This is a genomic window from Pseudomonas crudilactis (assembly GCF_013433315.1).
Classification (GTDB): Bacteria; Pseudomonadota; Gammaproteobacteria; order Pseudomonadales; family Pseudomonadaceae; genus Aquipseudomonas; species Aquipseudomonas crudilactis.
The window spans coordinates 1-56,671 of sequence record NZ_WXVV01000017.1 but is presented as its reverse complement, the minus strand read 5'-3'; the positions used below and the strand labels follow the sequence as shown (position 1 = coordinate 56,671).

The 56,671-nt window shown below is 59.9% G+C and carries 51 protein-coding genes and 1 pseudogene (1 of these 52 cut by a window edge); 26 read left to right on the top strand and 26 right to left on the bottom strand.

The window, feature by feature from the left end; translation table 11 throughout:
- A protein-coding gene (locus GTU76_RS19030; protein WP_016983739.1) for a hypothetical protein crosses the window boundary here: on the top strand, window positions 1-38 show its 3' end. Its footprint begins 142 nt before the window's first position; only the last 38 of its 180 coding nucleotides appear in the window; its start codon lies beyond the left edge, outside the window; the stop codon is at window positions 36-38.
- 182 nt (window positions 39-220) lie between these two features.
- The gene (locus GTU76_RS19025; RefSeq protein ID WP_095126234.1) at window positions 221-850 is read left to right on the top strand and encodes a glutathione S-transferase; all 630 of its coding nucleotides are present in this window, start codon (window positions 221-223) and stop codon (window positions 848-850) included.
- A gap of 199 nt (window positions 851-1,049) precedes the next feature.
- Here the strand turns inward: GTU76_RS19025 and creD are convergent, their stop codons facing one another.
- The 4 genes from creD to rloA2 form a co-directional block, all read right to left on the bottom strand.
- The gene (gene creD / locus GTU76_RS19020) at window positions 1,050-2,420 is read right to left on the bottom strand and encodes a cell envelope integrity protein CreD (RefSeq protein ID WP_180699328.1); all 1,371 of its coding nucleotides are present in this window, start codon (window positions 2,418-2,420) and stop codon (window positions 1,050-1,052) included.
- Window positions 2,421-2,605: 185 nt separating this feature from the next.
- Complete coding sequence (creC, locus tag GTU76_RS19015) at window positions 2,606-4,024, bottom strand: two-component system sensor histidine kinase CreC (protein WP_180699327.1); 1,419 nt, start codon at window positions 4,022-4,024, stop codon at window positions 2,606-2,608.
- Window positions 4,024-4,704, bottom strand: a complete 681-nt coding sequence (creB, locus tag GTU76_RS19010; protein ID WP_180699326.1) for a two-component system response regulator CreB — start codon at window positions 4,702-4,704, stop codon at window positions 4,024-4,026. The genes creC and creB overlap by 1 nt, the downstream gene beginning before the upstream one ends.
- A gap of 73 nt (window positions 4,705-4,777) precedes the next feature.
- Window positions 4,778-5,281: a retropepsin-like aspartic peptidase RloA2 gene (gene rloA2 / locus GTU76_RS19005; RefSeq protein WP_007909997.1), complete on the bottom strand. Its 504-nt coding sequence runs from the start codon at window positions 5,279-5,281 to the stop codon at window positions 4,778-4,780.
- A 306-nt stretch (window positions 5,282-5,587) separates the two neighbouring features.
- Here rloA2 and GTU76_RS19000 point away from each other — a divergent pair, with 306 nt between their 5' ends.
- Window positions 5,588-6,475, top strand: coding sequence for an acyltransferase (locus GTU76_RS19000; RefSeq protein ID WP_180699325.1), 888 nt, complete (start codon window positions 5,588-5,590; stop codon window positions 6,473-6,475).
- A gap of 1 nt (window position 6,476) precedes the next feature.
- Here the strand turns inward: GTU76_RS19000 and GTU76_RS18995 are convergent, their stop codons facing one another.
- Window positions 6,477-7,034 carry a DUF2780 domain-containing protein gene (locus GTU76_RS18995; RefSeq protein WP_007909995.1) on the bottom strand — a complete coding sequence of 186 codons (558 nt, stop codon included), beginning with the start codon at window positions 7,032-7,034 and terminating at the stop codon, window positions 6,477-6,479.
- A gap of 150 nt (window positions 7,035-7,184) precedes the next feature.
- On the opposite strand from GTU76_RS18995, the gene GTU76_RS18990 reads away from it, so the two are divergent.
- The 4 genes from GTU76_RS18990 to GTU76_RS18975 all read left to right on the top strand — a co-directional run bounded on the left by GTU76_RS18990 (window position 7,185) and on the right by GTU76_RS18975 (window position 9,418).
- Entirely contained in the window at window positions 7,185-7,820 is a 636-nt protein-coding gene (locus tag GTU76_RS18990; RefSeq protein ID WP_180699324.1) for an RNA polymerase sigma factor, read from the top strand.
- Window positions 7,817-8,491, top strand: coding sequence for an anti-sigma factor (locus tag GTU76_RS18985; protein WP_175555500.1), 675 nt, complete (start codon window positions 7,817-7,819; stop codon window positions 8,489-8,491). Before GTU76_RS18990 ends, GTU76_RS18985 begins: the two co-directional genes overlap by 4 nt.
- Before the next feature lie 441 nt (window positions 8,492-8,932).
- The gene (locus tag GTU76_RS18980) at window positions 8,933-9,118 is read left to right on the top strand and encodes a hypothetical protein (RefSeq protein WP_016983730.1); all 186 of its coding nucleotides are present in this window, start codon (window positions 8,933-8,935) and stop codon (window positions 9,116-9,118) included.
- A 69-nt stretch (window positions 9,119-9,187) separates the two neighbouring features.
- A complete protein-coding gene (locus GTU76_RS18975) occupies window positions 9,188-9,418 on the top strand; it encodes a cold-shock protein (RefSeq protein ID WP_016983729.1) in 231 nt (76 codons plus the stop codon).
- Between the two features lie 56 nt (window positions 9,419-9,474).
- Here the strand turns inward: GTU76_RS18975 and fdhA are convergent, their stop codons facing one another.
- The 8 genes from fdhA to GTU76_RS18935 form a co-directional block, all read right to left on the bottom strand.
- The gene (gene fdhA, locus GTU76_RS18970; protein ID WP_034155015.1) at window positions 9,475-10,674 is read right to left on the bottom strand and encodes a formaldehyde dehydrogenase, glutathione-independent; all 1,200 of its coding nucleotides are present in this window, start codon (window positions 10,672-10,674) and stop codon (window positions 9,475-9,477) included.
- Window positions 10,675-10,849: 175 nt separating this feature from the next.
- Window positions 10,850-11,707 carry a formyltetrahydrofolate deformylase gene (purU, locus tag GTU76_RS18965; RefSeq protein WP_008086918.1) on the bottom strand — a complete coding sequence of 286 codons (858 nt, stop codon included), beginning with the start codon at window positions 11,705-11,707 and terminating at the stop codon, window positions 10,850-10,852.
- A gap of 215 nt (window positions 11,708-11,922) precedes the next feature.
- Window positions 11,923-12,555: a sarcosine oxidase subunit gamma gene (locus tag GTU76_RS18960; protein ID WP_180699323.1), complete on the bottom strand. Its 633-nt coding sequence runs from the start codon at window positions 12,553-12,555 to the stop codon at window positions 11,923-11,925.
- A 181-nt stretch (window positions 12,556-12,736) separates the two neighbouring features.
- Window positions 12,737-15,754, bottom strand: coding sequence for a sarcosine oxidase subunit alpha (locus GTU76_RS18955; RefSeq protein ID WP_180699322.1), 3,018 nt, complete (start codon window positions 15,752-15,754; stop codon window positions 12,737-12,739).
- The gene (locus GTU76_RS18950; protein WP_016986286.1) at window positions 15,751-16,080 is read right to left on the bottom strand and encodes a sarcosine oxidase subunit delta; all 330 of its coding nucleotides are present in this window, start codon (window positions 16,078-16,080) and stop codon (window positions 15,751-15,753) included. The genes GTU76_RS18955 and GTU76_RS18950 overlap by 4 nt, the downstream gene beginning before the upstream one ends.
- Window positions 16,081-16,094: 14 nt before the next feature.
- The gene (locus GTU76_RS18945; protein ID WP_034155011.1) at window positions 16,095-17,345 is read right to left on the bottom strand and encodes a sarcosine oxidase subunit beta; all 1,251 of its coding nucleotides are present in this window, start codon (window positions 17,343-17,345) and stop codon (window positions 16,095-16,097) included.
- A gap of 20 nt (window positions 17,346-17,365) precedes the next feature.
- Entirely contained in the window at window positions 17,366-18,619 is a 1,254-nt protein-coding gene (locus GTU76_RS18940; RefSeq protein WP_007913117.1) for a serine hydroxymethyltransferase, read from the bottom strand.
- Between the two features lie 284 nt (window positions 18,620-18,903).
- Complete coding sequence (locus GTU76_RS18935) at window positions 18,904-19,614, bottom strand: TraX family protein (protein WP_180699321.1); 711 nt, start codon at window positions 19,612-19,614, stop codon at window positions 18,904-18,906.
- A gap of 126 nt (window positions 19,615-19,740) precedes the next feature.
- Here GTU76_RS18935 and GTU76_RS18930 point away from each other — a divergent pair, with 126 nt between their 5' ends.
- Window positions 19,741-20,781, top strand: coding sequence for a threonine aldolase family protein (locus GTU76_RS18930; RefSeq protein ID WP_007913115.1), 1,041 nt, complete (start codon window positions 19,741-19,743; stop codon window positions 20,779-20,781).
- An 84-nt stretch (window positions 20,782-20,865) separates the two neighbouring features.
- On the top strand, window positions 20,866-21,690 hold the full coding sequence (locus tag GTU76_RS18925; protein WP_180699320.1) for an SDR family oxidoreductase: 825 nt from the start codon (window positions 20,866-20,868) through the stop codon (window positions 21,688-21,690).
- Between the two features lie 209 nt (window positions 21,691-21,899).
- On the opposite strand, the gene gbcB is transcribed toward GTU76_RS18925, so the two are convergent.
- Window positions 21,900-23,000, bottom strand: a complete 1,101-nt coding sequence (gbcB, locus tag GTU76_RS18920; RefSeq protein ID WP_007911227.1) for a glycine-betaine demethylase subunit GbcB — start codon at window positions 22,998-23,000, stop codon at window positions 21,900-21,902.
- Between the two features lie 297 nt (window positions 23,001-23,297).
- Between gbcB and gbcA the strand changes: the two genes are divergently transcribed.
- Both gbcA and GTU76_RS18910 read left to right on the top strand, forming a co-directional pair.
- Window positions 23,298-24,593: a glycine-betaine demethylase subunit GbcA gene (gene gbcA / locus GTU76_RS18915; RefSeq protein ID WP_016986282.1), complete on the top strand. Its 1,296-nt coding sequence runs from the start codon at window positions 23,298-23,300 to the stop codon at window positions 24,591-24,593.
- 254 nt (window positions 24,594-24,847) lie between these two features.
- Window positions 24,848-25,054, top strand: a complete 207-nt coding sequence (locus tag GTU76_RS18910) for a hypothetical protein (protein ID WP_150729887.1) — start codon at window positions 24,848-24,850, stop codon at window positions 25,052-25,054.
- A 285-nt stretch (window positions 25,055-25,339) separates the two neighbouring features.
- Here GTU76_RS18910 and GTU76_RS18905 read toward each other — a convergent pair whose 3' ends face one another.
- From GTU76_RS18905 to GTU76_RS18875, 7 genes are all read right to left on the bottom strand, one after another.
- Window positions 25,340-25,906 (bottom strand): GNAT family N-acetyltransferase, encoded by a 567-nt coding sequence (locus tag GTU76_RS18905; protein WP_016983632.1) that lies wholly within the window; start codon window positions 25,904-25,906, stop codon window positions 25,340-25,342.
- Between the two features lie 219 nt (window positions 25,907-26,125).
- Window positions 26,126-26,896, bottom strand: a complete 771-nt coding sequence (gene etfB / locus GTU76_RS18900) for an electron transfer flavoprotein subunit beta (RefSeq protein WP_180699319.1) — start codon at window positions 26,894-26,896, stop codon at window positions 26,126-26,128.
- 9 nt (window positions 26,897-26,905) lie between these two features.
- Window positions 26,906-28,126 carry an electron transfer flavoprotein subunit alpha gene (etfA, locus tag GTU76_RS18895; RefSeq protein ID WP_180699318.1) on the bottom strand — a complete coding sequence of 407 codons (1,221 nt, stop codon included), beginning with the start codon at window positions 28,124-28,126 and terminating at the stop codon, window positions 26,906-26,908.
- On the bottom strand, window positions 28,126-30,075 hold the full coding sequence (gene dgcB / locus GTU76_RS18890) for a dimethylglycine demethylation protein DgcB (protein WP_180699317.1): 1,950 nt from the start codon (window positions 30,073-30,075) through the stop codon (window positions 28,126-28,128). Before dgcB ends, etfA begins: the two co-directional genes overlap by 1 nt.
- Window positions 30,076-30,239: 164 nt before the next feature.
- Window positions 30,240-32,300, bottom strand: a complete 2,061-nt coding sequence (gene dgcA / locus GTU76_RS18885; RefSeq protein WP_175555506.1) for a dimethylglycine demethylation protein DgcA — start codon at window positions 32,298-32,300, stop codon at window positions 30,240-30,242.
- A gap of 15 nt (window positions 32,301-32,315) precedes the next feature.
- Window positions 32,316-32,846: a DUF5943 domain-containing protein gene (locus GTU76_RS18880; protein ID WP_005792152.1), complete on the bottom strand. Its 531-nt coding sequence runs from the start codon at window positions 32,844-32,846 to the stop codon at window positions 32,316-32,318.
- Window positions 32,847-32,952: 106 nt separating this feature from the next.
- The gene (locus tag GTU76_RS18875) at window positions 32,953-33,930 is read right to left on the bottom strand and encodes a dipeptidase (RefSeq protein ID WP_180699316.1); all 978 of its coding nucleotides are present in this window, start codon (window positions 33,928-33,930) and stop codon (window positions 32,953-32,955) included.
- A gap of 234 nt (window positions 33,931-34,164) precedes the next feature.
- Between GTU76_RS18875 and GTU76_RS18870 the strand changes: the two genes are divergently transcribed.
- Window positions 34,165-34,566, top strand: a complete 402-nt coding sequence (locus GTU76_RS18870; protein WP_180699315.1) for a lysozyme inhibitor LprI family protein — start codon at window positions 34,165-34,167, stop codon at window positions 34,564-34,566.
- A 13-nt stretch (window positions 34,567-34,579) separates the two neighbouring features.
- Window positions 34,580-34,666, top strand: a pseudogene (locus GTU76_RS30430) (helix-turn-helix domain-containing protein); the annotation flags it as partial.
- A 63-nt stretch (window positions 34,667-34,729) separates the two neighbouring features.
- On the opposite strand, the gene GTU76_RS18865 reads toward GTU76_RS30430, so the two are convergent.
- Window positions 34,730-35,695 carry a tyrosinase family protein gene (locus GTU76_RS18865; RefSeq protein ID WP_180699314.1) on the bottom strand — a complete coding sequence of 322 codons (966 nt, stop codon included), beginning with the start codon at window positions 35,693-35,695 and terminating at the stop codon, window positions 34,730-34,732.
- Between the two features lie 229 nt (window positions 35,696-35,924).
- On the opposite strand from GTU76_RS18865, the gene GTU76_RS18860 reads away from it, so the two are divergent.
- On the top strand, window positions 35,925-36,341 hold the full coding sequence (locus GTU76_RS18860; RefSeq protein WP_180699313.1) for a DUF3010 family protein: 417 nt from the start codon (window positions 35,925-35,927) through the stop codon (window positions 36,339-36,341).
- 140 nt (window positions 36,342-36,481) lie between these two features.
- Here the strand turns inward: GTU76_RS18860 and GTU76_RS18855 are convergent, their stop codons facing one another.
- Window positions 36,482-37,426 carry a GlxA family transcriptional regulator gene (locus tag GTU76_RS18855; RefSeq protein WP_180699312.1) on the bottom strand — a complete coding sequence of 315 codons (945 nt, stop codon included), beginning with the start codon at window positions 37,424-37,426 and terminating at the stop codon, window positions 36,482-36,484.
- 192 nt (window positions 37,427-37,618) lie between these two features.
- Between GTU76_RS18855 and GTU76_RS18850 the strand changes: the two genes are divergently transcribed.
- The 6 genes from GTU76_RS18850 to GTU76_RS18825 all read left to right on the top strand — a co-directional run bounded on the left by GTU76_RS18850 (window position 37,619) and on the right by GTU76_RS18825 (window position 43,318).
- A complete protein-coding gene (locus tag GTU76_RS18850) occupies window positions 37,619-38,563 on the top strand; it encodes a choline ABC transporter substrate-binding protein (protein ID WP_180699311.1) in 945 nt (314 codons plus the stop codon).
- A 108-nt stretch (window positions 38,564-38,671) separates the two neighbouring features.
- A complete protein-coding gene (gene cdhC / locus GTU76_RS18845; protein ID WP_016983621.1) occupies window positions 38,672-39,559 on the top strand; it encodes a 3-dehydrocarnitine:acetyl-CoA trimethylamine transferase CdhC in 888 nt (295 codons plus the stop codon).
- Between the two features lie 140 nt (window positions 39,560-39,699).
- Complete coding sequence (locus GTU76_RS18840; RefSeq protein ID WP_180699310.1) at window positions 39,700-40,665, top strand: L-carnitine dehydrogenase; 966 nt, start codon at window positions 39,700-39,702, stop codon at window positions 40,663-40,665.
- A 338-nt stretch (window positions 40,666-41,003) separates the two neighbouring features.
- On the top strand, window positions 41,004-41,480 hold the full coding sequence (locus GTU76_RS18835; protein ID WP_180699309.1) for a thioesterase family protein: 477 nt from the start codon (window positions 41,004-41,006) through the stop codon (window positions 41,478-41,480).
- A 24-nt stretch (window positions 41,481-41,504) separates the two neighbouring features.
- Window positions 41,505-42,668: a gamma-butyrobetaine dioxygenase gene (locus tag GTU76_RS18830; protein WP_180699308.1), complete on the top strand. Its 1,164-nt coding sequence runs from the start codon at window positions 41,505-41,507 to the stop codon at window positions 42,666-42,668.
- A 386-nt stretch (window positions 42,669-43,054) separates the two neighbouring features.
- A complete protein-coding gene (locus GTU76_RS18825) occupies window positions 43,055-43,318 on the top strand; it encodes a hypothetical protein (RefSeq protein ID WP_016983943.1) in 264 nt (87 codons plus the stop codon).
- 88 nt (window positions 43,319-43,406) lie between these two features.
- Here GTU76_RS18825 and gbdR read toward each other — a convergent pair whose 3' ends face one another.
- Together gbdR and GTU76_RS18815 are read right to left on the bottom strand one after the other, a co-directional pair.
- Window positions 43,407-44,510 carry a choline metabolism transcriptional regulator GbdR gene (gene gbdR / locus GTU76_RS18820; protein WP_007949927.1) on the bottom strand — a complete coding sequence of 368 codons (1,104 nt, stop codon included), beginning with the start codon at window positions 44,508-44,510 and terminating at the stop codon, window positions 43,407-43,409.
- A 514-nt stretch (window positions 44,511-45,024) separates the two neighbouring features.
- Window positions 45,025-46,401: an L-serine ammonia-lyase gene (locus GTU76_RS18815; RefSeq protein ID WP_180699307.1), complete on the bottom strand. Its 1,377-nt coding sequence runs from the start codon at window positions 46,399-46,401 to the stop codon at window positions 45,025-45,027.
- Between the two features lie 437 nt (window positions 46,402-46,838).
- On the opposite strand from GTU76_RS18815, the gene GTU76_RS18810 reads away from it, so the two are divergent.
- The 3 genes from GTU76_RS18810 (at window position 46,839) to choV (ending at window position 49,870) form a co-directional block, all read left to right on the top strand.
- Window positions 46,839-47,783, top strand: coding sequence for a choline ABC transporter substrate-binding protein (locus GTU76_RS18810; protein WP_007918300.1), 945 nt, complete (start codon window positions 46,839-46,841; stop codon window positions 47,781-47,783).
- 66 nt (window positions 47,784-47,849) lie between these two features.
- On the top strand, window positions 47,850-48,695 hold the full coding sequence (gene choW / locus GTU76_RS18805; protein ID WP_016983941.1) for a choline ABC transporter permease subunit: 846 nt from the start codon (window positions 47,850-47,852) through the stop codon (window positions 48,693-48,695).
- Window positions 48,692-49,870, top strand: coding sequence for a choline ABC transporter ATP-binding protein (gene choV, locus GTU76_RS18800; protein ID WP_175555517.1), 1,179 nt, complete (start codon window positions 48,692-48,694; stop codon window positions 49,868-49,870). The genes choW and choV overlap by 4 nt, the downstream gene beginning before the upstream one ends.
- Before the next feature lie 226 nt (window positions 49,871-50,096).
- On the opposite strand, the gene betT is transcribed toward choV, so the two are convergent.
- Window positions 50,097-52,094: a choline BCCT transporter BetT gene (gene betT, locus GTU76_RS18795; RefSeq protein ID WP_180699306.1), complete on the bottom strand. Its 1,998-nt coding sequence runs from the start codon at window positions 52,092-52,094 to the stop codon at window positions 50,097-50,099.
- Between the two features lie 429 nt (window positions 52,095-52,523).
- Between betT and betI the strand changes: the two genes are divergently transcribed.
- From betI to betA, 3 genes are all read left to right on the top strand, one after another.
- Window positions 52,524-53,117: a transcriptional regulator BetI gene (gene betI / locus GTU76_RS18790; protein ID WP_007918292.1), complete on the top strand. Its 594-nt coding sequence runs from the start codon at window positions 52,524-52,526 to the stop codon at window positions 53,115-53,117.
- 88 nt (window positions 53,118-53,205) lie between these two features.
- A complete protein-coding gene (betB, locus tag GTU76_RS18785; RefSeq protein WP_093429885.1) occupies window positions 53,206-54,678 on the top strand; it encodes a betaine-aldehyde dehydrogenase in 1,473 nt (490 codons plus the stop codon).
- Between the two features lie 153 nt (window positions 54,679-54,831).
- Window positions 54,832-56,535, top strand: coding sequence for a choline dehydrogenase (betA, locus tag GTU76_RS18780; RefSeq protein ID WP_175555519.1), 1,704 nt, complete (start codon window positions 54,832-54,834; stop codon window positions 56,533-56,535).
- Window positions 56,536-56,671 lie beyond the last annotated feature (136 nt).

Below are 56,671 nucleotides of genomic sequence, written 5' to 3'. Positions count from 1 at the left end.
CCGTTCTGGCGATCAGGGGATTGCTGCAGCGTAGGTAATATTTGCATTGCCTGAGATGGCCCCTTCGCGAGCAAGCTCGCTCCCACATTTGAAATGCGTTCCCCTGTGGGAGCGAGCTTGCTCGCGAAGGCGACAGTGAATACACCATCAATTCCTCGCCAGCCTCGCCGCATCTGGCTAGGCTAACCACCTGCTCTTCGACGATCACCGAGGTTTGCCAATGTCCGCCCCCAGCATGACCCTGTACCACAACACGCTCTCTCCGTTCGTGCGCAAAGTGATGGTGTTGCTGCACGAAACCGGCCAGCAGGATCGCGTGGCCTTGCAAGATTGCGTGCTCAGCCCGGTCAGCCCGAGCGCCGAGCTCAATCTCGACAACCCGCTGGGCAAGATTCCCGCGCTACGTCTGGCCGACGGCAATGTCATCCATGACAGCCGGGTGATCCTCGAATACCTCGACCAACAACACGTCGGCAATCCGCTGATCCCGCGCGAAGGCGCGGCTCGCTGGCGTCGCCTGACCCTCGCCTCAATGGCTGACGGGATCATGGATGCGTCAGTGATGGTGCGTTATGAAATGGTCCTGCGCGCGCCGGAAAAACATTGGGACGAATGGCTCGAAGCCCAGCGCGACAAGATCCGCCGCGCCCTTGCGGTGTTGGAAAAGGATGCGATTGCCGAGCTGACCAGCCATTTCGATGTGGCGGCGATCAGCGTGGCCTGCGCCTTGGGTTATCTCGATTTGCGCTTTCCGGACCTGGGCTGGCGTGACGCCAATCCGCAACTGGCCAACTGGTTCTTTGAAGTGAGTCAGCGACCGTCCATGATCGCCACGATGCCCAAGCCTTAAATCGGCGGCGCCTGTTCCGGCCTCTTCGCGAGCAGGCTCGCTCCCACGTTGTTTTTGGGTATGGCAGAAATCTCTGTTCCAACACCAATCCTGTGGGAGCGAGCCTGCTCGCGAATGCACCACCTCGGTTCCGGCGGCAGCGCTGCAAAAATCAGTGTCACCAAAACCTCTACCTCCCGCTGATCTTCACGCAACCCGCTCATTGCATCGCCCCCACATCAAACTCCAACGGCTTGCCCGGCTTCTGCCCGATCCCGTACCAGTCCAGTTTGCGCGTCAACACCATGAACACACCGAGCAGACCGAACAGCAACAATGAGCCCATCAGCAACGCGTAATCCTCAGCGCTCAGTAATCCATAAAGCAGGCCATACAACGCCGCCAGTCCCGCCGAAAAACTCAAACCGTGGCGCACACTGCGCAGCACGTGGCAGACGTAAAACCCGATCAACAGCACACAGGCACTGGCTGACAACAGATACGCCAAGGCAAACCCGATGTGCTCCGACAACGACAGCAGCAACAGATAAAAGAACGCCAGCGCCACACCCACCAGCGCGTATTGCACCGGGTGCACGGCCAGGCTCTTGAGCACTTCGAACAGGAAGAAACCGGCGAACGTCAGGACGATGAACAGCAGCGCATATTTGATCGCCCGGTCACTCTTCAGGTACTGATCCACCGGATCGATGAAGCTCACGCCGAAGCTGCGACCGTTGAATGCCTCGCAATCATTGCCGCTCACGCAACGGCTCATGGCGTCTTGCAGGTTGGTGGAGAAAAACGTGGTCTGCCAATCGGCGCTGAAACCTTGATCATTGATCTCACGTTTGCCCGGCAGGAAATTGCCGATGAAACTTGGATGCGGCCAATTCGCCGTGAGGCTGACGCTGCTGCTCTTGCCCACCGGCAGTACCTGCAACGAACCGGTGCCTTGCAGGCGCAAATCGAAACCGAAGCTCAGTTCCGTGGTTTTACTGGTGTCGAGCAGCGGCAGCGTCACTCGCACGCCTTCGCCGAGCCAGCCCACTTGAGTTCCCGGCACGAAGTCCAGACGCTGGCCGTCGAGTTCCAGTTTCAGGGCATTTTCAATGCCGCGAATGTCGCTGATACCGACGGCGAGAAACGGTGCATCGAACTGGTAGTCGCTGAAGTCTTCCTTGATGCCCAACTGTGCAGGCAATGAGAAATGGCCATTGATGCGATTGTCGGCATGGAACAACCGCGCTTCATAAATGCCCCGCGCACGCAGTTCGGTTTGCACCTGACCATCGAGTTCGAAACGCTCCGGCAGGAAATACAGACGACCGCGCTCTTCACTCGGCTCGTCGTAGCGCTGATTGGTTTTGTCGTTGGTTTTCCAGTTGTGAATCACTTTGCGATACGGCACCACCATCACCGGGCCGCTCAGTTGCTGGCTGTAGCTGGAGCTGCGGGCGATGTCTTCAAGCACGCCGTCGCGCAGCTGTTGGCGCTCGTCGATGACGCCGTCGATCATCAGCAACGGGATCAGCAACAGCAGGATCAGCACGGCGATGGCGCCGAGCTTTATCGTCAGATTCTTGTTCATGGGACTCTCCCTGTTTGGATGGGGAGAGTCTGGTGGTGCTGTATGAGGGGAATATGGGGGGATTATGGAGATTGTGTGGAGACTGTTCAGGCCCCTTCGCGAGCAAGCTCGCTCCCACATTGGATCTGCGTCGTTCACAAATCCCCTGTGGGAGCGAGCTTGCTCGCGAAGGCAACGACTCGATATCAAGGCAAGCGCAATGTCACCTCAACACCGCTTTCAACATTGCGAATCTGCATCGCCCCACCATGCAACTTGACCACTTCTTCAACGAAGTTAAGGCCCAACCCCGTACTTTTTCGCCCACTGTCCGGGCGCGGCAATGAGTAGAAGCGCTCAGTCAAACGCGGCAAAGCGTAGTCAGGAATCGCCGCCGTTTCATTGAACAATCGAAATTCGATCTGCTCGCCAACCCGCTCGGCACCAAACCGCAGCTTCCCCTCAACCGGGGTGAAATCCAGCGCATTTTCCAGCAGATTACCCAACGCCTGACGCAACAGAAACGGCTCGCCAATCAGCAGCAGATCCGGCGCGATCGTCTGCTCGACCCGCAACTGTTTGCCTTCAATCCGCGCCGCCTGCCCTTGCAACAGCTCATCAACCAAAACCGCCAGCGGCACAACGACCCGTTCTTCCAGTCCCTGACGTTGCTCGACCTGCGCGAGATTCAGTAACCGTTCGATCAACTGCTGCATCCGCGCACTTTCACTGTCGATATTGCCGACAAAGCGCAGTCGCTGAACCGGCGGCATGTCTCCTTGCAGCAACTCCGCCGCACCACGAATCGCCGCCAGCGGACTTTTCAGTTCATGGGTCAGCGTGTGCACATAGCGCTCAACGTACGCCTTGCCTTCCAGTTGCGTGCGCATCTGCTCAACCGCTGTGGCCAGTTGCTCCAGCTCACCGCCGCGATAGTGCGGCACTTCCACCCGCCGGCCTTCGCTCACCGCTTGGGCATAACCGGTCAAACGGTGCAGCGCGCGGCTCAGCCACCACGACAGCAAGGCGCCAAAGAGCAGACCGAGTCCGATCAGACCTGCTCCGTAAAACAGCAAACGCCGCTCGGTGCGATCAACATAGGGCTGCAAAGAGCTGTTGGGTTTGGCCACGGTGACCACACCGATGATCTGGCCGTTGTCGCGGATCGGCGCGCCGACGTGCATCACCGACGAACTCGCCTCATCCGGGTCGCTGCGGCTCGAACGCGCGCCATATTCACCGCGCAGGGTCAGGTAGACATCGTTCCAGCGCGAGTAGTCCTGCCCCACGGCCACGCCACTGGAATCGAGCACCACAATGCCCTTGGCGTCAGTCACGTAAATGCGGTGGTTGACCTGATTTTTCGGCAAGCCCCAAATCGTCGCTTGCGGCTGACGATCACCATACGCGCGCAGCAATTCAGGCCAGCGGTTCTCGCTGAGGGTGCCGGCCTTGAAATCGTCCCGCAGGATTTCCGCCATCAGGTTGGCGGTATCGACCAGGGTTTCTTCGGTGGACTGGCGCACGCCGGGGCGGATTTCTTCCATCACCGTGTTGAGCACAAAATAACCGGTGAGGCCGACAAACAGCACATACACCAGAAAGATCCGCAGCCCCAGTGACATCAGCTGTGCCCCGGGCTGTAGCTGTAACCGAGGCCGCGATGGGTCTGGATCGGCTCGGCGTCGGCGCGGACCAGACGCAATTTGGCGCGCACGCTTTTGATATGGCTGTCGATGCTGCGTTCATAACCGGCGTCGGCCGCTACGCCGAGGGCATCAAGCAATTGCTCACGACTGAACACTCGCTCGGGTTGTTCGAGCAGGCATTGCAGCAGACGGAATTCGTGACGGGTCAGGGTCAACGTCTGGCCGCGATAAATGATTTGAATCCGCTCCGGATCGATACGAAACAGCGCTGAACTGGCTTCAATCGCAGGACGCGGCGCCATGCGCTTGAGGATGGCCTTGACCCGCGCCGCCACCTCTCGAGGACTGAACGGCTTGACCACATAGTCGTCAGCGCCAATTTCCAGACCCACCACGCGATCAATCTCGGCATCGCGGGCGCTGAGGAACAGCACCGGGACTTCGCTGAAGCGCCGCAACTGCTTGCAGGTCTCGAAACCGCTGATGTCCGGCAGGCCGATGTCGAGGATGATCAGATCGGCCGGCGTTTGTCGCTGATGCTCCAGCGCCGCCGCGCCGAGGCTCAGCCACGTGGTAGTGAAGCCCTCGCCCTGCAAGGCAAAAATCAGCGTGTCGGCAATCGCCGCTTCGTCTTCGACAATCAGGATATGAGGCATGGCGTCCGAGCCCATAGGTTAAGTGCGCGAACGGTGCCCCAAGCCTGACGTTACGTCAATGAGACCACTTGGCTCAGCAGTCCGGCTTGTCAGCCGTGAAGCGCCGCGCCGGGTTCACTGCCGCGCCGAATTCACGCAAGGCTTTGGCACCGATCAGCAACGGGTAATTGAAGTTGCTGCGGTCGGTCAGGTTGACCTCAACGGTACGCTTGACGTTACCCAGGCACAGCTCCAGATCGACCACCGGGCGCTTGGCGACTTCGGTGCTTTCGCCCTCGTCTTCTTCATCCGAACGGCTCTTGATCTTGCTGATGCGCGCGACCTTGTGTTCGTAGACCTTGTTGCTGGCGTCCTTGGTGCCGAGGCGGAACCGCACCCATTCGTCGCCATCACGGGTGAAGGTCTCGATGTCTTTGGCCGACAGCGAGGCGGTCAGTGCGCCGGTGTCCATCTTGGCCTTGAGCACTTCACCGCCGATTTCCGGCAGCGCGATGTATTCGTAGCGCCCGTACAGGGTCGGCTCGGCGGCCATGACCGGCAGGGCGACGAGGGCAAACAGTGCAAGGAGGGATTTCACGTAAGGGGCTTCCTTGGAAAATGAGGGCGGCAGACTGGGATTTTAGACACCCATTGATTCATTCGTTCGCCTTGAAATTGCTTTCGCGAGCAGGCTCGCTCCAACAGGGTTTTGTACTGAGCACACATTTTTAATGCACCTGAATCCAGAGTGGGAGCGAGCCTGCTCGCGAAGAGGCCAGCACATTCAACACAGCGCTTGAGCAAAGCATACCCAGCCAAAAGTGAAACATTCGTCACCAGCGATTTGGCCTGCCGCGCGAAGCTGCTTATCATGACGCGCCCATCCGTTTGCAAAGAGTTGCTTATGCGCCGCCTGCTCACCGGCTGTTTCGTCACCCTGCTGCTGTTGCTCAACACCCTGATCCTGATCGGGCCGTTGCTGGTCTTCGCCCTGCTCAAACTGGTCGCGCCGGGCCGCTGGCGCGATTACGCGTCGGGCGCGGTAATGTGGATCGCCGAGACCTGGGCCGAGATCGACAAGCTGATTTTCCGCCTGTGCATCCCCACCCAATGGGACATTCGCGGCGGCGAAGATTTACGCGGCGACACCTCGTATCTGGTGGTCAGCAACCATCAGTCGTGGGTCGACATTCCGGCGCTGATCCAGACGCTGAACCGGCGCACGCCGTTCTTCAAATTCTTCCTCAAGAAAGAACTGATCTGGGTACCGTTTCTGGGGCTGGCGTGGTGGGCGCTGGATTACCCGTTCATGAAGCGCTACACCAAGGCATTCCTGGCGAAGCACCCGGAGCTGGCCGGCAAGGATCTGGAAATCACCAAGCAGGCCTGCGAGCTGTTCAAGCGTCAGCCAGTGACCGTGGTCAATTATCTGGAAGGTACGCGCTACACCGCTGCGAAAAGCGCGCAGCAGCAATCACCGTTCAACCACTTGCTCAAGCCCAAGGCTGGCGGCGTAGCGTTCGTGTTGGCGGCGATGGGTGAACAACTGGATGCGATTCTCGATGTGACGGTGGTTTATCCACAGGCGAAAATCCCGGGTTTCTGGGATTTGATCAGCGGCAACGTGCCGCGCGTGATCGTTGATATCAAGACCCGCGACCTCGACCCGGCGTTGTGGCAGGGCGATTACGAGAATGATCCGGCGTTTCGCCAGACGGTCCAGAGCTGGGTCAACCAGCTCTGGAACGAGAAGGATCAGCGCATCGCCGAACTGCGCAGCGAGCGCCGCTGAATCAGCTACCGGTGCCAGCGCCCCAGATGCTGCCCAGGCTTTGCAGCAGCGGGCCGCCAACGCCCTGATCACCCAGATACTTGAGCAGCACCGGGGCAAACTGGCCGACCATGCCGCTGTCCATGCCCAAGGCACCAAAGGCATTGTTCAGGTCATTGGTGTCCTTGACGTTGCCCAGCGCATTTTCCAGACCGGCTGATTTACCGGACTGACCGAGCAACCCGCTCAACGCCGCCAGATTGCCGCTACCGCCCGACAGCTTGTCGATGCCCGGCACCTCTTTGGCCAACTGCGAATAATCGGTGCTGCTCAATTGGTTCTTTGCCAGGCCCAGCATCGCACTGGTGCCGCCGACGGCTTGCTGCGGGGTAACGCCCAGGCCAGTGACGGCTTGCAGCAGACCGGCGGTTTCCGAGGTCGGTGCGGCGGCGGTGGCAGCGTTGCCACCCTGCATGCTCGAAGCCGCCTTGGTCACGTCGTCCAGACTGAAACCGGCGAACACCGGGCTGGCCGCAAGGGTCATCAGTGAAGCCAAGGCAATACCGCGTGAAATCTTCATTCAGACATCCTCTTGCGCTGTGAAAACCACCCGTTGAACGGGCAGTGAAACTGCCGGTTTGACCGGGTATCCGCCGGCATGTTCCGGCGCGGCGCATCCATATTCATCCGGCCTGCGTATATAAAACGTGAAATCCCGGACACCCTCGCGATGAATGGCACAACCGCTGTCGCTGAACTAGCCTGTGAACAGTCCGAGCCCAGCCCTCGTCGCTCGACCTTTGCCTGGAGAGTCGTCATTTCCATCGCCGACACCGATCAGCTGCGACAGCTGCTGGCCCAGTGTGCACTGGGTGATCGTCGCGCCTTCGAAACGCTGTACCGCAGCGTCGGCCCGCGTCTGCACGGCGTGGCCCTGCGTTTTATGGGCCGCACCGATCTGGCCGAGGAAGTGCTGCAGGAAAGCTTCGTGCGCATCTGGAACAACGCCTCGCGCTACGAAGCGCACCTGTCGGCGCCGTTGACGTGGATGATCAACATCACTCGCAATCAGGCCATCGATCAATTGCGCAAACACCGTGACCGGCCGCTGACTGATCTCGAACAGGACGCCCTGCCGGACGAGAGTCCTTCAGCGCATGATCAGTTGAACAGCGCCCGCGAGGCTCAGACGTTGAACCGCTGTCTGGACACCCTTGAAAGCATGCAGCGCCAATCGATCACCGTGGCCTACTTTCAGGGATTGTCATGCACGGAACTGGCCGAACACCTGGCCACGCCGCTGGGCACGGTGAAGTCGTGGATTCGCCGTGGCCTGGAACGTCTGCGTCGGTGCCTTGAATCATGAACTACCAGACCCCAGCCCTACGCCGCGCCCTAGCTGCCGATTACGCGATCGGGTTGATGGCTGCGCCTGCGCGGCGGCGGTTTGAACAATTGCTGCTGGACGACGCTGTGTTGCGAGCTGAACTGGCGCAATGGCAGGAAAGCCTCGCCTCTCTCACCGAAGCGCTGCCGGAACATCCCGTGCCCGACCGAGTGTGGCAAGGCATTACCGCGCGGATCGAACCGCAAGTGCTGCATGTGCCCGAGAAGCGGCCGTTCTGGAACTGGCTACGGGTTACCGCTGCGCTGTGTTCGATCGTGTTGCTGGTCTTCCTCGGCTCGCTGTACAACCGCGACGACGCCCGCTACCGCGCCACCCTGCTGACCGCCGATGCGCAACCGGCGCTGAAGGTCGAAGCGCATGCGGATTATCTGCAGGTCGAGCCGCTGACGCTGGCGGCGGTTGATGCGGATCGCAGCCTTGAACTGTGGGCGATTCCGGCTGATGGAAAACCGATCTCGCTGGGGGTGATTCCGGCGGGGGGCAAAGGCAAGGTTGAGCTGAACGAGGTGCAGAAAGCGTTGATCGGTAAACCGATTGCGCTGGCAGTAAGTCTTGAGCCTAAAGGTGGTTCGCCGACCGGGCAGCCGACTGGACCGGTGTTGTACCAAGGGGCCTTGGCGGGCCTGTAAAGCAAAGCCCCTCACCCTAGCCCTCTCCCAGAGGGAGAGGGGACTGACCGAGGGATATTGACGCAATACGCCGACGTGGAAGACTTGCGTTGAATCCATAGTCGACTCGATCTTTCAGGTCGATATACGACGCAAGACACCTCGGTCGGCCCCCTCTCCCTCGGGGAGAGGGCTGGGGTGAGGGTAGCTTTTGATCAATCACAAACTTCTTCGGCACGCCCGCATCGAAGCTCCCACAGGACCTCAAACCCGCGAAACAACCGATGGCGATCTTTTTTAGATCGTTAATTGCTTGTCGTGAAAATCAATATTTCAAAAAGAACTGGACACCTGTCAGATCTGACAGGTGTCCAGCGATCCGGGCTGGAATAGGCTGCTGGTGTGTCAATTGTTCGAAGAAAGCGAGGTGCAATTAACGGTCATTCAACGGGAGATACGGTGATGGAAAAGCAACTCAGTCCGCTCGATCAACTGCTCGAATCAGATGTCCCACCGATCATCTTTTGCATCAGCCCGGACGATCCGATCATCAAACACATCAAAGCGGGGCAGAAGGTTACTTATGACCTTAAGCGCGGTGATAACGGAAAAAACTACGCGGTAAACATTCAAATCGAAGACGACTGACAGGCTGGAAAATCAATACGGCAACATGTGTGAAATGAAGTTCTTCATAAATAGACAGGAAGCAAGGACATGACACAAGCATCAAGCGGAAAACCAAGAAAAAACGGCACGGTTAAATGGTTTAACGACGAAAAAGGCTTTGGTTTTATTACACCGGACGGTGGCGGTGATGACCTCTTCGTCCATTTCAAGGCGATCGAATCCGATGGATTCAAATCCTTAAAAGAAGGGCAAAAAGTTTCTTTCGTTGAAGAAAAGGGGCAAAAAGGACTACAAGCCGAGCAAGTCCGCCCTGAATGAACCATAAACAAAAAAACGGCGACCCTGAGGTCGCCGTTTTGTATTGCGCTTAAACGTTACGCCGCACTGAACAACTTATGCGGATCAATCACAAACTTCTTCGGCACGCCCGCATCGAACTCGCCATACCCTTCCGGTGCCTGATCGAGGCTGATCACTTGCACGCCCACCACTTCGGCGATGTTGATGCGATCCCACATGATCGCCTGCATCAACTGACGGTTGTACTTCATCACTGGGGTCTGCCCGGTGTGGAAGCTGTGCGACTTGGCCCAGCCCAGACCGAAGCGAATGCTCAGGCTGCCCATTTTCGCGGCGGCATCCACGGCGCCCGGATCTTCAGTGACGTACAGGCCCGGAATACCGATCTTGCCGGCGACACGCACCACGCCCATCAGTGAGTTGAGCACGGTGGCGGGAGCCTCGGCTTTCACGCCGTCGTGGCCGTGGCCGCGTGCTTCGAAGCCGACGCAGTCCACCGCGCAATCCACTTCCGGCTCGCCGAGCAGTGCGGCGATCTGTTCGTGCAGCGGCGTGTCCTTGGACAGGTCGACGATTTCAAAACCCTGGGATTTGGCGTGAGCCAAGCGGATGGTGTTGACGTCGCCGACGATCACCACCGCCGCACCGAGCAAACGCGCAGAGGCAGCGGCGGCCAGACCGACCGGACCGGCGCCGGCAATGTACACGGTACTGCCCGGGCCAACGCCCGCCGTGACCGCACCGTGGTAACCGGTCGGGAGGATGTCGGAGAGGCAGGTCAGGTCGCGGATTTTCTCCATGGCCTTGTCGCGATCCGGCAGTTTCAGCAGGTTGAAGTCGGCGTACGGCACCAGCACGTACTCGGCTTGACCACCGGTCCAGTCGCCCATGTCGACGTAGCCGTAAGCGCCACCGGCACGGGCCGGGTTGACGGTCAGGCAGACGCCGGTGTGTTGCTCCTTGCAGGAACGGCAGCGCCCGCAAGCCACGTTGAACGGTACGGAGACCAGGTCGCCGATTTTCAGGTTTTCGACGTCGGAGCCTTTTTCGATCACCTCGCCGGTGATCTCGTGGCCCAGGACCAGACCGGTCTGCGCCGTGGTACGGCCGCGCACCATGTGTTGGTCGGAGCCGCAGATATTGGTGGAAACCACTTTGAGAATGACCCCGTGCTCGATCTTGCGACCGCGCGGGTCCTGCATTTTCGGATAGTCGATTTTCTGTACTTCGACCTTGCCAGCGCCGAGATACACCACACCACGATTGCCAGACATGCTTTCACCTCGCTGTTGTTTTTATGGAACCGCGATGCCCAGGCAGGCAGCGCGTTGAGTGCTCGGGTAGTGCTTGTTGGTTTTGCGTTGTCAGTTATGGCCCTATCGCGAGCAGGCTCACTCCTACACTGGAATGCGTACCCCTTGTAGGAGTGAGCCTGCTCGCGATAGCTATCTAAAGAACGACCGTGCGATTGGCGTTGAGAAACACCCTCCGCTCAATGTGATACCCAACCGCCCGCGCCAGAGTCAGGCCTTCAATATCGCGCCCCTTGGCAATCAGATCCTCGGGGTAATGACTGTGATCCACCGCCTCGACGCCTTGAGCAATGATCGGCCCTTCATCCAGATCGTTATTGATGTAATGCGCCGTCGCGCCCACCAGTTTCACACCCTTGTTGTACGCCTGGTGATACGGCTTGGCGCCCTTGAAACCCGGCAACAGCGAGTGATGAATGTTGATCGCCTTGCCATCGAGCTTGCGGCACAGCTCCGGTGACAGTACCTGCATGTAGCGGGCGAGGATCACCAGTTCGGCGCCGGACTCTTCGATCACCTGCCACACCTGACGCTCCTGCGACGGCTTGTCGTTGGGGTCGAGGGGGAAATGGTAGTAGGGAATCTGGTGCCAGTCGGCCAGCGGTTTCAAATCCGGGTGATTGGAGACTACCGCCGCGACGTCCATCGACAACTGGCCGATGCGCTGGCGGTAGAGCAGATCGTTGAGGCAGTGATCGGCCTTGGAAACCATGATCACCACTTTTGGCCGGTAGTTCGGCGCGGTCAGCTCGAAGATCATGCCGAAGGCCTGACCGCGTTCGGCTAAGCCTGCGCGGAAGGATTGTTCGTCGAAACCGTCGGGCTGGCGGAATTCCACGCGAATGAAGAAACGCCCGGAGAGACGGTCATCGAACGAGTGGTGCTCGGTGACGTAGCAGCCCTGCTCGAACAGAAAACGCGTCACCGCGTCCACGGTGCCGAGGACGCTGGGGCAGTCGGCGGTCAGAATCCATGTGTCTGGGGCGCGGCTCATGGTGCGGTGACTCCTGTTCTTTGTGCGGGGTGTCAGGGGGATTTCCCCCCCTCACCCTAGCCCTCTCCCGGAGGTAGAGGGGACTGACCGAGGTGTTGTTTCGAGCTACGCCGACCTGAAATATCGCGGGTGAATATAGATCACAAAAACACCCGAGATCGGCTCCCTTTCCCCCAGGGGGAGAGGGCTGGGGTGAGGGGGTAGCTCTTGATCTTTCAGGCCTGAACGCTCAACCCGTACTCAGCCGAAGCATCCTGCAACCACAACCACCAGTAATCCGAAAAGCTACGACGAATCAGCAATTCCCAGGTGTCTTCAGCGGTATGGCGAATCATCAGCTGCGATTTGGCGAACACCGTGCCGACCGCTTTACCGACCGGGAAGTTGTTCGGGTGCACGTCGTAGCTGGTGGATTTCATCAGCACCTGACGTACGTTCGGCCCGCTCAATTCGAGCACTTGCTGGCCGCCGCTGACGTTGACGATTGCGATGTGCCGATCGCCCAGCGCTTCGCGCAGTTTCTGTTCGGCAGCGAACTCTTCACCGCTTGGCACGATCAGCAGCCACTCGTCCGGGCCCATCCATTGCAGGCTGGTTTCGCCTTTGACGATAACGCTCAGCGCGCCGGGCAGTTCGATGCCCAGGGCCTTGTGGACACCGGCGGCGAACGCGGCATCGTGGCCATCGCCACGGATGGTCAGGTGGCCGAGGAGTTTTTTCTCACGCACGATCACGCCGGCGTTCTTGCGGCCCTTGCCGACCAGGCTGGCGAGGTCGGCATGGTGCAGCGACGACTCGGCACGGGCCCCGGTGGTTGGGCGTTGTTGGTAAACATTGGCTGTGGTCATAAAGCACCTTTATCAATTCTGTTGGTTCCGGCCCTTGTGGTGGCTGTGACTCCGCCTTCGCGAGCAAGCTCGCTCCCACACTGGACTGATGCCTGACACAAATCCCATTAACAACCCAGAACCTGTGGGAGCGAGCTTGCTCGCGAAGGCGATATCCGCCACCCCACAGAGCTCGAAGCTGTCAGATGTTCTGGCGATCACCCTTCGGATCAAAGAACACCGAAGACACGATTTCCGCCTCGATCACGCTGCCATCGGCCAGCGGTGCAAACACCCGCTCACCGAGGCGCTTCAGACCGCCCTTGACCACACCCATGGCAAACGAATAACCGAGGGAGTTGTGCGCGTAACTGGAAGTCACGTGGCCGACCATGGTCATCGGAATCGCCTGCTTGGTGTTGAACACCAACTGCGCACCTTCCGGCAGCCACACGTTCGGATCGATCGGCTTCAGCCCGACCAGCTGCTTACGCTGATCCTTCACGCAGTCTTCACGGTTCATGCCACGCTGGCCGATCCACGAGAACGGTTTGGTGCGACCCACACACCAGCCCATGTTCAAGTCGTCCGGGGTCATCGAGCCGTCAGTGTCCTGGCCAACGATGATGAAACCCTTCTCGGCACGCAGGACGTGCATGGTTTCAGTGCCGTACGGGGTCAGGTTGTACTGCTTGCCGGCCTCGACGATTTTCTCCAGCACGCCCATCGCGTAATCGGCCTGGACGTTGACTTCGTACGACAGTTCACCGGTGAACGAGATACGGAACACCCGCGCCGGCACGTCGCCGACCAGACCTTCTTTCCAGGTCATGAACGGGAACGCTTCGTTGCTCAGATCAATGTCGGTCACGGCGCTGAGCAGCTTGCGGCTGTTCGGCCCGGACAGGGTCATGGTCGCCCAGTGGTCGGTGACGGAAGTGAAGTAGACCTTCATGTCCGGCCATTCGGTCTGGTGGTACAGCTCCAGCCATTGCAGCACGCGAGCCGCGCCGCCGGTGGTGGTGGTCATGACGAAATGGTTGTCGGCCAGGCACGCCGTGACACCGTCGTCGAAGACCATGCCGTCTTCTTTGCACATCAAACCGTAGCGAGCCTTGCCCACGTCGAGCTTGGTCCAGGCGTTGGTGTACACGCGGTTGAGGAACTCGCGGGCATCCGGGCCTTGAATGTCGATCTTGCCGAGGGTCGAGGCATCGAGCAGGCCGACGCTGTCGCGCACGGCTTTGCATTCGCGCTTCACAGCGGTATGCAGGTCTTCACCGTTTTTCGGGAAGTACCACGGACGCTTCCACTGACCGACGTCTTCAAACTCGGCGCCATTCTTCACATGCCAGGCATGCAGCGCGGTGTGACGCACCGGTTCGAAGATGTGCCCACAGTGACGGCCGGCGACGGCGCCGAAAGTTACCGGCGTGTAGTTCGGGCGGAACATCGTGGTGCCCATCTGCGGGATGGTCACGTTCAGCGAGCGAGCGGCGATGGCCAGACCGTTGACGTTGCCGAGCTTGCCCTGATCGGTGCCGAAGCCCAGCGCGGTGTAGCGTTTGACGTGCTCGACCGACTCGAAACCTTCACGAGTTGCCAGTTCAATCGCTGCAGCGGTCACGTCGTTTTGCAGGTCGACAAATTGCTTCGGCGCCCGTGCGGTGTTCTTTTCATGCGGCACCTGGAACAGCGCCAGCGTCGGTTCTTCGTGACGGCTGAGGGCTTTCGGCAGTACGCCTTCGACGGTCTGAAAACCGGCTTCAGCAGCAGCGCGCACGCCACCTTCAAAACCATCGGCCAACGAATCGCCGAGACCGTAAACACCGTTGATGCCACCGACGCACACGCGTTTCTGCGGTGCTTCGCCCGGTACGAAACCGAGGATGTCTTCACGCCAGGTCGGCTTTCCACCGAGGTGCGAAGCCAAGTGAACCACCGGGCTGTAACCGCCGGAGCTGGCGATCACATCGCAGTCGAGCCATTCGCCCGGGCTGGTCACGGCGTGCGCTTTGACATCGATCGCGGCAACGCGGGCAGCGGTGACACGCTTGCTGCCACGGGCTTCGATCACGGCGCTGCCGGTGAGGATGCGGATGCCTTTGGCACGCGCTTCTTCTACCAGTGCACCACGCGGATTGCTGCGCGCATCGGCGATGGCCACCACTTGCAGACTGGCGTCGAGCCAATCCAGAGCGACACGATAAGCGTGATCGTTGTTGGTCGAAAGAACGAGCTTCTTGCCCGGTGCTACGCCATAACGGCGCACGTAAGTCGACACCGCACCGGCGAGCATGTTGCCCGGCACGTCGTTGTTGCCGTAAACCAGCGGACGCTCGCAAGCACCGGTCGCCAGCACGACGCGCTTGGCGCGGACACGGTGAATACGCTGACGCACCTGACCGATTGGCGCACGGTCACCGAGGTGATCGGTGAGGCGTTCGTGAATGGTCAGGAAGTTGTGGTCGTGGTAACCGTTGACCGTGGCGCGCGGCAACAGCAGCACGTCCGGGGTGTTCTTCAGTTCCGTGATGACACTGGCGACCCAGTCCATCGCCGGTTTGCCGTCGAGGCTTTCACGGGAATCGAGCAGGCTGCCGCCGAACTCTTCCTGCTCATCGGCCAGAATCACTCGGGCACCGCTGCGCGCCGCTGCCAGTGCAGCCGCCAGACCGGCAGGGCCGGCGCCGACGATCAGCACGTCGCAGTGCTGGTTCATGTAGTCGTAGGTGTCCGGATCGTTCTCGGTCGGCGAACGGCCGAGACCGGCTGCCTTGCGAATGTACTTCTCGTAGGTCATCCAGAACGATTGCGGGTACATGAAGGTTTTGTAGTAGAAACCCGGCGGCATCAGCTTGCCGCCGACCTTGCCGAGAATGCCCATCATGTCGTTGTTGACGCTCGGCCAACCGTTGGTGCTGGTCGCAACCAGACCTTGATACAGCGCCTGTTGCGTGGCGCGCACGTTGGGAATCTGCGTGGCTTCGGTAGCGCCGATCTGCAGTACCGCGTTCGGCTCTTCGGCACCGGCAGCAAAGATGCCGCGAGGACGCGAATACTTGAAGCTGCGGCCAATAATGTCGACGCCGTTGGCGATCAGCGCGGCGGCCAGCGAGTCACCCTCGAAGCCTTTGTAGCTCTGACCGTTGAAGGTGAAGCTCAGCACTTTGTTGCGGTCGATCCGTCCACCGTTGGACAGGCGATTGGTCTGGCTCATACCTTCTCTCCCAGCGCCGTCGTGGCTGTTTTCGCCGTATCAGCCTTGTCGGTGAATTGCGGCTTGGTGCCGATCTTGTAGGTTTCGAGAATCTCGTAGGTCACGGTGTCGCGGGTGACGTTGAAGTACTGACGGCAACCGGCGACGTGATCCCACAGCTCGTGGTGCAGACCGCGCGGGTTATCGCGGAAAAACATGTAGTCGCCCCACTCCTCGTCGGTGCAGGCGCCAGGGTCGAGCGGGCGCGGAATGTGCGCCTGACCGGATGCGTGGAATTCCTCTTCGGAGCGCAGTTCGCCGCAGTGAGGACAGAAGATATGCAACATGGGGATTTCTCCTGTTAGTGGGCAACCGCAGCAGCGCCGTGTTCATCGATCAACGCACCGTTGTGGAAACGGTCGATGGAGAAAGGTGCGGCCAACGGGTGCATTTCACCCTTGGCCAGACTCGCGGCAAACACGTTGCCCGAGCCAGGAGTTGCCTTGAAGCCACCGGTGCCCCAACCGCAGTTGAAGAACATGTTCGGTACCGGGGTTTTCGAAATGATCGGGCAAGCGTCCGGCGTGGTGTCGACGATGCCGCCCCACTGACGGTTCATGCGTACGCGCGACAACACCGGGAACATCTCGACGATGGCCTGAATGGTGTGTTCGATCACCGGGTACGAACCACGCTGGCCGTAGCCGTTGTAGCCGTCGATACCGGCGCCGATCACCAGGTCGCCCTTGTCGGACTGGCTGATGTAACCGTGCACGGCGTTGGACATGATCACGCTGTCGATAATCGGCTTGATCGGCTCGGACACCAGCGCTTGCAGCGGGTGGGATTCGATCGGCAGACGGAAACCGGCGAGTTTGGCCATGTGCCCGGAGTTACCGGCCGTGACCACGCCGACGCGCTTGGCGCCGATGAAGCCCTTGTTGGTTTCCACACCGATGCACACGCCGTTTTCCTTGCGGAAGCCGATCACTTCGGTCTGCTGGATCAAGTCGACACCGAGGGCGTCAGCGGCACGGGCAAAGCCCCAGGCCACGGCATCGTGACGGGCAACGCCGCCGCGACGCTGAACAGTCGCGCCCAACACTGGGTAGCGAGTATTTTTCGAGCAGTCGAGGTACGGAATCTCGTCAGCGACTTGCTTGGCGTTGAGCAGTTCGCCATCGACGCCGTTGAGGCGGTTGGCGCTGACCCGACGCTCGGAATCACGAATGTCCTGCAGGGTGTGGCACAGGTTGTAAACGCCACGCTGGGAGAACATCACGTTGTAGTTGAGATCCTGCGACAGGCCTTCCCACAATTTCATCGCGTGTTCGTAAAGATGCGCCGACTCGTCCCACAGGTAGTTGGAGCGCACGATGGTTGTATTGCGCGCGGTGTTACCGCCGCCCAGCCAGCCCTTCTCGACCACGGCGACGTTGGTGATGCCGTGCTCTTTCGCCAGGTAGTAGGCAGTCGCCAGACCGTGCCCGCCGCCGCCGACGATGACCACGTCGTAGACCTTTTTCGGCGTTGGCGTGCGCCACATGCGCTGCCAGTTTTCGTGGTGGCTGAGGGAGTGTTTGAAGAGGCCGAAGCCCGAATAGCGTTGCATAGTCAGTTACTCCAGAACACTCAGCGATAAACCGGGAAGTCTGCGCACAGGGCCGACACTTGCTGGGCAACATTGGCCTCGACATCGGCATCACCGAGGTTGTCGAGGATGTCGCAGATCCAGCCAGCCAACACTTCGCACTGGGTCACCTTGAAACCGCGGGTAGTGACGGCCGGGGTGCCGATGCGCAGGCCCGAGGTCACGAACGGCGATTGCGGGTCGTTCGGCACGGCGTTCTTGTTGACGGTGATGTGCGCGCGGCCAAGGGCGGCGTCGGCGTCTTTGCCGGTCAGGCCCTGACGGATCAGGCTGACCAGGAACAAATGGTTGTCGGTACCGCCGGACACTACATCGTAGCCACGTTTGATAAACACGCTGGCCATCGCCTGAGCGTTGTCGATCACTTGTTGCTGATACGCCTTGAAGCCAGGCTCCAGCGCTTCCTTGAAGCACACGGCTTTACCGGCGATGACGTGCATCAGCGGGCCGCCCTGAGCGCCGGGGAACACAGCAGCGTTGAGCTTCTTCTCGATCTCTTCGTTGGACTTGGCCAGGATCAGCCCGCCACGTGGGCCGCGCAGGGTTTTGTGCGTGGTGGTGGTGACCACGTCGGCGTACGGCAGCGGGTTCGGGTACAGACCGGCGGCAACCAGACCGGCGACGTGGGCCATGTCGACGAACAGCAGCGCGCCGACCTTGTCAGCGATCTGACGGAAGCGCGGGAAGTCCAGCGTCTTCGAGTAAGCGGAGAAACCGGCGACGATCATTTTCGGCTTGGATTCGACGGCGAGACGCTCGACTTCGTCGTAATCGATCAGCCCGGTGTCGGTGTTGATGCCGTACTGCACAGCGTTGTAGAGCTTGCCCGAGGACGAGACTTTAGCGCCGTGGGTCAGGTGACCACCGTGGGCCAGACTCATGCCGAGGATGGTGTCGCCCGGCTGGATCAGCGCCAGGTACACCGCGCTGTTGGCCGACGAACCGGAGTGCGGCTGAACGTTGGCGTAATCGGCGCCGAACAGTTGCTTGGCGCGTTCGATGGCCAGTGCTTCGACTTTATCGACGTGCTCGCAGCCACCGTAGTAGCGCTTGCCCGGATAGCCTTCGGCGTATTTGTTGGTCAGGCCGCTGCCTTGCGCTTGCATCACGCGTTTGCTGGTGTAGTTCTCCGACGCGATCAGCTCGATGTGATCTTCCTGACGTTGCTCCTCGGCATTCATCGCCGCCAGCAGTGCATCGTCGTAACCCTGGATCTGGTCTTGCTTGCTGAACATCGCGTCTCTCCCAGCGGCATCTGTGCGCCATTCGTCTCGGTAAGGCACTGGCAATCACGGCAGTGCCCTTTGATGCCGATGGTATGACCGGCGCAGACAGCTCAAATGCCTGCGCGCGCCACGCAAAGGTGCGTTTACGACATGGCCGGAAATGCCCTGACAAACACAATCCTCAATATGACGAAGAACCCTGTGGGAGCGAGCTTGCTCGCGAATAGGCCGTGTCAGTCAGCATCAGTGCTGGCTGATACACCGCTTTCGCGAGCAAGCTCGCTCCCACAGGGTTATGTGAAAAGTTGGCGGACGGCGAGTAGCAGGAGAAAATGTGCGGGATAGAGGACGTACGCCCAGCGCCGCATCGGTGGCGGCTGGAGATGTCGCGCATGTCGCAACAGGAACATTCCGAGCGTGGGCGCAAACAGACAGGTGGCAATGCCAAGAATGGCGACGCTGCTACCGAACCTTGCAGAGTCGTACAGCACTTGCCATTGGTTCGCTGCGAGGCATATCAAACCCGGCAGCAAGCTGAAATACCACGGACGGCGAAACACCAGCAGCATCGCCAACGGCAGCAACACCCCGAAGAAACCAAACATCAGTCGTTCCGGAAACATGGCGGCCAGCACCAGCGCGGCGACACCCAACAATCGCGCCGTGATCGAGGGGGCCTGCCAACCACGCGCCACGAGCAAGCCCAGCGCCAGCGTCGGCATCACATTCAACGTATCGGGCTCAGGAATGTACAACCGATAGGGAATTTCACTCACCGCACTGAACAGCAACAACCACCCCAGATACCGCCATTCCATCCTCCGCGAACCATCGCGCGAAAGATTCGCCGCCATCGCCAGACAAAACCACGGAAACGCCAGCCGCCCCGGCACGTACAGCCAATCGGCGGAGAACCCGGCATATCGCAGGTGATCGAGCAACATGCACAGCAGCGCCAGCCACTTGAGCAGATCCAGTGCGCCGTCGCGTTTGCTCAGGTGCATAATCGTCCTACAAACTGGTAATTTCCTGAATGTGACATCCCGTGTGCTCCCCGGAAGATCTTCGGTAAAGTGCGCACCCTCATTGACCACGAGCCTTCACAAGAGTCTCGACCACGGAAGCCGGCCATGACCGACAAGAGCCAACAATTCGCCAGCGACAACTACTCCGGTATCTGCCCTGAAGCCTGGGCTGCGATGGAGCAGGCCAACCACGGTCACCAGCGCGCGTATGGCGACGATGAATGGACCGCACGCGCGGCCGACCATTTCCGCCAATTGTTCGAAACCGACTGCGAAGTGTTCTTCGCCTTCAACGGCACCGCCGCCAACTCGCTGGCCCTGTCGTCGCTGTGCCAGAGTTACCACAGCGTGATCTGCTCGGAAACCGCCCACGTCGAAACCGACGAATGCGGCGCCCCGGAATTCTTTTCCAACGGCTCGAAACTGCTGATCGCCGGCACCGAAAACGGCAAGATCACCCCGCAGTCGATCCGCGAAGTCGCGCTCAAGCGTCAGGATATTCACTATCCGAAACCGCGCGTCGTGACTCTGACTCAAGCCACCGAAGTCGGCAGCGTCTACACCCCGGAAGAAGTCCGCGCCATCAGCGCGACTTGCAAAGAGCTGGGCCTGCACCTGCACATGGACGGCGCGCGTTTCTCCAATGCCTGCGCGTTCCTCGGCTGCTCGCCAGCGGATCTGACCTGGAAGGCCGGCGTTGACGTGCTGTGCTTCGGCGGCACGAAAAACGGCATGGCCGTGGGTGAAGCGATCCTGTTCTTCAACCACAAACTGGCGGAGGACTTCGACTACCGCTGCAAACAGGCCGGGCAACTGGCGTCGAAAATGCGCTTCCTCTCGGCACCGTGGGTCGGCATCCTCGAAAACGACGCCTGGCTGAAATATGCGCGCCACGCCAACCACTGCGCGCAACTGCTGGCAGAACTGGTCAGCGACATTCCCGGCGTCGAACTGATGTTCCCGGTGCAGGCCAACGGCGTGTTCCTGCAACTGTCGGAACCGGCCATCGCCGCGCTGACCGCGAAGAACTGGCGCTTCTACACCTTCATCGGCAAGGGCGGCGCACGCTTCATGTGTTCCTGGGACACCGAAGAAGAACGCGTCCGCGAACTGGCGCGCGACATCCGCGAAGTCATGTCCGCCTGACCTGACTACACGGGTTGTGCTTCTGCTTGGTCTACATTGTCTGTCGAGCCCTCCGCTCACATAACAATAAGCAGGAGCATCGGCATGTCGTTACAAGGCAAAACCCTGTTCATCACCGGCGCCAGCCGTGGCATTGGTCGTGAGATTGCGCTGCGTGCCGCGAAGGACGGAGCCAACATCGTCATTGCGGCGAAAAGCGCCGAAGCCCACGCCAAACTGCCCGGCACCATCCACAGCGTCGCCGCCGAAGTCGAAGCCGCGGGCGGCAAGGCCTTGGCGTTGCAGGTGGATGTGCGTGATGAAGACGCCGTGCGTCAGGCACTTGCGCAGGCCAACGAGCATTTCGGCGGCATCGATGCGCTGGTGAACAACGCCGGGGCGATCAAGTTGACCGGCGTGCAACACATCGAACTCAAGCGTTTCGACCTGATGCACCAGATCAACACCCGGGCGGTGTTGCTGTGCAGTCAGGCCGCCCTGCCCTATTTGAAGAAATCCGCCGGACACATTCTCAACCTGTCGCCGCCGCTGAATCTGGCGAGCAAGTGGTTTGCGCAATTCAGCCCGTACACGGTGACCAAGTACGGCATGAGCATGCTGACGCTGGGGATGAGCGAGGAATTTGCCGCGTACGGGATCAGCGTCAATTCACTGTGGCCGCAGACGATGATTGCCACGGCGGCGATTGAGTTTCAGCTGGGCAATCGCGAGTCGTTCAAGCAGGCGCGCACGCCGGCGATTATGGCGGATGCGGCGCATGTGATTTTGGGAAGCAGCGGACGGCAGATTACCGGGCGATTGTTGATTGATGAGGAGATTTTGCGGGAGAGCGGCGTGACTGAGTTCGATCAATATCGCTTTGATCGAGAAAGCGACGCGGCACTGGTGCCGGATTTGTTTGTTGACTGAAAAGCCCCTCACCCTAGCCCTCTCCCAGAGGGAGAGGGGACTGATTGGGGGATATTCGAGAATTACGCCGACCTGAAACTGCTTTGCCGAATCCATAATCGATAAGGTCATTCAGGTCGATGCAGAACGCCAGACACCTCCGTCGGCCCCCTCTCCCTCTGGGAGAGGGCTGGGGTGAGGGGCAAGCCGTACGCAAAAATTCGCCCCACTCAGAAATCGATGCGCACATCCCCTTTAGGCACACTGCAGCACGAAAGAATAAACCCTTCGGCCTCGTCGTCCTCGGTAATCCCGCCGTTGTGCTCCATCTCCACCTCGCCCCCCAGCTTCAACACCTTACACGTCCCACAAATCCCCATCCCGCAAGCTTTCGGAATCATCAAGCCAAGCTTGGCCGCCGCCGCATGCACGGTCTCGCCCGGTGCCACACGAATACTCTTGCCGGACGAAGTGAACTCGACCTGATGCAGATCCGCCGCATCGATTTCCGGCGCGTCGGCTGCCTGCTCCGCCTGCTCCACCGCATCAGCACGAGCTTCCGGCGGCGTCGCACCAAACGACTCCTCGTGATAACGCGACATGTCATAACCGGCCACTTCCAGCAACCGCTTGACCGCATTCATATAAGGCGTCGGGCCGCAGCAGAACACTTCGCGCTCAAGGAAGTCCGGCACCATCAGCTCAAGCATCTTGTGATTCAGGTAACCGCGATACCCGGCCCACGGCTCGCCCAAGCCATGCTTCTCGCAGATCAGGTGCAGGCTGAAGTTGTCGATCCGCGATGCCATGTGTTCCAGCTCGCGGTGGTAAATGATGTCTTTCGGCGAGCGCGCGCTGTGGATAAAGGTCATGTCGACGTTGGCGTTGGTGTCGTAGAACCAGCGCGCCATCGACATGCACGGCGTAATCCCCACGCCGCCGCTGAGATAGAGCACCTTCGGGCTCGGGAAGTCGATGGCGTTGAACAGCCCGACCGGCCCGTGCACCGCCAACTCTTGCCCTTCATGCAGCGTGTCGTGCAACCAGTTCGAGACCTTGCCCCCCGGCACGCGCTTGATCGTCACCGAAAAGCTGTACGGCACCGACGGCGAACTGGAAATGGTGTACGAGCGCATGATCGGCTGGCCTTCGATTTCCAGCTCCAGAGTCACGAACTGCCCGGGCTTGAAGAAGAACAGGATCGGCTGGTCAGCCATAAAGCAGAAGGTGCGCACGTCCCAGGTTTCCTGGATGACTTTGACGCAACGGACGATGTGTCGGCCATTGGCCCAGGTCTGGGTGGTGACCGGATTCAGGAAGCTGTTGGACATGCTGTTCTCCACGGCCGACTGTCGGCCTCATGTCGGCGATTCTGCGTATAGCGCGAACCGCCCGTTTACCTATCCGCGACATCGGCATACTTATCGCGACCAGCCCCCAACCACCGGGGGTTGCGCGTCGGGAACAGATTGCACCATGTCGCCCATGGATAAGGTTGCGCCCTGCGCCGGGCCCACACTCGCCCCAACACCAAGACAGCTTCTTTACACCTTGCGTAGCAACCGTTAGCAGCACACCTGATCAGCCACTTTTCGCCGGCCACGCAGATGGCCATGAGGATCACATCGATGGACGTCACCGCAAAAATCAGCCTGGGCGATCCGCTGGAACCCGCACGCAAGGCCACTGCACAAATGCTGCAAGAGCGCGAGCGCACCTTTTCGCTGCCGCAACCGTTCTACAGCGATGAGCGGCTGTTCGATATCGACATGCAGGAGATCTTCCAGAAAGAGTGGTTGATCGCCGGCATGACCTGCGAGATCCCGGCCAAGGGCAACTACCTGACCCTGCAGATCGGCAAGAACCCGATCATCGTCATCCGTGGCGCCGAAGGCGTTGTGCACGCGTTCCACAACGTCTGCCGCCACCGTGGCTCGCGTCTGTGCACCAGCGAAAAAGGCAAGGTCGCCAAACTGGTCTGCCATTACCACCAGTGGACCTATGAACTGGACGGTCGCCTGCTGTTCGCCGGCACCGAGATGGGCGCCGACTTCGACATGAAGCAATACGGCCTCAAACCGGTGAACGTGAAGACTGCTGGCGGTTACATCTTCATCAGCCTGGCCGAGAACCCGCCGGCCATCGATGACTTCCTGTCGACGCTGAACCATTACATGGAACCGTACGACATGGAGAACACCAAGGTGGCGATTCAAACCACCTTGTTCGAAAAGGCCAACTGGAAACTGGTGCTGGAAAACAACCGCGAGTGCTACCACTGCAACGCGTCGCACCCGGAACTGCTGAAAACCCTGCTGGAATGGGACGACGTCACCGACCCGCGCGCCGATCAAGCGTTCAAGGATCACGTTGCTGCGTCCGCCGCTGCCTGGGAAGCCGAGAAGATTCCTTACGCCCACGCCAGTTTCGGCCTGCGTAACCGCATCGTGCGCATGCCGCTGCTCAAAGGCACCGTGTCGATGACCCTCGACGGCAAACAGGGCTGCGCGAAACTGATGGGGCGGATCAAGAACCCGGATCTGGGTTCGATGCGCATCCTGCACCTGCCGCACTCGTGGAACCACTGCATGGGCGACCACATCATCGTCTTCACCGTGTGGCCGATCAGCGCGCAGGAAACCATGGTCACCACCAAGTGGATCGTGCACAAGGATGCGGTTGAAGGCGTGGATTACGACGTCGAGCGTATGCGTCAGGTGTGGGATGCGACCAACGATCAGGACCGCCGACTGGCGGAAGAGAACCAGCGCGGGATCAACTCGACGGCGTATCAGCCCGGGCCTTACTCGAAGACTTATGAGTTTGGCGTGGTCAACTTCGTTGATTGGTACAGCGAGCGTCTGCTGAACAACCTTGGGGCCGAGCCTGCGCCTTACCTCAAAGGCGTCCCTGTCCAAGGATAAAAAGCATCGCGAGCAGGCGAAGGCCTACATTTGGAATGCGTTCCCCTGTAGGAGTGAGCCTGCTCGCGATAGCTATTTCACATTCACCACATCCCTGAACCTTGATTGCACAAATTCTGACCAACCACCCCACACCCCATACCCACCAAGCCCCCCAGCCTTCCGCAAACAAGTTATCCACATACCCACCCACAGCAAATGGGGACAACTGTGGATGACTCAAAAAATATCTCACTGATTTGCAAAGAAAAACCGTGACTTATCCAGAAGCACGGTTTTCGAAAGGCAATGATCGTTTTTTGATCAACAGGCTGAAAGGCACACAGATCGTGGCCTTCAGCGGATGGCAAACACCTTATCCACAGAAGCGCCAACAGAGATCGGGGGTAACTTTGCATCTGCTGTGGAAAAGCGCTGAAGACTGCGAAAAATCGGGGGTTTCGGAAGATTCATCCGGTTAAAAGTGCAAATTGATCAGTTATTGATCAACTCTCTGAAAGCCACGTTTTATATGGCTGTTAGTGGAAAGCAAACATCTTATCCACAGAAGCGCCAACAGAGATCGGGGGTAACTCAGGAAGTTATCCCGCCGAAAAATCCCGTAAAAACCGTAACTTAGGCTGGTTGTTTTTTGATCTGAAGGCTGCAGGCCACGGCCGACGTGACTTGCAGTGATGGGCGAACATGTTATCCACAGACTGACCAACAGGGATTGTGTGTAAACCCTCGTCAGTGGATAACCGGATTCATGCCCGGTACATAAGATAGGCCTCACCCGTCACCCGGATCATCGGATGCGGTACCACCTGACAGGTTTTGACGATGCCAAAGCCATGTCGCTCATAAAACCGGCGCGCACCGGTATTGGCGGCGTAGTCGATCAGGCTCAGCCCTTTGAGCGTGAGTTGATCGGCGCGCGCCTGGGCATGCTGGAGGAACTGCACGCCCAATCCTTGATTGCGCCAGCCTTCGTGCAGCGCCAGGCTGGAGATGTACAGGGTATCCGCCACCTCCATATCGGCGTAAGGCGCCAGCACAGGATCGGTGGGCGGTGCCGGGTCTGGATCTTCGCGCATGACGTAGCTGTGCATCATGCCGACCACGCCGCCTTCGGCCTCAGCGATCAGGCAGTTCTGCCAGGAAAAGTCCACATCGTCGCGGGCATATCGCCGCTCACCGACATCAAGCAATGTCTCGCCCGGCTCCGCCAACTGACTCCAGATGTAATCCGAGGCGCCCTCTGAGGAGATCTGAAACAAACGCGCAATATCGCGCGCATCCGTGCGCCGGGCAGGTCGAAATTTTACGGTCATTCACTTGACTCCCTGTGTGGTGAGTGGCTTTTCTAACCCGTGCTTGAAGACAGCTGCAAACAGAAGCGCAATGTTTTTCATGTCAATAAATGACAGTTGTCGACCAAATACATGTGGGAGCGAGCTTGCTCGCGAAAGCGCTGTATCCGCCAACATTATTGCTGACTGATCCGATGCATTCGCGAGCAAGCTCGCTCCCACAGGAGGATTGGAGGGGTGTCAGCGGACCACGCCTTCCTCAATCAGCAACTTGAGGATGGCTTCGGCGCCAACCTGCGGGGTAACGCCTTTGAGCACTTGTCCACCGCCACCACTGGCTTTGGCGGTAGCCGCTTTCATCCGGTCGGCACCGCTTTTGGCTTTGATCACTTTCAGGCGTTTGGGCCTTGGTTTGGCCGGCTGCAGGGTGGCGACAGCCAAGAGCTCGTCGTCTACGACCTCGACGTCGTCAGCCTCCAGCACCCCGCGCCGCGCCGGGCCATAGGCACTCTGCCGAGGTTTCGGCGCGGCGTTATCCACAGTCGCCAGAAACGGCAGCTTCACTTTCAACCGGCGCCGTTGCCCACGCGGCAAGGCTTGCAGCACCAGCGCCGAACCGTCGTTGATCGACTCGACCTGCGCCAGCCCGACCACCAGCGGCCAGCCCAGACCTTCGGCGAGCAGAAACGGCAACATCCCCGAACCTTCACCGGTTTCCGCCTGGCTGCCGGTCAGCACCACCTGGGCACCGGCATCGCGCAGATACGCGGTCAGCGCCGGCAGCGCATCGGCGCCAGCCGGTTGCTCCAGCACATGCATCTGCTCAAGACCCATACCCAGATAGGCGCGCAACGCCGGTTCCGCAATGTCGCCGGCATGCAGCACTTGCAGGTTATCCCCAGCCAGTTGCAGGCCCAGTTCAACGGCGCGCGCGTCCTGATCAGCACGGCGTGGCCGCCCGGAAGTCGGGTGAGCGCCGATGGAAACCAGACTGATTACTTTCGTGTTCATAGCGTTTCCTTAAGCCGCATCGCGTTTGGCTTCGTTGCGGTAAGCCGCGACCGCCTCGATCAACGCCTGCAGAATCTCTGCGCTTTCGCCGATCACCGACAAATCGGCACGCTTGATCATGTCGCAACCCGGATCAAGGTTGATCGCCACCACTTTGTCGCAAGCGCCAATGCCTTGCAGGTGCTGAATCGCGCCAGAGATACCCACAGCCACATAGACCCGCGCGGTGACCCAGGTGCCGGACGCGCCGACCTGGCGATCACGGGCCATGAAGCCATCGTCCACTGCAACGCGGGAAGCGCCTTCGGTAGCGCCGAGCGCCGCTGCCGTTTCGTGAAAGAGCTGCCAGTCCTTGACGCCGTTGCCGCCGGAGAAAATGAACTCGGCTTCGGCCATCGGAATCGCTGCGGGGTCCACCGCCACAGCGCCGAGATCTTCAATCCGCGACAGGCTGCGCACGACGCTTGTGGATAACTCCACCGGCAACGCTTCATGTCGGGTTTCGCTGACCGGCTCGGCGCATTCGGCGGCGCCCAGAATCAACCGCGCGACCGGTCGGGCAAGGTCTTGCAAGCCGGCTCCTGCGCGGCCGATGCACTCCTGATCCTTGACCTGCCAGACCCGCGTCGCCGGGCGCTCACCCAGTGCCGCGGCAAAGCGCCGGCCGAGTTCACCGCCACCGCTGCGGCTGTCCGGCAGCAGCCAGTGACGTGGATTGAACTGGTTATCCACAGCACGCAAACCTTGCACCCGCTGTTCCGGTGCATAACCGCTGAACTGTTCGCCTTCGAGCACCAGCAAGCGATCCACGCCGGCGGTGGCGAAAGCGTTTTCCTTGTGTTCGCCAAAGACCACCGCCAATACGGCGCCGTCCTGGCCAGCGAGTTGATGGGCAAGGCCGAGCAAGTCACGGTCGTGGCTGCTTAAGCGGCCACCGACCATGTCCGGCACCACGCTGATGTAGAACGCCGGGGCTGGCACTTGATGCAGCGGCAGTTGCACTTCCACAGCAGCGGAACGTTTGACCGCCCCGCCCTGTTGCGCGCCGCTGCGGTCGATCCGTTTGATGCCGTTGGGCCCGACAAAACCGATGCCGTGCAGGTTCTTGCGGATGATGCCGTTGGGGCCCATCCAGCTGTGTTGCGCCGGTTGCATCGCCGCGTGCAGCGGGTGCAGGCGGTTACGCGCAATCCATTCAGCGCGTGGGTCGCGGCGGATAATGTCGCTCATCAGTGGGCCTCCGCAGGTTCACGTTTGGCCGGGGTGGCAGGCTTGCTTGGCGCGGCGTCTTCGAGCAGCGCGTCGGCGACCAGTTCGGCGATGTCCTTGATCAGCGGCCGCGGTTCGACCACGCCTTCGAGCATCGCCGTGCATTGTGGACAACCCACCGCCACCAGCTCGGCGCCGGTCTCGCGGATGTCTTCCATGCGCATGTCGGGAATCCGCTGCTTACCCGGAATGTCAGTGATCGGCGCCCCGCCACCGCCGCCGCAGCAGCGCGAGCGGAAGCCGGAACGTTGCATCTCTTTGACTTCAATGCCGAGGGCCCGCAACACTTCGCGCGGCGCTTCGTACTCGCCGTTGTAGCGGCCCAGGTAGCACGGATCGTGATAGGTCACGCTGTTGCCTTTGTGCTGCCCGAGGTTGAGCGCGCCGGCCTGGATGATTTCCGCCATGTAGGTGCTGTGGTGCTGCACCAGGTAGTTGCCGTCGAACGCGCCGTATTCGTTTTTCAACACGTGGAAGCTGTGCGGATCGCAAGTGACGATGCGGTTGAAGCTGTATTTGGCCAGGGTCTGGATATTGCGTTTGGCGAGCAACTGGAAGGTTGCTTCGTCACCGAGACGGCGGGCCACGTCGCCACTGTCACGCTCTTCGAGACCGAGTACGGCAAAGTCGATTTTCGCCGCTTTCAGCACTTTGACGAACGCGCGCAGGGTGCGCTGGTTGCGCATGTCGAACGCACCGTCGCCAACCCAGAACAGCACGTCGGTGGATTTCTTTTCGCTGAGCAGATTGAGGTTCAAGTCCGCCGCCCAGTTCATCCGCCCGCCCGGAGCGAAACCACCGGGGTTGTCAGTAGCGATGAGATTTTCGAGGACTTCGGCGCCCTTGTTCGGCGTCGCGCCTCTTTCCAGGGTCAGGTGACGGCGCATGTCGACGATGGCGTCGACGTGCTCGATCATCATCGGGCATTCCTCGACGCAGGCGCGGCAGGTGGTGCACGACCACAGGGTTTCGGCGTCGACCAGACCGTTGACGATCGGTTGATGCGGATTGCCACTGTGTTCGCCAATCGGTTTGCCCGGATAAGGACTGCCGGCGAACTTCGCGTCGGTGCCGCCAGCGAGACCGACGACCATGTCCTGAATCAGCTTCTTCGGGTTCAGCGGCTGGCCGGCGGCGAAGGCCGGGCAAGCCGCTTCGCATTTGCCGCACTGCACGCAGGCGTCGAAACCGAGCAACTGGTTCCAGGTGAAATCCTTGGGTTTTTCCACACCCAGTGGCGCGCTCGGATCGTTCAAATCGAGCGGTTTCAAACCGGTGGAGCGACCGCCGCCAAAACGCTCGGCGCGGCGGTGCCAAGCCAAATGCAACGCACCGGCGAAGGCGTGTTTCATCGGCCCGCCCCACGTCATGCCGAAAAACAGCTCCGACACGCCCCACAGCACGCCAATCCCGAGGATGACCGCGAGCACCCAACCGCCAAAGTTCTCCGGCAGGATTCCAGCCACCGGCAAGGTCAGCAGAAAGAACGACGCCGAGAACGCCAACAGGCTTTTCGGCAGGCGCATCCACGGGCCCTTCGACAGCCGCGCCGGCGGATTGCGCCGACGCAGGTAAACGAAGATCGCGCCGACGAACATCACCGCCGTCATCAGCAGCAAGGCGTAACCGAGGATACGGTTGTGCAGGCCGAAACCGTGCACCAGCAGCGCCAGCACAATCGACGCCACCGCACCGCCGGCCGTGGCCACGTGGGTGTTGGCAATGTATTTGTCCCGCGCCACGACATGGTGCAAATCGACCATGTAGCGCTTGGGCATGGCGAACAGGCCGCCGATCAGATCGACCTTCGAGGCCCGGCCCCGGCGCCACATCGCTACCCGCCGCAACGCGCCAAGGACACCAAGGCCCAGAGCGGCGAACAACAGGATTGGAAGAAGGGTGTTCAACATAGGTGAAGCTCCCAAAGACCGCAGGGTCTTGCAGGTCGAGTTGCCTTACTCGGTCACTGTGGGAGCGAGCTTGCTCGCGAAGGCGGACTGACATTCAACATCAATGTCGACTGATCCACCGCTTTCGCGAGCAAGCTCGCTCCCACAGGGTTGTGTGCAAACCTTTAGAAGTCTTTACACAGTCTGAGCGCGTCATAGATCGCGGCGTGGGTGTTGCGCTGCGCCACGCAGTCGCCGATGCGGAACAGCAAGTAGCCGTCGCCCGCCTCGCTCAGCGAAGGTTGCGGCTGGATCGCGAACAACGCTTCGACGTCGATCTGGCCCTTGTTGCGCGAACCCTCTTTGAGCGCGTAGTAGATTTCTTCATCCGGACGCACGCCGTTCTCCACCACCACCTGATCGACCACCCGCTCCTCTTTGGCGCCGGTGTATTCGTTCTCCAGCACCGCGACCAGTTTGTCGCCCTCGCGGTAAACCTTCTCGAGCATCATGTCGCCGGTCATGATCACTTCTTTCGGGTACATGCTGCGGTAGTAGGTCGGGAACGATGTACCGCCGATGGCCACGCCCGGTTTGATGTCGTCGGTGACGATCTCGACCTGGCTGCCCTTGTCGGCGAGGAAGTCGGCAACCGACATCCCGGTGAATTCGCAGATGGTGTCGTAGACCAGCACGTTCTTGCCCGGCGCGACCTTGCCGTCGAGCACGTCCCAACTGCTGACCACCAGCCCTTCGGCGGCGCCCCAGTGTTCGTTCTGTTCCAGGTACGGATGCCCGCCGACCGCCAGCACCACCACGTCCGGACGCAAGTCCATGATGGTGTCGGCATCAGCTGCCGTGCCCAGGCGCAAATCGACTTTCAGCCGCGCAAGTTCCAGCTGGAACCAGCGGGTGATGCCGGCGATCTGGTCGCGCTGCGGCGCTTTCGAGGCGGTGGTGATCTGCCCGCCGATAAATTCTTTCTTCTCGAACAGGGTCACGTCGTGGCCACGTTCGGCGGCAACCCGTGCCGCTTCCATCCCGGCCGGGCCGGCACCGACCACAACGACTTTGCGTTTCGGTCCGGTGGATTTCTCGATGATATGCGGCACGCCCATGTACTCACGGGACGTCGCGGCGTTCTGGATGCACAACACGTCGAGACCTTGATACTGACGGTCGATGCAATAGTTGGCGCCGACGCACTGCTTGATCTGGTCGATCTGGCCCATCTTGATCTTGGCGATCAGGTGCGGGTCAGCGATGTGCGCGCGGGTCATGCCGACCATGTCGACGTAACCGCCTTCAAGAATCCGCGTGGCCTGGTTCGGGTCCTTGATGTTCTGTGCGTGCAGCACCGGCACCTTGACCACTTCCTTGATCCCGGCGGCCAGATGCAGGAACGGCTCCGGTGGATAACTCATGTTCGGAATCACGTTGGCCAGGGTGTTGTGAGTGTCACAACCCGAGCCGACGACGCCGATAAAATCGAGCATGCCGGTGTCGTCGTAATACTTGGCAATCTGCTTCATGTCCTCGTGGGACAAACCGTCCGGGTGGAACTCGTCACCGCACAGACGCATGCCCACGCAAAAGTCGTCACCGACCTCGGCGCGCACGGCTTTCAGCACTTCCAGACCGAACTTCATCCGGCCTTCGAAGGTGCCGCCCCATTCGTCGGTGCGCTTGTTGACGCGCGGGCTCCAGAACTGGTCGATCATGTGCTGGTGCACCGCCGACAGCTCAACGCCGTCGAGACCACCGGCCTTGGCCCGGCGCGCAGCCTGGGCGTAATTGCCGATCACCCGCCAGATTTCTTCCGGCTCGATGGTTTTGCAGGTCGCGCGGTGCACCGGCTCACGGATGCCCGACGGCGACATCAGCGTCGGCCAGTTGAAGCCGTCCCAGCGCGAGCGGCGGCCCATGTGGGTAATCTGAATCATGATCTTGGCGCCATGCTTGTGCATGGCGTCGGCCAGGTTCTGGAAGTGCGGAATGATCCGGTCGGTCGACAGGTTGACCGAGCTCCACCATTCCTGCGGGCTGTCGATGGCGACCACGGAGGAGCCGCCACAGATCGCCAGGCCGATGCCGCCCTTGGCTTTCTCTTCGTAATACTTGACGTAGCGGTCGGTGGTCATGCCACCGTCAGTCGCGTAGACCTCGGCGTGCGCGGTGCTGAGCACGCGGTTGCGGATGGTCAGTTTGCCGATCTGGATCGGCTGGAACATTGCTTCGAAAGCCATGGCGGGTTCCTCGACTTACAACGGCTTGACGGTGAACAGGCCGTCGTCGTGGCCTTCTTCGGAGCCACCGTAAACTTGCTCGGCAACCGTGCGAATCTTGCTGCCGCGCGCTTCAAGAATCTGATCCATGGCCCCGGCAAACCAGCCGGTGAACATGTAGTCGACCTTGCGCCCGACCTTGCCGTAGACGTAGACGAATGCCGAGTGTTCGAGCTTGACGCTGGCGGTGCCTTTGTCGAGGTCGATGTCCTGGATCTTGAACAGGCCCCAGCCGCGCTGCGACAGGCGCTTCATGTAGTGCTCGAACACCGCGACGCCTTCCAGGCCGTGGCATTCAGCTTCTTTTTCACACCAGTGCCAGGCGGATTTGTAGCCGGCCTTGTAGAGGATCTCGGCGTAGGCGTCAGCGCCCAAAACCTCTTCGATGCCCATGTGGTTATTGACGAAGAAGTGACGCGGCACGTAGAGCATTGGCAGGGCGTCGGAGGTCCAGACACCGGTCTCGCTGTCGACTTCGATGGGCAATTGCGGGGCGATCTTGGCCATGGAAACTTAACTCCAGAAAATTTTAGATTCAGTGTTGGCCGCGGCCCTCACCCCAGCCCTCTCCCAGAGGGAGAGGGAGCAGATCGGCGGCGGTCTCGAGAAAGCGTTACTCGCCCCAGACGTCTTTCAGGACGTTGACCCAGTTCTCACCCATGATCTTGCGCACCACGCGCTCGGAATGGCCGCGTTTGAGCAGGGTTTCGGTCAGGTTCGGGAACTCGCCGACGGTGCGGATGCCCAGCGGGTTGATGATCTTGCCGAAGCTGGTCAGGCGGCGGGCGTAGCCCTTGTCGTGGGTCAGGTATTCGAAGAAGTCCTGACCGTGCCCCTGGGTGAAGTCGGTGCCGATGCCGATGGCGTCTTCGCCGACGATGTTCATCACGTATTCGATCGCTTCGGCGTAGTCGTCGATGGTCGAATCGATGCCCTTGGCGAGGAACGGCGCGAACATGGTCACGCCGACAAAACCGCCGTGGTCGGCAATGAACTTCAGCTCTTCATCGGACTTGTTGCGCGGGTGCTCTTTGAGACCCGACGGCAGGCAGTGGGAATAGCAGACCGGTTTTTTCGATTCGAGGATGACTTCTTCAGAAGTCTTGGAACCGACGTGGGACAGGTCGCACATGACGCCGACGCGGTTCATCTCGGCAACGATTTCACGACCGAAGCCCGACAGGCCGCCGTCACGCTCGTAGCAACCGGTGCCGACCAGGTTCTGGGTGTTGTAGCACATCTGCACGATGCCAACGCCGAGCTGCTTGAACACCTCGACATAGCCGATCTGGTCTTCAAACGCGTGGGCATTCTGGAAGCCGAAGAGGATGCCGGTCTTGCCCTGCTCCTTGGCTTTGCGGATGTCGGCGGTGGTGCGCACCGGCATCACCAGGTCGCCGTTTTCGCGGATCAGCTTCTGGCTGGCGGCAATATTGTTCACGGTCGCCTGAAAGCCTTCCCACACCGACACCGTGCAGTTGGCTGCCGTCAGACCGCCCTTGCGCATGTCTTCGAACAGCTCGCGGTTCCATTTGGCAATGATCAGACCGTCGATAACGATGCTGTCGGCGTGTAATTCGGCTGGGCTCATCAGGCGTCCCCTTATTGGCGATTCATGCGCCGAATCGTCTGCCGGCGCTTTGGGGCCAGCATATGCCTCGGTGCCGGGGCGACCGGGTGCAAAAACGACAGGGGAATTGCCGAAAGCGTCAATCCGCGACAAAGGGTCGCCAGACGCTCCGATCAGCTACCTGTTCAAGCCCGCCAGCTTGAGCCAGAATCTGGCGCATCTTGGAAACACCACTGGATTAGAGCGGCGACAACAATGAAATCGATCTTCCTGGCTTTGGCACTGATAGCGACCGGCGTACACGCCGCTGAGGAATCCGACAACAACCCCTGCGACGCCGTCGAAAACGACGTCCAGACCCTGGAATGCTCGACCTACAGCCGCACCACCGCCGAAGACCTGCTCAAGGACAACTACGCCAGCCTCAACGAACGCATGCAGACCGCGTACGGCAAGAACCCGACGCAACTGGCGGACATCACCGCCAAGCTGAAGACGGCTCAGCAGCAGTGGCTGAAGACACGGGATGCGGATTGTGCGGTGGAAGCGTTCCCGGCGACGGCGGGCAGCAAGGCGTTCACGATTGCGCAGAATGACTGCGTGGCGCGGATGAGTGATGAACGGTCGGAGTTTTTGGAGTCGATTGGGCAAGAGTGATCATTAGAACTGCAGGAAGACAATCGCCAAGCCACGAAAAACAACTCGCGAAAAGATTGCGGCGGCCTTTGGAATCACCTCTGAGCAGCTTGAGCTCTAGCCGGTAACGGCGTGTTTGCCTGCTGCAAAAGCCAGACATTCACACCGCCACCCGATGCCAGCATCAGTCGTGAAATGGAGAACGAGGTTTCACATGATCGAGGATCAGACGTGGCGCCTCGTACTCATACCCCAAGTCAGTAATGTCGCTCACATTCCGAGCAGACTGCGCAAACGGCTCGAGCACATCATCGTAGTTATGTCCCTTCGGACCATTGATCAGCGGCGCGTAATGCGGCGCCCAACGTTCGTTGCTCTGGAGCATCAGCGACTGCCAGTCTGCCCACACTTTGTCGACGAAGCAGTGATGCAGGAAGAACACCGGATCATCTGGCGAAGTCATCGGCAACATATTGCCGCCCACCCAGAGGTGGACGCGATTATGCAGTTGTGAACCCGCAGTGGTTACCTGCGGATCACCGCGCTGGGTGATCCAGCCTTCCAGACGATTTCGGAAGCCGCGCACAGTCGGGCCTGAATCATAAGGCGGGGTGTCGTAAAGATTTTCGCGCAAGGCCATTTGCAGATCTTCCGGGGTCGGCAATGAGTTCACGACCAGCCCGAACTGGCGCTTCAAACCAGGACCTGGCAAATCGTCATCCGGATAGGAGGGAACCGGCCATTGTCCATGCTTAAAGGCAAACCGACCGGTTGCGACACGCCAGTCATCGCCTTCAACACCATTACCGCCCATGAAATCCTCAGCCCACACCGGAGAGTTGAGCGGGTCGGCAGCATCTTCGGTCCAGTTCCAGTACGGAATCGTGATGGAGGGGTCAATCGCCTGAAGGTCATTTTCGAACTTCAGCAAAAACGCGCGGTGCCATGGCAGGAATGAAGGCCCCCGATGGGCGCCATTGCGGTAGTTTGGATCGTTTGGTTCATGTGGCAGAACTGTAGGCTTCATGACTTGGTGATGCAGGTGTACATACTCGTCATATTGACCTGACTGTTTGAGCTGGAGGCAGGCGGCGACGAAGTTGGTTTTTTCGTTTTGGGTCAATGAGCGAATGTTCTTGCGTAGTTTCATGTCTTCAGTCCCTTGAGCGAGGTCACGAATGGGAAAGGACGATAATCGTCCCAATCCCCCGGCAACCAAGCTAGGCGCCTGCCGGAAGGCCGTCTACTGTCAGAAATTACAGGTCAGTAACGAATTCCGACCAGCGGTATTGCACCGCTGGGGCGCCGACGCGAGTGACTTGACCGCCCGACTGCGTCAACATGACTACCATCCAATTCGCTCATAAGGTCACTCGCCCATGAACATCTGCGGCATCGAAATCAAAGGCAGCGAAGCGATCATCGCCGTAGCCGCTCTCGACGGTTCAGCATTGAGCCACGTTCCCCTTGCCACCAAGAAGATCGCCCTCGAAGACGATGACGAGACGGCGAACGTGAAGCTGTTCGCGGCGCAGGTGGCGTCGTTTGTGCGCGAGAACTCGATCGATCGGATTGCGATCAAGAAGCGCAGCAAGAAGGGTGAGTTTGCCGGTGGGCCGACGACGTTCAAGATTGAAGGGATTTTGCAGTTGCTGGACGGTTGTGAGGTGACGTTGTTGTCGCCGCAGACGATCAATGCGCAGGCGAAGAAGCATAATTTCGAACTGCCGGGGACGCTGAACAAGTATCAGCATGAGGCTTATAAGGCTGCGTGTTCGGCGTTGGTGAAGAAGTAACCCGATTTCCGAAATCACAGTAAATCCATGTGGGAGCGAGCTTGCTCGCGAAGAGGGAGTGTCAGTCGACAGTTTTGTTGAATGATCTACCGCATTCGCGAGCAAGCTCGCTCCCACAGGTTTATTTACTGGTCTCAAGATCAGGCCTGGGCGGTACGGCGGTCTTCGCGGGGACAGCGGGCGAATTTTGCGCGGTAACTGCGGGTGAAGTACGACGGCGATTCGAAGCCGCAGGCGATGCTGACTTCGAGCACGCTCATGTCAGTCTGGCGCAGTAGCTGCCGAGCCTTTTCCAAGCGCAGGCGCAGGTAGAAATTGCTCGGTGTGTCGTTCAGGTGCAGCCGGAACAAGCGCTCCAGTTGCCGTCGCGTGACTTTGATCGATTCCGCCAGTTGCAGCGTGGTCAGCGGCGGTTCGCTGTGCTGCTCCATCTCGCCGATCACATGAACCAGTTTCTTGTTGCTGATCCCGTAACGCGTGGCCACTTCCATGCGCTGGTGATCTTTACGCGGACGAATTCGCCCCAGCACAAATTGCTCGCTGACCTGAATCGCCAATTGCGGGCCATGAGCCTGGGCGATCAGATCGAGCATTAAATCGATGGAAGCCGTGCCGCCGGCCGAGGTGATGCGTCGGCGGTCGATCTCGAACAGCTCTTGGGTCACGCTGAGCTGTGGATACGATTCCTTGAAGGCGTCGATGGCTTCCCAGTGCAGGGTCAGGCGATGGCCATCGAGCAGGCCCGCTTCAGCGAGGACAAAGCTGCCGGTGTCGATGGCGCCGAGGGTCACGCCTTCGTTATCCAGCCGCCGCAACCAGTGTTCAAGGGTGGGCGTGGCGAACTTCAGCGGTTCAAACCCGGCCACCACCAACAGCGTCGCGCCTTTCTTCAACGGCTCCAGCGCCGCATCAGCGTTGACCGACATGCCGTTGCTCGCCAGCACCGCCCCGCCATCGGCGCTCAACACATGCCAACGATACAACTCGCCACGAAAGCGGTTGGCCACGCGCAGCGGTTCGATCGCGGAAATAAAGCCGATGGCGGAGAACCCCGGCATCAGCAAGAAGTAGAAATCCTGGGACATGTGCGCACTCGGTTGGCGGGTAGCGTGGGATGTTGATACGCCAGTTGTCTTCGGCATTCAAGAGCGCAGGTCGCTACAGTGCAAATGCCAGTCGCCGCAGTGCGCTTTCATGGGCGTATAGCTGCGTAACTTTGCATCACCGGCACGACAGATGCCGGAACTCACAATAAACGACCTGCCGAGGAACCCGACATGAAACGACTGATCAGCAGCTGTGTTCTTGCACTCAGCGGTACCGCTTTCTTGAGCGCCAGCGTTATGGCGGCGGAACCCGCCTCGTGCCAGAACGTGCGTATGGGCGTGGTCAACTGGACCGACGTGATCGCCACCAGTGCCATGACCCAGGTCCTGCTCGACGGCCTCGGCTACAACACCAAACAAACCAGCGCGTCCCAGCAAATCATCTTCGCCGGGATCCGCGATCAGCGCCTGGACCTGTTCCTCGGTTACTGGAACCCGCTGATGACCCAGACCATCACCCCGTTCGTCGACGCCAATCAGGTCAAAGTCCTCGAAGCGCCAAGCCTGAAAGATGCCCGTGCGACCCTCGCCGTGCCGACTTACCTGGCAGACAAGGGCCTGAAAACCTTCGCCGACATTGCCAAATTCGAGAAGGAACTGGGCGGCAAGATCTATGGCATCGAACCGGGTTCGGGCGCCAACACGCAGATCAAGGCAATGATCGCCAAGAACCAGTTCGGCCTCGGCAAATTCCAGTTGGTCGAGTCCAGCGAAGCCGGGATGCTCGCCGCCGTCGACCGCGCTGTGCGCCGCAAAGAGGCCGTGGTCTTCTTTGGCTGGGCGCCGCACCCGATGAACGTCAACGTGCAGATGACGTATCTGACCGGCAGCGACGACGCCCTCGGCCCGAACGAAGGCATGGCCACCGTGTGGACAGTCACCGCGCCGAAATACGCCGAGCAGTGCCCTAACGTTGGCCGTCTGTTGACCAATCTGACGTTCACCGCCGAAGACGAGAGCCGGATGATGCAGCCGCTGCTCGATCACAAGGACGCTTTCGAATCGGCCAGGCAATGGCTCAAGGATCACCCGGAAGACAAGCAGCGCTGGCTGGAAGGTGTGACCACGTTCGATGGCAAACCGGCCGCTGAAAACCTCCAGCTGACCAGCAAATAACCGCCACCCTCACCCTATCCCTCTCCGTTGGGAGAGGGAACTGAACGACGCTTCGCAGCCCCGAAAAGGGCTGCGGACAGACCCATCACGCCTGAAGGAAACCGCACCATGAACCACGACGTCATCATCACCTGCGCACTCACCGGTGCTGGCGACACGACCGCCAAGAGCCCACACGTGCCAGTCACCCCGAAACAAATCGCTGCGGCGGCCGTTGAAGCGGCCAAGGCTGGCGCCACCGTCGTGCATTGCCATGTGCGTGATCCGCAGACTGGCAAGTTCAGCCGTGACGTGGCGCTGTACCGCGAAGTGATGGAGCGCATCCGCGAGGCCGATGTCGACATCATCGTCAACCTCACCGCCGGCATGGGCGGCGACCTCGAAATCGGCGCCGGCGAGAACCCGATGGAGTTCGGTCCGAACACCGATCTGGTCGGCCCGCTGACCCGTCTCGCCCACGTTGAAGAGCTGCTGCCGGAAATCTGCACCCTCGATTGCGGCACGCTGAACTTCGGTGATGGCGACACCATTTATGTCTCCACACCGGCGCAACTGCGCGCAGGCGCCAAGCGCATCACCGAGCTGGGCGTGAAGGCCGAGCTGGAGATTTTCGACACCGGTCACCTGTGGTTCGCCAAGCAGATGATCAAGGAAGGTCTGCTCGATAACCCGTTGTTCCAGCTGTGCCTGGGTATTCCGTGGGGCGCGCCGGCGGATACCACCACCATGAAAGCCATGGTCGATAACCTGCCGGCCGACGCGGTGTGGGCCGGGTTTGGCATTGGCCGCATGCAGATGCCAATGGCCGCGCAAGCGGTGCTGCTCGGCGGCAACGTGCGGGTCGGGCTGGAAGACAACCTGTGGCTGGACAAAGGTGTGCTGGCGACCAATGGCCAACTGGTCGAGCGCGCCACCGAAATCCTTAGCCGCCTCGGCGCCCGGGTGCTGACCCCTGCCGAAGGCCGCAAAAAAATGGGCCTGACCCAGCGCGGTTAATTGCCCCACCTCGAACCCTGTGGGAGCGAGCTTGCTCGCGAATGCGATGGCTCTGCTGATGAAGATGCTGCGGATGTACCGCCCCCTTCGCGAGCAAGCTCGCTCCCACAGTTGATCGCCGAATTATTCAGGAAATCACCATGAGCTTTATCACCGAAATCAAAACCTTCGCCGCGCTAGGCAGCGGTGTCATCGGCAGTGGCTGGGTGGCTCGCGCCCTCGCCCACGGCCTGGATGTGATCGCCTGGGACCCGGCACCGGGCGCGGAAGCGGCGCTGCGCAAACGCGTGGCCAATGCCTGGGGCGCGCTGGAGAAAAACGCTCTGGCGCCGGGCGCTTCGCAGGATCGTCTGCGCTTTGTCGCGACCATCGAGGAGTGCGTGCGCGAGGCCGATTTCATTCAGGAAAGCGCCCCGGAACGTCTCGAGTTGAAGCTCGATCTGCACAGCAAAATCAGTGCAGCGGCCAAGCCGAATGCGTTGATCGGTTCGAGTACCTCGGGCCTGCTGCCAAGTGAGTTCTACGAGAGTTCAACGCACCCTGAACGCTGCGTGGTCGGCCACCCGTTCAACCCGGTTTATCTGTTGCCGCTGGTGGAAGTGGTCGGCGGCAAGAACACCGCGCCGGAGGCCGTTCAGGCAGCGATGAAAGTCTACGAATCTCTCGGCATGCGTCCGTTGCATGTGCGCAAGGAAGTGCCGGGTTTCATTGCTGACCGCTTGCTCGAAGCGCTGTGGCGCGAGGCGTTGCACTTGGTTAACGACGGTGTCGCGACCACTGGCGAGATCGACGATGCGATTCGGTTTGGCGCTGGTCTGCGCTGGTCGTTCATGGGGACTTTCCTGACTTACACGCTGGCTGGGGGTGATGCGGGCATGCGCCACTTCATGTCGCAATTCGGCCCGGCGTTGCAGTTGCCGTGGACGTATCTGCCGGCGCCGGAACTGACTGACAAGTTGATTGATGATGTGGTGGATGGCACCAGTGATCAGCTCGGCCGCCACAGTATTTCGGCGCTGGAGCGCTATCGTGATGATTGCTTGCTGGCGGTGCTTGAGGCGGTGAAGAGCACCAAGGAAAAACATGGGATGGCGTTCAGCGAGTGATGGGTTGGCATGACATCGCTGCCCTCACCCTAACCCTCTCCCGGAGGGAGAGGGGACTGACCGCGTTGATTGTTCGAGTGACGCCGACTTGCACCACCGAGCCGAATTCAAGTTTTGAAAGGCCCCCGATCGGCTCCCTTTCCCTCTCTGCCCCCTGAGGGAGAGGGGACCGACCGCGGTGCTCATGCGAGTTACGCCGACTTGATCTATCGAGCCGAACTCAAGTTTTGAATAGCCCCCGATCGGCTCCCTTTCCCCCTCTCCCCCCTGGGGGAGAGGGCTGGGGTGAGGGGGTAGCTCTTGATCTTAACGACCCGCCCACTGCCGGAACCCAAACCATGTCACACCTCACCACCTACCAAACCAGAATCATCCCCGACTGGGTCGACTACAACGGCCACCTGCGCGACGCCTTCTACCTGCTGATTTTCAGCTACGCCACCGATGCCCTGATGGATCGTCTCGGCATGGACAGCAACAATCGCGACGCCAGCGGCCACTCGCTGTTCACCCTCGAGCTGCACCTCAACTACCTGCACGAAGTGAAGCTCGACACCGAGGTCGAAGTACGCACGCAAATCATCGGCCACGACAGCAAACGCCTGCACCTCTATCACAGCCTGTACAAGGTTGATGACGATCAGGAACTGGCCGGCAACGAACAGATGCTCCTGCACGTCGACCTCGCCGGCCCACGCTCGGCGCCTTTCAGCGCGGACACCTTGAGCCGCCTGCAAAGCATCGTCGCCGAACAGAAAGACCTGCCCGCTCCCGCTTACATCGGCTGCATCATCGCGCTGCCGCCTGCAAAGTAAATCCATCGATCTCAAGGAGCCGCCATGAACACCGCTGCCGCTGTTGCCGATTTCCGTACTTATCCGTTGATCAGCGCGCTCAGTGGCGTGCAGACCCTGGCGGATCGCGTTGCCATTGAATGGGCTGACGGTCGCATCAGCCCGTTTCACGCTGTCTGGTTGCGGGATAACTGCCCGTGTCAGCAGTGCGTATACAACGTCACCCGTGAACAGGTTTTCGAAATTGTCGATGCGGCTGAGGATCTGAAACCGACAGCCGCGCACATCGATACCGATGGCTGTCTGCGCATCGACTGGCAGGACGGCCATCTCAGCCGTTTCGACCCGGGCTGGTTGCGCGCGCATGCCTACGATGATGAATCCCGCGCCGAACGTCTGGCCGCCAAGCCCAAGCCCTTTCTTTGGCGTAGCGATCTGCAACTCCCGGTATTCGAATACGCGGCACTGATGAACGACAACGCCGCGCTGCTGCAATGGCTGCTCGCCGTACGCGACATCGGCCTGACCCAAGTGCGCGGCGTGCCCACCGAACCCGGTTCGCTGAAGCTCATCGCGCAACGTATTTCCTTCATTCGTGAAAGCAACTTCGGCGTGCTGTTCAACGTACAGTCCAAGGCCGACGCCGACAGCAATGCCTACACCGCTTTCAATTTGCCGTTGCATACGGATCTGCCGACCCGCGAGCTGCAACCGGGGCTGCAATTTCTGCATTGCCTGGTAAATGATGCAGAGGGTGGCGAGAGCATTTTTGTCGATGGTTTTGCGATTGCCAATGCGTTGCGCAGCGAAGACCCGAAGGCGTTTCAGGCGCTGTGTGAAATCCCCGTGGAGTTTCGCAACAAGGATCGCCATAGCGACTATCGCTGCCTGGCGCCGATCATTGCTTTGGATGCCCTGGGACGTGTGGCGGAAATTCGCATGGCGAACTTTTTGCGTGGGGCATTTGATACGTCAGTGGAGAAGATGCCGGTGTTGTATCGGGCGTATCGGCGGTTTATCGCGATGACGCGCGAGCCACGGTTTCGGCTGATGCAACGGCTCAATCCGGGCGAGCTGTGGTGCTTTGATAACCGCCGCACGTTGCATGCGCGCAATGCGTTTGACCCGGCCACCGGGGCGCGGCACTTCCAAGGCTGCTATATCGACCGCGATGAGCTGTTGTCGCGGATTCTGGTGTTGCAACGCTAGACCGCGTCATCGTTCTTCGCGAGCAGGCTCGCTCCCACATTTAATCGCATTCCCCTGAATGAACGCGGTCACCTGTGGGAGCGAGCCTGCTCGCTAAGGCTTCAGCAGCAACACACCGTTCTCTGATTCACAGGCAAAAAAAACTCCGATCAAGCCGTGACAGGATCGGAGCTGAGGAGGGTACTGTTGAGGAGCTGCCGTGCGAGGGTGACCAAACCTTCGTGTTGCAAGCTGAGTTCAGTGTGCCCACTCCCTTGAGCGGCAAGTTAGCCGAAAACGACCTGTTCATAGCCGTCGCAGCCACTGCGACAAAACGCCCTTGCCGTGCCCCGGCGGGGCTACCAGAATCGAGCCACGACCTCCGTTACCGAAGAAGGATGCGCGTCATGATGTATGCCGATTTGATCGATCAGGAAGATTTGTTGGGCCAGCTCAAGGCGTTGGGTATTCAAGTACCCAGTGGCACGACCGCCGATCAGGCTTGCGAGTGCGCGGTGCGCGGGCTGGATAATGTTCGCGCGTTTGAACTGCGCAAGATGGTCAAGGACATGTACACCAGCGGCGCCAGTATCCAGCCGGCGGTGCGTCAGGCGATCGACAAACAATTACTGCCGGCATTGGCGGACTATCAGCAAAGCCATAGCGCCTGACAGCAGATCAAAAGATCGCAGCCTTCGGCAGCTCCTACATTGGAACGCATATCCTTGTAGGAGCTGCCGCAGGCTGCGATCTTTTGCCTTACAGCCTTACGCTGGCAAACGTCGACTCATTACGCGCCTGACTCAACGCCGACATCGGCCCCGACAGCGGCGACATCACGATCGCCTGTGGCAGTGGCAACATCGCCACTTGCTGGGTGGTGTTGGAACCTACGCGCTCGTCACGCGGCGGAATGCCGAAGTACTCGCGGTAGCACTTGGAGAAGTGCGGCGTGGAGACGAAACCACACACCGACGCCACTTCGATGATCGACATCGGCGTCTGCTTGAGCAGTTGCCGGGCGCGGATCAGACGCAGCTTCAAGTAATAACGCGACGGCGAGCAGTGCAGGTATTTCTGGAACAACCGCTCCAGCTGTCGACGCGACACGGCGACGTACACCGCCAGTTCGTCGAGGTCGATCGGCTCTTCGAGGTTGGCTTCCATCAGCGCAACGATTTCCTGCAGCTTCGGCTGGTTGGTGCCGAGCATGTGCTTGAGCGGCACGCGCTGGTGATCCTGTTCGTTGCGGATGCGTTCGTAGACGAACATTTCCGAGATCGCGGCGGACAGTTCACGGCCGTGATCGCGGCTGATCAGGTGCAGCATCATGTCCAGCGGCGCGGTGCCACCGGAGCTGGTGAAACGGTTACGGTCGAGGGTGAACAAACGGGTGCTCATGGCCACGCGCGGAAAAGCTTCCTGCATCGCCGCCAGACATTCCCAGTGCACGCTGCAATCGAAACCGTCGAGCAGGCCAGCGCAGGCCAATGCCCAACTGCCGGTGCACACGGCGCCGAGGCGCTTGGACTGACGCGCCTGGCTTTGCAGCCAGGAGACGTGTTCGCGGGTCACGGTGCGTTGAATACCGATGCCGCCGCAGACAATCACGGTGTCCAGTGGCGGGGCTTTGTGCATGGAGGCGTCTGGAGTGATTTGCAGACCGTCACTGGCCCACACCTGGCCGCCATCGACGGTGAGGGTGCTCCAGCGATACAGCTCGCGACCGGACAATTGGTTGGCCATGCGCAGGGGCTCTACTGCGGAGGCCAGAGAAATCAGCGTGAAATTGTCCAGCAGCAGAAAGCCGATGGATTGAGGCGCACGGTTCTGGGGTTGGGCCCCGGAGTTGAACGACGTCATCGCGGTATCTCCTCACACAAAGCGGGTGATGGCCTCAGGCGGAGGCTCTTGTTATTGCCAGCGTTCTCGCGTGGGAGACGGGCTTTGTTATGACAGAGCAATTGCCATGCCTAAAATTGGATGGCCGTTCAATAACTCCTGAAAACGACGTCGCGACGTGTCTATACGAGCCGTCCGACGAAAGGTATTTCGAAGTGCCATCAGCGGCTGGGAAAGCCCTGTCCCGAGGTGTGTGAGCAAATCGGTAGCACTTGTGGGAACTGGCCTGCGCGCAGTTTGCGGGGAGTGTCACCGCAAGCACGGGTGACGGACGGTAGAAGGGCTGAGCGCGTGTAACAGGTGGGAAAGACTCTTATCTGATTGCGACGCGCTAAAAGGTGGCGTGATTTATTGTCTGTGTTCACTTGGTGAGCAGTTTTGACTGGTCTGACGCTATCGCGAGCAGGCTCACTCCTACAGGGGAACGCGTTTCAAATGTAGGAGTGAGCCTGCTCGCGATTGAGGCGACTCGGTCTCAGCACTCAACCGCACTGACCGCCAATCCACCACGCGAGGTCTCTTTATATTTGTCATGCATGTCGGCACCGGTGTCGCGCATGGTGCGGATCACCCGATCCAGCGAGATAAAGTGCTGACCATCACCACGCAACGCCATCTGCGCCGCGTTGATCGCTTTCACCGCCGCAATCGCATTGCGCTCGATGCACGGCACTTGCACCAGGCCACCGACCGGATCGCAGGTCAGCCCGAGGTTATGCTCCAGACCAATCTCCGCCGCGTTGCACAACTGCTCCGGCGTAGCGCCGAGAATCTCCGCCAGCCCCGCCGCCGCCATCGCGCAGGCCGAACCGACTTCACCCTGACAACCCACTTCGGCACCGGAGATCGAAGCATTCTTCTTGCACAGAATCCCCACCGCCGCTGCACCGAGGAAGTAGTCGACCACGTTGGCGTCCGTCACCGCTTCGCTGAACTTCATAAAGTAGTGCAACACCGCCGGAATGATCCCCGCCGCGCCATTGGTCGGCGCCGTGACCATGCGCCCGCCCGCCGCGTTTTCTTCATTCACCGCCAGCGCAAACAGGTTGACCCATTCCATGGCGCTCAACGTCGAGCCGATCACATTGGGCTTGCCCAATTCCTGAAGGCTGCGATGCAACTTCGCCGCCCGCCGCCGCACATTCAATCCGCCCGGCAGGATGCCTTCGTGCTTCAAACCCTGCTCGACGCAATCCTGCATCGCCCGCCACAGTTTCATTAGCCCAGCGCGGATTTCTTCCTCGCTGCGCCAGACCTTTTCGTTGGCCATCATCAATTCGGCGACGCGCAGGTTGTTTTTCTTGCACAACTCCAACAGTTCAACCGCACTGGAAAAGTCGTAGGGCAACTCAGTGCGATCCAGATCGACAACGCCGCTGGACGCCTGCGCTTGATCCACGACAAAACCGCCACCCACCGAATAGTAGGTGTCGCGATGCAGCTCGCCGTGATCGCCCTCGGCAACAATCGTCATCGCATTGGGATGGAATGGCAGGTTCTCGTCGATCAGGCGCATGTCCCGTGCCCAGACAAACGGCACCGACAAGCGACCATCCAATAGCAGGGTGTGCGTTTCGCGCAGCGCCTGGATACGTGGGCCGATCTGCGACGGGTCGATTGCGTCCGGCCACTCGCCCATCAAACCCATGATCACCGCGTTGTCGCTGCCGTGACCGATACCGGTAGCCGACAGCGATCCGAAAAGCTGCACCTCGATCCGCCGCACCTGTTCCAGTTGATGCTTGCCCCTTAACGACTCGACGAACAACGCCGCCGCGCGCATCGGCCCGACGGTGTGGGAACTGGAAGGGCCGATGCCGATTTTGAACAGGTCGAAAACACTGATAGCCATTGCTGCAGAGCTCCTGAAGATGCCGGTCCGGAACGCAAAAGCGCCCGCTGGCGGAGCTGCTACGCTCAAGCTGAGATCCGCCGGAATGCCCGCATCATCAGGCTTTTGTCGGAGCGCACGGCGTCTGACACCGACGCACTCATGTCCACCAGCGCCGCGCCGTTTTCGTCCCGGTTTTTCGCCGTTTTTGTGCGGTTCAGATGGCCATTCGGGGTAGAAAAAAGCTGTAAACGACGTCACTGACACTGGATGCGACCATCCCTGTACTGGATACGACCCCCCCTGTAGGCGTCAGATTTTCACTGGTACATGATCGTTATGACTCGATTGCAAGGCGCCGTGACAGAGCTGTCTCCAGAACGCCATCCAACCGCAACCTATAAGTGCGGTGGTCCACAGTCGGAACACTGCCAAAAAAAACACCAAGGAGTCCATCCATGAAAGGTTCCCCGTCGTTGTTGTTGGCCGCCATGCTGAGTCTGCCGTTACTGGCGCAAGCTGCAGAACCGGCGCAATGCAGTACCGTTAACTTCTCCGATGTCGGCTGGACCGACATCACCGCGACCACCGCCACCACCTCCGTTGTCCTCAACGCCCTCGGCTACAAGACCAAGACCACCATGATCTCCGTGCCCGTGACCTACAAGTCGCTGGCCGACGGCAAGAACATGGACGTGTTCCTCGGTAACTGGATGCCGACCATGGAAAACGACATCAAGGCCTACCGCGATGCCGGCACCGTGGAAACCGTGCGCACCAACCTCAAGGGCGCCAAGTACACCCTCGCCGTGCCGCAAGCCCTGTATGACAAAGGTCTGCATGACTTCGCCGACATCGCCAAATTCAAGAAAGAACTCGACGGCAAGATTTACGGCATCGAGCCTGGCAACGACGGCAACCGTCTGATCCAGAGCATGATCGACAAGGACGCCTTCGGCCTGAAGACCGCCGGTTTCAAAGTGGTTGAATCATCGGAAGCGGGCATGCTCTCGCAGGTCGACCGTGCGCAGAAACGCGACACAGCGGTGGTCTTCCTCGGCTGGGCGCCGCACCCGATGAACAAGCGCTTCAAGATTCAATACCTGACCGGTGGCGATGATTTCTTCGGCCCCGATTTCGGTGCAGCGACCGTGGCGACCAACACCCGCAAGGGTTACGCCGAGGAATGCAGCAACGTCGGTCAGTTGCTGAAGAACCTGGAGTTCACCGTCGACATGGAAAGCGAACTGATGGGCAACATCCTCGACGACAAGATGAAGCCTGACGCGGCCGCCAAGGCCTGGCTGAAAAAGAATCCACAAGTGCTCGATACCTGGCTCGCTGGCGTGACCACCATTGACGGTAAACCTGGCCTGGAGGCCGTGAAAGCCAAGCTTCAGTAATCGCTTATGCCGGGTGGGCTCGCCCACCCGGGCTGTTTATTTCCTTGCATGCGGACGTTCACTACCATGCTGATTGATCAGAAAATACCTTTAGGCCAGTACATCGCGGGCTTCGTTGAATGGTTGACGCAACACGGCGCCAACACCTTCGACGCAATCGCCGTGACACTGGAAACGATGATCCACGGCGTGACGTTTGCGCTGACCTGGTTCAACCCACTGGTCTTGATTGGCCTGATCGCCCTGCTCGCGCACCTGATCCAGCGCAAATGGGGATTGACCGCTTTCGTGATCGCCTCCTTCCTGCTGATCCTCAATCTGGGCTACTGGCAGGAAACCATGGAAACCCTCGCCCAGGTCATGTTCGCGACCTTGGTCTGCGTGGTCATCGGCGTGCCGCTGGGCATCGTCGCCGCGCACAAACCGATGTTCTACACTGTCATGCGTCCGGTACTCGATCTGATGCAGACCGTACCGACCTTCGTTTACCTCATTCCTACCCTGACCCTCTTCGGGCTGGGTGTGGTCCCGGGCCTGATCTCCACGGTGGTGTTCGCCATCGCTGCGCCGATCCGCCTGACCTACCTGGGCATCCGCGATGTCCCGCAAGAACTGATGGACGCCGGCAAAGCCTTCGGCTGCTCGCGTCGCCAATTGCTCTCACGGATCGAACTGCCGCACGCCATGCCGAGCATCGCGGCCGGCATCACTCAGTGCATCATGCTGTCGTTGTCGATGGTGGTGATCGCGGCACTGGTGGGCGCCGACGGACTCGGCAAACCGGTGGTCAACGCACTGAACACTGCTGATATCGCCCTGGGCTTCGAAGCAGGCCTGGCGATCGTACTGCTGGCGATCATGCTCGACCGTATCTGCAAACAACCCGACGCTAAAGTAGGGGGTGACGCATGAGCATAATTCGCTTCGAAGACGTTGACGTAATCTTCTCCAAAGATCCGCGCGAGGCACTCAAGCTGCTGGATCAGGGCATGACCCGCAACGAGATCCTGAAGAAGACCGGACAGATTGTCGGCGTGGAAAAAGCCACGCTGGATATCAACAAAGGCGAGATCTGCGTGCTGATGGGCCTGTCCGGTTCCGGCAAGTCGAGCCTGCTGCGCTGTATCAACGGCCTCAACACCGTGAGTCGCGGCAAGCTGTTCGTCGAGCATGAAAACCGTCAGATCGACATCGCCTCCTGCACCCCGGCCGAGCTGAAAATGATGCGCACCAAGCGCATCGCCATGGTCTTTCAGAAGTTCGCCCTGATGCCGTGGCTGACGGTGCGCGAGAACATCAGTTTCGGTCTGGAAATGCAGGGCCGTCCGGAGAAGGAACGCAAGAAACTCGTCGATGAAAAACTCGAACTGGTCGGCCTGACCCAATGGCGCAACAAGAAGCCTGACGAACTCTCCGGCGGCATGCAGCAACGTGTCGGTCTGGCGCGGGCACTGGCGATGGACGCCGACATTCTATTGATGGACGAACCGTTCTCGGCACTCGACCCGCTGATCCGTCAGGGTCTGCAGGATGAACTGCTGGAGCTGCAACGCAAGCTCAACAAGACCATCGTGTTTGTGAGTCACGACCTTGATGAGGCGCTCAAACTGGGCAGCCGCATCGCGATCATGAAGGACGGCCGGATCATCCAGTACAGCGTGCCGGAAGAGATTGTGCTGAACCCGGCGGACGACTATGTGCGGACGTTCGTGGCGCACACCAATCCGCTCAATGTGCTCTGCGGTCGCAGCCTGATGCGCACGCTGGACAAGTGCAAACGCATCAACGGCTCGGTGTGTCTCGATCCGGGCGGCGATTCGTGGCTGGACCTGGCCGAAGGCAACACCATCAAGGGTGCGCGGCAGAATGGTTCGGTGCTGAACCTGCAGAACTGGGCACCGGGGCAAGCGGTCGAGGGCCTGGAGCGCAAGCCGACGCTGGTGGATTCGAACATCGGCATGCGTGATGCGTTGCAGATTCGTTATCAGACCGGCAACAAGCTGGTGTTGCACGATAACAATCATGTGGTGGGGATCCTGGGCGACAGCGAGTTGTATCACGCGCTGTTGGGCAAGAACCTCGGTTAAGGCGGGATAAAAAAAGGGATCGCGGTGAGCGATCCCTTTTTTATTGGGTCAGGGAAAAGCCCCTCACCCTAGCCCTCTCCCAGAGGGAGAAGGAACCTACCGAGTTGTACTTTCAAGCTACATCGACCTGAGAAATCGAGTCGAACTCAGGTATTGAAAAGCCCCCGATCTGCTCCCTTTCCCCCTCTCCCTTAGGGAGAGGGCTGGGGTGAGGGGGCTTTTGACTTTAGCTGTACACCCGGCCAAGGAGCTGCCGATGGCTTTCAAACTGATCGAGCACATCCCGCGTGATCTGATCCTGCGTGAAGCCCATCAGGTCGTAATCCTGGCTGCCGTTGTGCAGATACACCTCGGCGCGGTAGTAACGCTGGCGCGCTTCATCGGACTGCGCCGATTCGCTCGGGGTCGCCAGATAGCCGTCCAGGCTCACTTCGTAAACGAAAGGGTTGCCCTCTTCCATCTCGACGCGCACGCCCATGCAACGCTTGGATTTACCCAGCAGCGTCTGCACTTCCAGACCCTGCGCACGCATCTGCGCGGTGGCATCTTCCAGCGCCGGGCTGACCTGCTTGTCCATAAAGCGCTGCACCACCGATTGGCTCGGTTGCAGATCCAGTTGCGTCAGACGCTCGCTGAAACCGCGACGACCGCGCTCCGCCAGTTGCGCCTGCTCCTGTTCGATCTGCACGTCCTGGCGCATCGCCTTGTGCAAGCCGAACATGAAGAACACCAGCACCACCGAGAACGGCAGACCGGCCAGCACCACCATGGTTTGCATGGCTTCGAAGTTACCGGCGAACAACAGACCGATGGTCACCAGGGTGATCACTACCGACCAGAAGATCCGCAGCCAGTGCGGCGCATCTTCATCGACGTTACCGCCCTTGCAGGACAGATTCGCCATCATTACCGCGCCGGAGTCGGCCGGGGTCAGGAACAGCACGAAGCCAACGAAGATCGACACACCGATAACGACTTTCGACGCCGGGTAGTGTTCAAGCAACTGATAGATCGCCATCGACGGCTGTTCCAGCGCCGTCTTGCCGAGCTCCACCGCGCCATGGTTCATCACCAGATCCAGTGCCGAGTTACCGAAGATCGACAGCCAGGCCAAGGTGAAGCCCAGCGGAATCAGCAACACGCCTGCCACCAGTTCACGCACGGTACGACCACGGGAGATACGCGCGATGAACATGCCTACGAATGGCGCCCAAGAAATCCACCACGCCCAGTAGAACAGGGTCCACAGGCCCATCCAGCGCTCGGACTTGGCGTTGTCGCCTTCGTACACATAAAGGTCGAAGGTTTTCAGCACGATGCCATTGAGGTAGTCACCGATGTTCTGCACGAAGCCGTTGAGCAAGTGCAACGTCGGGCCGAACAGCAGCACGAAAATCAGCAGACCACTGAACAGTACGATGTTCAGGTTGGACAGACGGCGGATGCCGTTTTCCACGCCGGACACGGCAGCGATGGTCGCTACGGTGCTCATCACGATGATTACGATCAACAGGTTGGTGTTGCTGTGTTCCATGCCGAACAGGTTTTCCAGGCCCGACGACACTTGCAGCGAACCGATCCCCAGGTTCGTCACCAGCCCAAGCAGCGTCACGAACATGCCGAAGCCGTCCACCGCGTGACCGGCCGCGCCTTTGACCCAACGCTCGCCCACCAGTGGATACAGCGCCGAACGCAGTGCCAGCGGCTGGTTATGACGATAAGCAAAGTACGCCACGGCCAGACCGACCAGTGCGTAGATTGCCCAGCCGTGCAGCCCCCAGTGCAGGAACGTCAGCTGTACTGCCTGACGCGCGGCCAGGTTGCTGGCCGATGCGCCTTCCGGCGGATTGAAGTAGTGATCCAGTGGCTCGGACGCGCCGAAGTACAGCAGCGAAATACCGATACCCGACGAGAACAGCATCCCCGCCCAGGCGCCGTAACTGAAATCCGGGGTGTCGTCCTTGCTGCCCAGTTTGAGTTTGCCGTACGAGGAAAACGCCAGGCCGACGACAAATACCAGATAAGCGGCGATTACCACCATGTAGTACCAGCCGAAGCTGCGCGACAACCAGGCCTGAGCGATACCCAACAGTCTGCCGGCCTCTTGCGGGGCGATAATCAGAATGGCGGTCAACAACAGAATCAGCGCGGTAGAGGTGTAAAACACCCAACCGTTGACCGTCACCTTCTCGGGCGGGGTCTTTATAAGCGAGGCAGAACTCATGGCACAAATGCTCCAGGCAGTGCGAGAGAAGAACACAAGGCAACACGGAACCCGACCAATCGGTTAGTTGGCAGCCGACCGGCGGGTGATATAAAGACACCCCGAAAAAAGCCCGAACCTGCCGAAATGGCGCTGCGAATCGCTTTCGTGGCCGAAGGTGGACGGACGTTCATCCGAAACCTGGCCCTGAGCGTCTTGCCCTTTCAACACGTCCATCGAATCGCGAACCGCGCCATGCCCCATACAGGTTTCGAGCATTTTCGGATGTCGGTTTTATCGCCACTTACACGTAGGAAAAATCTGTAGGCAGCGACGATTTGTCGCAGATCTTATTCTTTGTTGATTGAACGTTCAATCAAAACAAAATAGACTGGCCGTCAATCCGATAGGCGTGATTCGCCGCTCGGAAGGCCTAAGGAGATGTGCAAGATGCCCAAGGTCGGTATGCAACCCATCCGCCGCCAACAACTGATCGAAGCCACATTGCAGGCGGTCGATCAGGTCGGAATGGGGGACGCCAGCATTGCGCTGATCGCCCGTTTGGCCGGTGTCTCGAATGGCATCATCAGTCATTACTTTCAGGACAAGAACGGCCTGATTGCCGCCACGATGCGGTATCTGATGACCGCCCTCAGCGAGAGCGTCACCGCGCGCCGGCAGGCGCTGGCAGATGACAGCCCACGGGCGCATCTGCAGGTGATCATCGAAGGCAACTTCGACGCCAGCCAGGTCAATGGCCCGGCAATGAAAACCTGGCTGGCCTTCTGGGCCACCAGCATGCACCAGCCGTCTTTGCACAGGTTGCAGCGGATCAACGATCACCGTCTGTATTCCAACCTGTGCTGCCAGTTCCGCCGTGTGCTGTCGCTCGAAGATGCGCGCAGCGCAGCAAGAGGACTGGCAGCGTTGATTGACGGCTTGTGGTTGCGCGGCGCTTTGTCGGGAGACGCTTTCGACACGGCGCAGGCGCAACAGATCGCTTACGAATACATGGATTTCCAATTGGCCAAGAAGGTGAGCTAGAGCACACAGAAAACGCTCGGCCCCTGAACGCCACCGCAGCCTCACCGCGGTGGTCAACGCCAACCACCAATGCACTTGCGAGGACACTATGGCCCGTTTCGAACTGCAAAAACTTTACATCGATGGCGCGTACTCTGACGCTGGCAGCGATGCCACCTTCGAAGCCATCAACCCGGCGAACGGTGAAGTCCTCGCCCAAGTGCAACGTGCGACCAAGGAAGACGTCGAGCGCGCCGTGGTCAGCGCCGAAAAGGGCCAGAAAATCTGGGCCGCGATGACCGCTATGGAGCGTTCGCGCATCCTGCGTCGCGCTGTCGACATCCTGCGCGAGCGCAACGATGAACTGGCCGCACTGGAAACCCTGGACACCGGTAAATCCTTCTCCGAAACCAAATACGTCGACATCGTTACCGGTGCTGACGTGCTGGAATACTACGCAGGCCTGGTGCCAGCGATCGAAGGCGAGCAGATTCCTCTGCGCGACACTTCTTTCGTCTACACCCGTCGCGAGCCGCTGGGCGTGGTTGCCGGTATCGGCGCGTGGAACTACCCGATCCAGATCGCCCTGTGGAAATCCGCGCCAGCGCTGGCTGCCGGTAACGCGATGATCTTCAAGCCAAGCGAAGTCACCTCGCTGACCACCCTGAAACTGGCCGAGATCTACACAGAAGCCGGCGTTCCAAACGGTGTGTTCAACGTACTGACCGGCAGCGGCCGTGAAGTCGGCACTTGGCTGACCGAGCACCCGCGCATCGAAAAAATCTCCTTCACCGGCGGCACCGACACCGGCAAGAAGGTCATGGCCAGCGCTTCGGCTTCGTCGCTGAAAGACGTGACCATGGAACTGGGCGGCAAATCCCCGCTGATCATCTGCGACGACGCCGATCTCGATCGCGCTGCCGACACCGCGATGATGGCCAACTTCTACAGCTCCGGTCAGGTTTGCACCAACGGCACTCGCGTGTTCGTACCGGCGCACCTGAAAGCCGCTTTCGAAGCCAAGATCGTTGAACGCGTTGCGCGCATCCGCGTTGGCAACCCGGAAGACGAAAACACCAACTTCGGCCCGTTGGTCAGCTTCGCACACATGGAAAGCGTGCTGGGTTACATCGCCAAAGGTAAAGAGCAAGGCGCCCGCGTACTGTGCGGCGGCGACCGTCTGACCGACGGTGAATTCGCCAAAGGCGCATTCGTGGCACCGACCGTGTTCACCGACTGCACTGACGACATGACCATCGTTCGTGAAGAAATCTTTGGCCCAGTGATGGCGATCCTCTCCTACGAGACCGAAGAAGAAGTGATCCGCCGCGCCAACGACACCGACTTCGGCCTGGCCGCCGGTATCGTCACCAAAGACCTGAACCGCGCGCACCGCGTGATTCATCAACTGGAAGCCGGTATCTGCTGGATCAACGCCTGGGGCGAGTCCGACGCAAAAATGCCGGTTGGCGGTTACAAGCAGTCGGGTGTAGGTCGTGAGAACGGCATCAGCTCGCTGAACAACTTCACCCGCATCAAATCGGTACAGGTCGAGCTGGGCGATTACGTCTCGGTGTTCTAAGACCCGAGTCCTGTATTGCTCGTGAGGCCGTCTTCGCGAGCAGGCTCGCTCCCACAGGAGATCCCATTCCAATGTGGGGGCGAACCTCTTCGCGAATCGAGTGCAAAGCACTCGTCAGGCCCGACCTGACCACATCTAAAGAGGGTGCATTCAATGTCCCAAGAATTCGATTACATCATCATCGGTGCCGGCTCGGCCGGTAACACCCTGGCGACCCGTCTGACTGAAGACGCCGGCGTCACCGTTCTGCTGCTCGAAGCAGGCGGCCCTGACTATCGCCTCGACTTCCGCACGCAAATGCCGGCTGCTCTGGCGTTCCCGCTGCAAGGTCGTCGCTACAACTGGGCTTACGAAACCGATCCAGAGCCACACATGGACGGTCGCCGGATGGAATGCGGCCGCGGCAAAGGCCTTGGCGGTTCCTCGCTGATCAACGGCATGTGCTACATCCGTGGCAACGCGATGGACTACGACGGCTGGGCAAAATTGCCTGGTCTGGAAAACTGGTCGTACCTCGACTGCCTGCCGTACTTCCGCAAAGCCGAAACCCGCGACATCGGCCCGAACGATTACCACGGTGGCGAAGGCCCGGTCAGCGTGACCACGCCGAAGGCTGGCAACAACCCGCTGTTCCACGCCATGGTTGAAGCCGGCGTACAAGCCGGTTACCCGCGCACCGAAGACTTGAACGGTTACCAGCAGGAAGGCTTCGGCCCGATGGACCGCACCGTGACGCCGAACGGCCGTCGTGCTTCCACCGCCCGTGGCTACCTCGACACCGCGAAAAAGCGTTCGACCCTGACCATCGTCACCCACGCCCTGACCGACAAGATTCTGTTCGAAGGCAAGCGTGCGGTTGGCGTGCGTTACCTGGTCGGTTCGGCGGAAGAGCGCGTTGAAGCCAAAGCGCGTAAAGAAGTGCTGCTGTGCTCCGGCGCCATCGCTTCGCCGCAGATTCTGCAGCGTTCCGGTGTCGGCCCGGCCGAACTGTTGAAGTCGCTCGACATCCCGGTGGTTCACGACCTGCCAGGCGTTGGTGAAAACCTGCAGGATCACCTTGAGCTGTACCTGCAATACGCTTGCACCCAACCGGTTTCGCTGTACCCGTCGCTGCTCTGGTACAACCAGCCGGCCATCGGTGCAGAGTGGCTGTTCAACGGCACCGGCATCGGCGCCAGCAACCAGTTCGAAGCCGGCGGTTTTATCCGTTCGCGTCCGGAATTCGAATGGCCGAACATTCAGTACCACTTCCTGCCGGTAGCGATTAACTACAACGGCAGCAACGGTGTGAAAGAGCACGGTTTCCAGGCGCACATGGGTTCCATGCGCTCGCCAAGCCGTGGTCGCATCCAGGCCAAGTCGAAAGACCCGCGCCAGCACCCGAGCATCCTGTTCAACTACATGGCCACCGAGCAGGACTGGCAGGAATTCCGCGACGGCATCCGCCTGACCCGTGAAATCATGCAGCAGCCGGCACTCGACGCCTTCCGTGGTCGCGAAATCAGCCCGGGCATCGAAGTGCAAACCGATGAGCAGCTGGACAAATTCATCCGCGAGCACGCCGAAACCGCGTTCCACCCGTCCTGCTCGTGCAAGATGGGCACCGACGAGATGGCTGTAGTTGATGGCGAAGGTCGCGTGCACGGCATGCAGAGCCTGCGTGTGGTCGATGCCTCGATCATGCCGATCATCACCACCGGCAACCTCAACGCGCCGACGATCATGATCGCCGAGAAAATCGCCGACAAGATCCGTGGCCGTCAGCCGCTGCCGCGTAGCACCGCGCCGTACTACGTGGCGGGCGATGCGCCGGTGAAGGGCAAGCCGATGCGTGATATCACCCCGGCTGCTCAGTAATTCAGTTACACCGCATCAAGGCTGATCGCGAGCAGGCTCACTCCTACAGTTAATCTCCAGTGTCCACAGAGTTTGTGTTCACTGGAGATCGATGTAGGCGTGAGCCTGCTCGCGATCAGCCTTGATGCGGTGTAAC

What these genes read in the sequence shown, in the direction of transcription:
- betT (WP_180699306.1), bottom strand. Translation starts at nt 52,094, where the DNA reads ATGAGTTCTGCCTCGCTTATAAAGACCCCGCCCGAGAAGGTGACGGTC.
- fdhA (WP_034155015.1), bottom strand. Translation starts at nt 10,674, where the DNA reads ATGTCTGGCAATCGTGGTGTGGTGTATCTCGGCGCTGGCAAGGTCGAA.
- etfB (WP_180699319.1), bottom strand. Translation starts at nt 26,896, where the DNA reads ATGAACACGAAAGTAATCAGTCTGGTTTCCATCGGCGCTCACCCGACT.
- GTU76_RS18990 (WP_180699324.1), top strand. Translation starts at nt 7,185, where the DNA reads ATGAATGGCACAACCGCTGTCGCTGAACTAGCCTGTGAACAGTCCGAG.
- GTU76_RS18835 (WP_180699309.1), top strand. Translation starts at nt 41,004, where the DNA reads ATGTCACACCTCACCACCTACCAAACCAGAATCATCCCCGACTGGGTC.
- GTU76_RS18875 (WP_180699316.1), bottom strand. Translation starts at nt 33,930, where the DNA reads ATGAGCCCAGCCGAATTACACGCCGACAGCATCGTTATCGACGGTCTG.
- gbcB (WP_007911227.1), bottom strand. Translation starts at nt 23,000, where the DNA reads ATGTCCAACAGCTTCCTGAATCCGGTCACCACCCAGACCTGGGCCAAT.
- betB (WP_093429885.1), top strand. Translation starts at nt 53,206, where the DNA reads ATGGCCCGTTTCGAACTGCAAAAACTTTACATCGATGGCGCGTACTCT.
- creC (WP_180699327.1), bottom strand. Translation starts at nt 4,024, where the DNA reads ATGTCACTGGGGCTGCGGATCTTTCTGGTGTATGTGCTGTTTGTCGGC.
- GTU76_RS18980 (WP_016983730.1), top strand. Translation starts at nt 8,933, where the DNA reads ATGGAAAAGCAACTCAGTCCGCTCGATCAACTGCTCGAATCAGATGTC.
- creB (WP_180699326.1), bottom strand. Translation starts at nt 4,704, where the DNA reads ATGCCTCATATCCTGATTGTCGAAGACGAAGCGGCGATTGCCGACACG.
- GTU76_RS18850 (WP_180699311.1), top strand. Translation starts at nt 37,619, where the DNA reads ATGAAACGACTGATCAGCAGCTGTGTTCTTGCACTCAGCGGTACCGCT.
- choV (WP_175555517.1), top strand. Translation starts at nt 48,692, where the DNA reads ATGAGCATAATTCGCTTCGAAGACGTTGACGTAATCTTCTCCAAAGAT.
- gbdR (WP_007949927.1), bottom strand. Translation starts at nt 44,510, where the DNA reads ATGACGTCGTTCAACTCCGGGGCCCAACCCCAGAACCGTGCGCCTCAA.
- betI (WP_007918292.1), top strand. Translation starts at nt 52,524, where the DNA reads ATGCCCAAGGTCGGTATGCAACCCATCCGCCGCCAACAACTGATCGAA.
- GTU76_RS18960 (WP_180699323.1), bottom strand. Translation starts at nt 12,555, where the DNA reads ATGACCACAGCCAATGTTTACCAACAACGCCCAACCACCGGGGCCCGT.
- GTU76_RS18935 (WP_180699321.1), bottom strand. Translation starts at nt 19,614, where the DNA reads ATGCACCTGAGCAAACGCGACGGCGCACTGGATCTGCTCAAGTGGCTG.
- GTU76_RS18825 (WP_016983943.1), top strand. Translation starts at nt 43,055, where the DNA reads ATGATGTATGCCGATTTGATCGATCAGGAAGATTTGTTGGGCCAGCTC.
- GTU76_RS18870 (WP_180699315.1), top strand. Translation starts at nt 34,165, where the DNA reads ATGAAATCGATCTTCCTGGCTTTGGCACTGATAGCGACCGGCGTACAC.
- GTU76_RS18815 (WP_180699307.1), bottom strand. Translation starts at nt 46,401, where the DNA reads ATGGCTATCAGTGTTTTCGACCTGTTCAAAATCGGCATCGGCCCTTCC.
- GTU76_RS18905 (WP_016983632.1), bottom strand. Translation starts at nt 25,906, where the DNA reads ATGACCGTAAAATTTCGACCTGCCCGGCGCACGGATGCGCGCGATATT.
- gbcA (WP_016986282.1), top strand. Translation starts at nt 23,298, where the DNA reads ATGGACGTCACCGCAAAAATCAGCCTGGGCGATCCGCTGGAACCCGCA.
- GTU76_RS18955 (WP_180699322.1), bottom strand. Translation starts at nt 15,754, where the DNA reads ATGAGCCAGACCAATCGCCTGTCCAACGGTGGACGGATCGACCGCAAC.
- GTU76_RS18930 (WP_007913115.1), top strand. Translation starts at nt 19,741, where the DNA reads ATGACCGACAAGAGCCAACAATTCGCCAGCGACAACTACTCCGGTATC.
- GTU76_RS18995 (WP_007909995.1), bottom strand. Translation starts at nt 7,034, where the DNA reads ATGAAGATTTCACGCGGTATTGCCTTGGCTTCACTGATGACCCTTGCG.
- GTU76_RS19025 (WP_095126234.1), top strand. Translation starts at nt 221, where the DNA reads ATGTCCGCCCCCAGCATGACCCTGTACCACAACACGCTCTCTCCGTTC.
- dgcA (WP_175555506.1), bottom strand. Translation starts at nt 32,300, where the DNA reads ATGGCTTTCGAAGCAATGTTCCAGCCGATCCAGATCGGCAAACTGACC.
- GTU76_RS18985 (WP_175555500.1), top strand. Translation starts at nt 7,817, where the DNA reads ATGAACTACCAGACCCCAGCCCTACGCCGCGCCCTAGCTGCCGATTAC.
- GTU76_RS18860 (WP_180699313.1), top strand. Translation starts at nt 35,925, where the DNA reads ATGAACATCTGCGGCATCGAAATCAAAGGCAGCGAAGCGATCATCGCC.
- GTU76_RS18855 (WP_180699312.1), bottom strand. Translation starts at nt 37,426, where the DNA reads ATGTCCCAGGATTTCTACTTCTTGCTGATGCCGGGGTTCTCCGCCATC.
- GTU76_RS19000 (WP_180699325.1), top strand. Translation starts at nt 5,588, where the DNA reads ATGCGCCGCCTGCTCACCGGCTGTTTCGTCACCCTGCTGCTGTTGCTC.
- GTU76_RS18940 (WP_007913117.1), bottom strand. Translation starts at nt 18,619, where the DNA reads ATGTTCAGCAAGCAAGACCAGATCCAGGGTTACGACGATGCACTGCTG.
- betA (WP_175555519.1), top strand. Translation starts at nt 54,832, where the DNA reads ATGTCCCAAGAATTCGATTACATCATCATCGGTGCCGGCTCGGCCGGT.
- GTU76_RS18950 (WP_016986286.1), bottom strand. Translation starts at nt 16,080, where the DNA reads ATGTTGCATATCTTCTGTCCTCACTGCGGCGAACTGCGCTCCGAAGAG.
- GTU76_RS18830 (WP_180699308.1), top strand. Translation starts at nt 41,505, where the DNA reads ATGAACACCGCTGCCGCTGTTGCCGATTTCCGTACTTATCCGTTGATC.
- GTU76_RS18925 (WP_180699320.1), top strand. Translation starts at nt 20,866, where the DNA reads ATGTCGTTACAAGGCAAAACCCTGTTCATCACCGGCGCCAGCCGTGGC.
- GTU76_RS18810 (WP_007918300.1), top strand. Translation starts at nt 46,839, where the DNA reads ATGAAAGGTTCCCCGTCGTTGTTGTTGGCCGCCATGCTGAGTCTGCCG.
- choW (WP_016983941.1), top strand. Translation starts at nt 47,850, where the DNA reads ATGCTGATTGATCAGAAAATACCTTTAGGCCAGTACATCGCGGGCTTC.
- purU (WP_008086918.1), bottom strand. Translation starts at nt 11,707, where the DNA reads ATGAGCCGCGCCCCAGACACATGGATTCTGACCGCCGACTGCCCCAGC.
- creD (WP_180699328.1), bottom strand. Translation starts at nt 2,420, where the DNA reads ATGAACAAGAATCTGACGATAAAGCTCGGCGCCATCGCCGTGCTGATC.
- GTU76_RS18840 (WP_180699310.1), top strand. Translation starts at nt 39,700, where the DNA reads ATGAGCTTTATCACCGAAATCAAAACCTTCGCCGCGCTAGGCAGCGGT.
- cdhC (WP_016983621.1), top strand. Translation starts at nt 38,672, where the DNA reads ATGAACCACGACGTCATCATCACCTGCGCACTCACCGGTGCTGGCGAC.
- dgcB (WP_180699317.1), bottom strand. Translation starts at nt 30,075, where the DNA reads ATGTTGAACACCCTTCTTCCAATCCTGTTGTTCGCCGCTCTGGGCCTT.
- GTU76_RS18975 (WP_016983729.1), top strand. Translation starts at nt 9,188, where the DNA reads ATGACACAAGCATCAAGCGGAAAACCAAGAAAAAACGGCACGGTTAAA.
- etfA (WP_180699318.1), bottom strand. Translation starts at nt 28,126, where the DNA reads ATGAGCGACATTATCCGCCGCGACCCACGCGCTGAATGGATTGCGCGT.
- GTU76_RS18945 (WP_034155011.1), bottom strand. Translation starts at nt 17,345, where the DNA reads ATGCAACGCTATTCGGGCTTCGGCCTCTTCAAACACTCCCTCAGCCAC.
- GTU76_RS18865 (WP_180699314.1), bottom strand. Translation starts at nt 35,695, where the DNA reads ATGAAACTACGCAAGAACATTCGCTCATTGACCCAAAACGAAAAAACC.
- GTU76_RS18880 (WP_005792152.1), bottom strand. Translation starts at nt 32,846, where the DNA reads ATGGCCAAGATCGCCCCGCAATTGCCCATCGAAGTCGACAGCGAGACC.